Genomic DNA, 57,671 nt, shown 5'->3' on the forward strand with positions numbered 1-57,671 from the left:
TCTTTTATAGATAATAAAGTTTGTACGTACATTCGCTGATCTTCAAAGAAAGGAAAGGTTTGAAAGTAAGAACTTCTTAATCTCTTCTTCTCAAAGAAATCTGTTACGCCATGAAATAAATAGCCAAAAATGAATCTTTCCACTTGGGAATATTTTTTTCCATTACATTCAATGCAAATCGTTTCATTTGTATCATTTTTAGTTTCAAGTACACGGAAACGGGCCGCAAATTCAATTGCTTCTGATAATGTTATGTTTGGAGCGGTTTCTACTTCTGTCCGAATTGTTAAGAAGCCAAGCTCATAAGGACAAAGTGTTACGTCAATAGAATGAATGTTGAATGGAACGGAAATAAGATTTGTTGTTAAATGTCCAGTTAAGTTAAGGTCTTTAGAATAGCGCTGTAACCCCTTTTGATGCTCTGAATGAGGAAATAAAATTTTATTTGTAAATGAAAGATAGTATGCTTCCATATTTTGATGTGAAACTTGAAACTTTCCGTAGTATGTATTTTCATTTTCAAGATGATCGAGTCGAAAAGGACGAAAGTCATTTTTCTGTAAGAAAGGGAACATATTTTGTTCATAACCAGTTTTAAAAGAAAACGGGAATATAAATTGAAATATAGCTGTTGTTACATCTTTTTCCTCGATTGTATGTATTGCCTCCATTTACATTGTTTCCTTTCCAAATATGCTATAAAAACAACATGCCCAAATTCATTTGAAAATAACCACTGTTTTATACTTGATTAAGAATGAAAATTCAGCTTATTTAGTAGGGGATATGTATAATGTTATGTATACTGAATGTTATAAAATTGTATTTTGAAAAGGGGGATGTTGTATGCGTATTTTAGTATTAGGAGCTGGTGGCGTTGGAGGCTTTTTTGGAGGTCGCTTAGTAGAAAAGGGAGAAGAGGTTACGTTTCTTGTTCGCAGTAAAAGGAAAAAACAATTGGAGGAAAGAGGACTTGTAATCCGCAGTGTTAATGGGGATTTTTCCTTCCAACCGAAATTAATAACGAAAGAAGATCAAATTGCTCCATTTGATGTGATTCTATTTTCAACAAAAGCGTATCACTTAAACGAGGCAATTCAAGATGTGAAGCCTTTTGTAGGTGAAAACACTGTGATTATTCCATTGTTAAATGGTATCGCTCATGTATCACTATTACAAAAGGAATTCGGTGAGGAAAAAGTAATTGGCGGTTTATGCTTTATCGAGACGACTTTAAACGATCAAGGAGAAATTGTACAAACTAGCGCTGCCAACAGACTTGTGTTTGGAGAAATGAAGTCTCAAGATTCAGAGAGAATAAAGCATATTTCAAAAGCATTTGCAGGTACGAAATCTAGTTTTGTTTTAAGTGAAAACATTATGCAAGATATGTGGCATAAATATTTATTTATTACTGTAATGTCGGGTGTGACGACATTAATGCGGGCACCGATAGGACCGATTCGTGAAAGCGAAGGTGGACGCGATTTTATCCAAAACTTATTTGAAGAATGTGTACAAATTATGAGATCTATGGAAGCGCCAATTAAAGATGATATTGCCGAGGAACATATGAAAACGATTGATAAAATTTCGTATGATATGAAGTCATCAATGCAACGTGATATGGAAAAGGGTTCGTTTATTGAAGGGAAGCACTTGCAAGGATATTTACTGGATGTAGCAGAGCAATTTTCAATAGCGGCACCATTATTAGGCACTATATATCAAAATTTAAAGGTGTATGAAGAGATGACCTTTAACAGATCTGTAATAGAATTAGATGTATGAAAAAATAAAAAAGAAAGCAATATATAAGTGTATTGCTTTCTTTTTTTATGACAAATTATTTATTTCTTTTTGTTCTATCTGTCAAATTTATTTCCTGTTCACGTTTACCATATAACTGATTAATTTCATTTGCTACTGCATCTAAATAGGAATCGGAAAAAATAGGTTTCTTTTCTTTAGACATATGGGTCTCCTTTATCGATTTTTTAGTATTCATTATGTATATTTCTCAGTGGATTATGCACAATCATTTTAATTTTTTTCTTATTAAAAATTTTTGTTTACTTTTTGAAAATAAAGGAGTATTATAATCCACAGTTTCAATTTTCTAAATCGCTGAAACCGCATGGTACGGGGGACCCGTTTTTACGGATTAGTACATAATCCGATGGGGTGAATCCTTGAAAAAGGTAGGGCTACTCATAGGCCCGAATCCGACAGCTAACCTCGTAAGCGTTATATTGAGAAGGAAGGTGGAGCTTGTGCGACAAAAAAAATAATGTCTACAAGTCTATTTCGCTATGGCTTGTAGACATTTTTTGTTTTCTGAAGAAATAGTTTGCTGGCTGTAACAAGCAGAATCGTTCGTACAAAATTATTGGAGAGTGGACAGCATTGGTTTCATCTATTAAAAGATTTTTAATTGGAAGACCGTTAAAATCAACAGAGCTTGGAGAACAGAAGCTTAATAAAACGAAAGCTTTAGCTATTTTATCTTCTGACGCATTGTCATCAGTTGCTTACGGTCCAGAGCAAATTTTAATTGCTTTAGCAGGTGTTGGAGCGATCGCTTATTGGTATTCCATTCCGATCGCTGTTGGGGTATTAGTATTATTGACGGCCCTTATTTTATCTTATCGTCAAATTATTTTTGCTTATCCGCATGGCGGGGGCGCGTATGTTGTATCAAAAGAAAATTTAGGGATGAATCCAGGCTTAATTGCTGGAGGATCTTTATTAGTTGACTATATTTTAACTGTTGCGGTAAGTGTGTCTGCAGGTACAGATGCGCTCACATCTGCTTTTCCTAGTTTACATGCACATAATGTAATCATTGCGATTATATTTGTTATATTTATTACCATCTTAAATTTAAGAGGTGTAACGGAATCAGCTTCCGTTTTAGCATATCCTGTTTATTTATTCGTTTTGGCACTATTTATATTAATTGGTGTAGGGATATACAATATTTTAACGGGGCACGTGTCACCAACTTTACACACGCCGATTGGAACACCAGTTGCAGGGATTAGTTTATTTTTATTATTAAGAGCATTTGCATCAGGTAGTTCTGCTTTAACAGGTGTTGAAGCAATTTCAAATGCAATTCCGAACTTTAAAGATCCTGCGCCAAACAATGCAGCGAAAACATTGCTTGCAATGGGTGCATTACTTGCAGTTTTATTTTCAGGAATTGTGTTCTTAGCTTATTATTACGGAATTTCTCCAAGTAAAGAAGTAACAGTTGTTTCACAAATTGCTGAACAAACATTTGGACGTAATTTCATGTACTATTTCATACAAGGTACAACAGCTTTAATATTAATCCTTGCTGCTAACACAGGATATTCTGCGTTTCCGTTATTAGCAGTAAACCTTGCAAAAGATAAGTTTATACCAAGAATGTTTACGATTAGAGGAGACCGCTTAGGTTATTCAAACGGTATTATTATACTTGGAATCGCATCGATTATTTTAATTGTAGCTTTCCAAGGGCAAACAGAGCATTTAATTCCGTTATATGCAGTAGGTGTATTTATTCCATTTACCCTTTCTCAAAGTGGTATGGTATTAAAATGGCTTCGTGAAAAACCGGAAGGATGGGCTTTACGATTAACGGTCAATCTAATTGGTGCAGTCATTAGTTTTATCGTAATGAGTATGTTCTTTTTAACTAAATTTGCACAAGTTTGGTCAATCCTTATTTTCTTACCTGTAATTATCTTCTTATTTCACCGAATTAAGAAGCATTATGATGCAGTAGGAGACCAACTAAGTTTAAAAACTTGTGAACGGATTGTTCCGATTGAAGGAAATGTAATTGTCGTTCCAGTAGCTGGTATGACACATGTGGTAGAAAACTCATTGAACTATGCAAAGTCTCTTTCAGCAGATCAAGTTATTGCTGTATATGTCGCTTTTGACAGGGAAGAGGAAAAGAAATTTGAAGAGAAATGGAAGAAGTGGCAACCTGAAGTAAGGCTTGTTACTTTACATTCTCATTATAGAAGTATTATTCAACCGCTAACAAAGTTCATTGATACAGTACAGTATAAAGCGAGTGAATCAAATTACCGAGTTACGGTCGTTATACCACAATTCATTCCGAAAAAAGGTTGGCATAACATTCTTCATAATCAGTCTAGTTTACTCATTCGTGCGTATTTACTCTATAAAAGAAATGTTGTTATTACAACAGTACCATATCATTTGAAAAAATAAGAAGGTTTTTTAAGGATAGCTTCACTTTCGTAAAGCTATCCTTTTTGTGTATACGCTATGCATAATTGCATACGAATCTGAAAGATATATTGATATAATTTTTATATCTGTGAGTAAGTAGAGGTTTTTGTTGTGATATATGGATATTCCAATTGAAAAAGTAAAGTGGATTATATTTTAAAATAAAGACATGAAAGCTTGAAAATAAAGGGAATGAAAATACTTCTTTACGTTATATAAATAGCTGTGTTTAAATGACCTTACAGTATAAAACTTATATGAAAACAAAACGGAATTTCATATTTACGTACGTTATTTAGTTTAATATGAATAATATTTTTATGTAATATATTCACTGTGTGAATGTGGAAATTGCTATAAAATAGAAATTTTATACAATGTTATTCATACTAATCACATATGAAAAAATAATAAAATGTTTTGTGACGATAAGTAAGTACTGTAGCAATACGAGAGAGGTGGTTCATACATGGATTGCGGTGAGAACGTTCTCTATTTTAACCATCTCAAATTATGGGTAAGAAAATAGAATAATAAAATGCGATAGTAATAGTTGCTAATACATAGGAGGAGTTAAAGTGAAAAAGACTTTAATTACAGGGTTATTGGTTACAGCAGTATCTACGAGTTGTTTTATTCCTGTAAGCGCTTACGCTAAGGAGGGGCAAACAGAAGTGAAAACAGTATATGCACAAAATGTAATTGCTCCAAATACATTATCGAATTCAATTAGAATGTTAGGATCACAATCACCACTTATACAAGCCTATGGATTAGTTATTTTACAACAGCCAGACATTAAGGTGAACGCGATGAGTAGTTTGACGAATCATCAAAAATTTGCAAAGGCAAATGTAAGAGAGTGGATTGATGAATATAATCCGAAGTTAATCGACTTAAATCAAGAGATGATGAGGTATAGTACTAGATTTAATAGCTATTATAGTAAGCTCTATGAACTAGCAGAAAACGTAAATGAAAATGAACAGGCAAAAGCAGATTTTACAGGCGCATATGGAAAATTACAATTGCAAGTACAAAGCATCCAAGAGAGTATGGAGCAAGATTTATTAGAGCTAAATCGATTTAAAACAGTATTAGACAAAGATAGTAATAACTTATCGATAAAGGCTGATGAAGCAATAAAAACACTACAAGGATCAAGTGGAGATATTGTGAAGTTAAGAGAAGATATTAAAAGAATTCAAGGGGAAATTCAAGCTGAACTAACTACTATATTGAATAGACCTCAAGAAATTATTAAAGGTTCTATTAATATCGGTAAACAAGTATTTACAATTACAAATCAAACTGCACAAACGAAAACAATTGATTTCGTTTCTATCGGTACTTTAAGTAATGAAATTGTAAATGCTGCCGATAGTCAAACGAGGGAAGCAGCTCTTCGCATTCAGCAAAAGCAAAAAGAGCTATTGCCACTTATTCAAAAATTATCACAAACTGAAGCAGAGGCGACTCAAATTACATTCGTTGAAGATCAAGTAAGTAGCTTTACAGAACTAATTGATCGTCAAATTACAACATTAGAAACGTTATTAACGGATTGGAAAGTTTTAAACAATAATATGATCCAAATTCAAAAAAATGTTGAAGAAGGCACATATACAGATAGTAGTTTACTACAAAAACATTTCAACCAAATTAAAAAAGTAAGTGATGAAATGAATAAACAAACGAATCAATTTGAAGATTACGTTACAAACGTTGAAGTACATTAAAAATAAGTAACGATATAGGGAGAGAAGAAAAATGACAAAAAAACCTTATAAAGTAATGGCTCTATCAGCACTTATGGCAGTATTTGCAGCAGGAAACATGATGCCAGCTCATACGTATGCAGCTGAAAGTACAGTGAAACAAGCTCCAGTTCATGCGGTAGCAAAAGCTTATAATGACTATGAGGAATACTCATTAGGACCAGAAGGCCTAAAAGATGCAATGGAAAGAACAGGTTCAAACGCTTTAGTAATGGATCTGTACGCTTTAACAATTATTAAACAAGGTAATGTTAACTTTGGAAATGTATCGTCTGTTGATGCTGCTTTAAAAGGAAAAGTGATTCAGCACCAGGATACAGCTAGAGGAAATGCGAAACAATGGTTAGATGTATTGAAGCCACAGCTTATTTCAACAAATCAAAATATCATTAATTACAATACGAAATTCCAAAACTATTATGATACTTTAGTTGCTGCGGTTGATGCAAAAGATAAAGCGACGCTTACGAAAGGATTAACTAGATTATCAAGTAGTATTAATGAAAATAAAGCGCAAGTAGATCAGTTAGTAGAAGACTTAAAGAAATTCCGAAATAAAATGACGTCGGATACGCAAAACTTTAAGGGTGATGCAAATCAAATTACATCTATTTTAGCTAGTCAAGACGCTGGAATTCCGCTATTGCAAAATCAAATTACAACGTACAATGAAGCAATTAGTAAATATAATGCAATTATTATCGGTTCATCAGTTGCGACAGCTCTAGGGCCAATTGCAATTATCGGTGGTGCAGTAGTTATTGCTACAGGTGCAGGAACGCCGTTAGGAGTGGCGTTAATTGCAGGTGGTACAGCAGCTGTAGGCGGTGGTACAGCTGGAATCGTATTAGCAAAAAAGGAGCTTGATAATGCACAAGCTGAAATTCAAAAAATAACAGGACAAGTTACAACTGCTCAATTAGAGGTAGCAGGATTAACAAACATTAAAACACAAACAGAGTATTTAACAAATACAATTGATACTGCAATTACAGCGTTGCAAAACATTTCAAACCAATGGTACACAATGGGGTCAAAATACAATTCTTTACTTCAAAATGTAGATTCAATTAGTCCGAATGACCTTGTTTTCATTAAAGAAGATTTAAACATTGCGAAAGATAGCTGGAAAAACATTAAAGACTATGCAGAAAAAATTTATGCTGAAGATATTAAAGTAGTAGACACAAAAAAAGCATAATCGAATACGAATCGTTAGAGCGTTAAGTGTTGATGAATGATTTGAAGCTCCTGTTCAGTTGTGAGCAGGAGCTTTTGATATCCTTATAAAGAAAACAGGTGAAAAGTATGCAGAAACGATTTTATAAAAAATGTCTTTTAACGTTAATGATTGCTGGGGTGGCAACGAGTAATGCATTTCCTTTACATCCTTTTGCAGCAGAACAAAATGTAAAGGTGCTACAAGAAAATGTGAAAAACTATTCTCTTGGACCAGCTGGATTCCAAGATGTAATGGCACAAACGACATCAAGCATGTTTGCAATGGATTCATATGCAAAATTAATTCAAAATCAACAAGAGACGGATTTGAGTAAAATAAGTTCGATTAATAGTGAGTTTAAAGGAAATATGATTCAGCACCAACGAGATGCAAAAATTAACGCGGCGTATTGGTTAGATCATATGAAGCCGCAAATTATGAAAACGGATCAAAATATTATTAATTACAATAATACTTTTCAAGCGTATTATAATAGCATGCTAACTGCGATTGATCAAAAAGATAGCGTAAAGTTAAAAGCGGATTTAGAAAAATTGTATGCGGATATTGTAAAGAATCAAAATGAGGTAGATGTATTATTAGGAGATTTGAAAGCCTTTCGCGATAGAATGGCGAAAGATACAAATAGTTTCAAAGAGGATACAAATCAGTTAACAGCGATATTGGCAAGTACGAATGCAGGTATTCCAGCTCTAGAGCAACAAATAAATACATATAACGATTCGATTAAAAAGAGTAATGATATGGTTATTGCTGGTGGCGTACTTTGCGTAGCTCTAATAACATGTCTTGCTGGCGGACCGATGATTGCGGTTGCGAAAAAAGATATCGCAAATGCAGAACGAGAAATCGCTAATTTAAAAGATAGAATTTCTGGAGCGCAAGCAGAAGTCGCAATTTTGACAGATGTAAAAAATAAAACAACAAATATGACTGAAACGATTGATGCAGCAATTACAGCACTGCAAAACATATCAAATCAATGGTATACAGTAGGGGCAAAATATAATAACTTATTACAAAACGTAAAAGGAATTACTCCTGAAGAGTTTACGTTTATAAAAGAAGATTTACATACAGCAAAAGATAGCTGGAAAGACGTAAAAGATTATACAGAAAAATTACATGAAGGCGTAGCGAAGTAAACAGTGGACTAGTTCTGCTGTTTACTTTTTTATCCTGTTTTTGTGAGAGGTGGACTTGTAATTTGATATATAAATTTCTGATCAAGTCTTTTATATTTAATGTTTTAATGAAAAAAGCTATACTGTAAGCAAAACTAAAAATTGGAAAGGAAATACTAGAACATGGAAAATTATCTATTATTTATCCTTACAGCAATGTTAATCATAATGATGCCTGGTCCTGGTTTTGCACTAGTTACAAAAAATACTATCTCGCATGGTAAAAGTGGTGGGATAAAGACAGTTTTAGGAACGATATCTGGAATGATGATTCATACAATAATGGCTACGTTAGGACTCTCTGCTATTCTAATGAAATTTGCTATGTTATTTACATTTATAAAATGTGCTGGGGCTTTTTATTTAATTTACTTAGCTGTAAAGTCAATTAAAAGTGCCTTACATAAAAAAGAAGATATGTCAGGTCCAATAGAAATGGACTCTAAGAATATTGGGGCAATTAAAAGCTTTAGACAAGGATTTACTACGGCAATTTTAAATCCAAAAACTGCTGTGTTCTTCCTTAGTTTTTTACCTCAATTTATTGTAAGTAATCAAAATCATTTCCTCCAATTTCTTTTATTAGGAGTCACATTTACGACTTTGACCGCAATATGGTATTTGCTTTATATCTCGCTAATACGTCAATTAAGAACTTTTTTAAGAAAAGAACGAGTGAACCGTATAATGGAGGGTATTACGGGCGCAGTATTATTAGTATTTGGGGTTAGATTATTTTTCCAAAAATAAATATGTATATGAAAAGAGAAATAATCAATAGTGGTTATTTCTCTTATTTATTCTAATACTATTTCACACTTACATACTAATTTGAGTTTTAAAAATGAGTTTCTCAATAATCCGACCTGTTTGCTTAATAAAAAGATTCTACATTATGGGAGACAAGTCGTCCGTAAACGCCCAATTTGTGAGGGATGATAATCAGTAGGGGAGAGACAAACTCCCCATTGATTAAATTTCATTGTATATACTAAGCGGAGTAGAAGTTCAGGTATATAAAATTCAGTAGTCGAAATTTCTTGTATAAAGCTGTATAATGCTTGTAACGAAAAGGAAATACAGGAAAGGATATGTAGCGAGTTACTATGGATAAAGATAAACAACAATTAAGTGTAGAAGTTGCAAGATTATATTATCAATCAGATTATAGTCAGCAAGAAATTGCTAACAAATTAAATATTTCAAGACCGACGATTTCCAGGTTATTAAAGTACGCGAAAGAAAAAGGATTTGTTCAAATTAGTATAGCCGATCCATTCGCTGATTTAGATAATGTCGGTAATTTACTGAAAGAAAAATATAACTTGTTAGAAGCACATGTTGTATTTTCCCCAGTGCCAGAATATGCAACGATTACAGAGTATATAAGTAAATATGCAGCTGAGTATATGGAAAAGACGGTTAAAAACGGTGATATCGTTGGTGTAAGCTGGGGAATGACGATGTATGAAATCGCTAGAAAAATCGTACCACAACATGTAAAAGGTGTAGAAGTTGTCCAGCTAAAAGGTGGTATTAGTCATTCTAGTGTAAATACATATGCAAATGAAACCATTGCATTATTTGCAGATGCTTTTCAAACGACGCCAAGAAATCTACCTCTTCCAGTTATATTTGATAATGCAGTGACAAAAGAATTAGTAGAGCAGGATCGACATATTCATCACATTATCGAAATGGGGAAACAAGCGAATATTGCAATTTTCACTGTAGGAACAGTGCGAGACGAAGCGCTATTATTCCGATTAGGTTATTTCGATAAGGATGAAACGAGTTTACTCAAAAAACAATCGGTCGGTGACATTTGTTCACGTTTCTTTGATGGAGACGGAAATATTAGTAGTGAAGAAATTAATAAGCGAACCATCGGAATTGAGTTAGAAGAACTAAAATTAAAGAAACGCTCTATTTTAGTTGCAGGTGGGAATAGAAAAATAAAAGCAATTGATGGTGCGTTACGTGGCGGATATGCAAATGTATTAATTATCGATCAGCATACGGCGAAAGAATTGTTACATTATCAAAAAGAAGATTAGAAATAAAAGGCTTTCTCAAGATATTAATTTTGAGAAAGCCTTTTATTTTGTTATGTATGAATTATGGGATTATTTTTGAATACAAATTGCCTTTTTTAAAATAATTATGGATATTGAGATACATACTACCATTGTTAATATAAAAAATTTGAATTTATATATGAAGTATTTCTTAGTTAGAATGCGCTTTATTTATTAGAAGGAAATTCCTTTTTGAAAAGAATGAACAAAATTTCAAAAGTGTATTTACATTTGTTCAACTAAGAGTTAGAATGAAGTTGTTAAAAGATATGAGGAGTGAAGATAATGAACATTGCAAAGTTAATTGACCATACAATTTTAAAAGCTAATACTACTAAAGAAGATGTTATGAAAGTAATCGAAGAAGCAAAGGAATATAAATTCGCTTCTGTTTGTATTAATCCTACATGGGTAAAGCTAGCTGCTGAGGAATTAGCTGGACATGATGTAGATGTTTGTACTGTAATCGGTTTCCCATTAGGCGCAAGTACTACTGAAACAAAAGCTTTCGAAACAAAAGATGCTATCGCAAAAGGTGCAACTGAAGTTGACATGGTAATCAACGTAGGCGCTTTAAAAGATGGCGACGACGAGCTTGTTGAAAAAGACATTTATGAAGTAGTACAAGCAGCAAAAGGAAAAGCTCTTGTAAAAGTAATCATTGAAACTTGCCTATTAACAGATGAAGAGAAAGTACGCGCTTGTGAATTATCAGTAAAAGCTGGTGCTGATTTCGTAAAAACTTCAACTGGATTCTCAACTGGCGGAGCAACTGCTGAAGATATCGCATTAATGCGTAAAACAGTTGGACCAAACGTTGGTGTAAAAGCATCTGGTGGCGTTCGTACACGTGAAGATGCAGAAAAAATGGTAGCTGCTGGAGCTTCTCGCGTTGGAGCAAGTGCTAGTGTTGCAATCGTATTAAATGATGCAAAAGGTGCTACAGATAACTACTAATCATTAATGAAGTCAAAAGCAATAGATACACAAAGTAAAGTGTATCTATTGCTTTAACAATTGAAAAAGATGTAAGCGGATACGAATGGGAGGAGACGGCTTATGAAATACTTAATCGGTGTTTTAGGCCTCGTATTGATTTTAGGTATCGCTTGGCTTGCTAGTAATGATAGAAAGAAAGTCAAATATCGCCCAATCATAACGATGGTTATATTACAATTCATTTTGGGGTTTCTATTATTAAATACAAGTGTAGGGAATATATTAATTAGCGGAATAGCAGATGGTTTTGGAGAGCTATTAAAATATGCCGCTGACGGTGTAAATTTCGTATTTGGTGGATTAGTAAATCAAAAAGAGTTTTCATTCTTTTTAAGTGTATTAATGCCAATTGTATTTATATCAGCTTTAATCGGTATTTTGCAACATATTAAAGTGTTACCTATTATTGTGAAATCTATCGGTCTAGCATTAAGTAAAGTAAATGGAATGGGGAAACTAGAATCATATAACGCTGTTGCTTCTGCGATTTTAGGACAATCTGAAGTGTTTATTTCAGTTAAGAAACAATTAGGATTATTGCCAGAGAAAAGAATGTACACATTATGTGCATCTGCAATGTCTACCGTCTCCATGTCTATCGTTGGATCGTATATGGTGTTATTAAAACCGCAATATGTTGTAACCGCTTTAGTGCTTAACTTATTCGGTGGTTTTATTATTGCTTCTATCATTAATCCTTATGAAGTTACGGAAGAAGAAGATATGTTAGAAGTACAAGAGGAAGAGAAAAAGACTTTCTTTGAAGTATTAGGGGAATACATTATTGATGGATTTAAAGTTGCGATTACAGTAGCAGCTATGTTAATTGGTTTCGTTGCTCTTATCGCATTCATTAATGCCGTATTTAAAGGTGTAATCGGTATTTCATTCCAAGAAATTCTCGGTTATGCATTTGCACCATTTGCATTTATTATGGGTGTACCTTGGCATGAAGCAGTTAATGCCGGAAATATTATGGCAACAAAATTAGTATCAAATGAATTTGTCGCTATGACAGATTTAGCACAAGGAAACTTTAATTTCTCAGATAGAACGACAGCGATTATATCTGTATTCTTAGTTTCGTTTGCAAACTTCTCTTCAATTGGAATTATTGCAGGGGCAGTTAAGAGCTTAAATGAAAAGCAAGGGAATGTAGTCGCAAGATTTGGTTTGAAATTACTTTTCGGTGCAACATTAGTAAGTTTCTTATCAGCAACAATCGTAGGATTATTATTTTAATAGATTCATATCATATAAAAAGGAATGGTGATTGTAATGAGAATGGTAGATATTATTGCAAAAAAACGTGACGGCAAAGAATTAACGACTGAAGAAATCAAGTTCTTTATTAATGGATATACAGACGGAAGTATTCCTGATTATCAAGTGAGTGCACTTGCAATGGCAATCTTCTTTAAAGATATGACAGATCGCGAACGTGCAGATTTAACGATGGCGATGGTTGAGTCTGGAGAAACGATCGACTTATCAGCAATTGAAGGAATTAAAGTAGACAAACATTCAACTGGCGGTGTTGGTGATACAACAACATTAGTATTAGGACCATTAGTAGCTGCTTTAGATGTACCAGTAGCAAAAATGTCTGGTCGTGGTTTAGGACATACAGGCGGAACAATTGATAAATTAGAAGCGGTAGAAGGATTCCACGTTGAAATTACGAAAGAGCAGTTCATTGATATTGTAAACCGTGACAAAGTAGCTGTTATTGGACAAACAGGAAACTTAACCCCTGCAGATAAAAAGATTTATGCATTACGCGACGTAACAGGAACAGTAAACTCAATTCCTTTAATCGCAAGTTCAATTATGAGTAAAAAAATTGCAGCTGGTGCTGACGCAATCGTACTTGATGTAAAAACAGGTGCTGGCGCATTTATGAAGACAGAAGAAGATGCAAAAGAATTAGCACATGCAATGGTACGTATCGGAAATAATGTAGGACGTCAAACTATGGCTGTTATTTCAGATATGTCACAACCGCTTGGATTTGCGATTGGTAACGCTCTAGAAGTAAAAGAAGCGATCGATACGTTAAAAGGTGAAGGTCCAGAAGATTTAACAGAATTAGTACTTGTATTAGGAAGTCAAATGGTCGTACTTGCGAAAAAAGCAAATACATTAGAAGAAGCTCGTGAAATGCTAATTGAGGTTATGAAAAACGGAAAAGCAACTGAGAAGTTTAAAGAGTTCTTAAGCAATCAAGGTGGAGATAGCTCGATTGTAGACAATCCAGAAAAAATGCCACAAGCGAAATATGTAATTGATGTACCTGCTAAAACTTCAGGTGTTATTTCTAACATTGTTGCTGATGAAATCGGTATCGCAGCTATGCTACTTGGTGCTGGTCGTGCAACGAAAGAAGATGAAATCGATTTAGCGGTAGGATTAATGTTACGTAAAAAGGTTGGCGATGCAGTAAAAGAAGGCGAGCCATTCGTAACGATTTATGCAAATCGCGAAAATGTAGAAGATGTAAAAGCAAAAATTTACGAAAACATTTCTATTGCTGAAACAGCAGTGGCTCCTAAATTAGTTCATACGGTTATTACTGACTAATCATAATTACACTTACTTTGAGGGGGAAATAATATGGATAAGAAAAAATATATTGAAGAAGCAAATAAGATGTTAGCAAAAGCATATATTCCGTATTCGAAATTTCCTGTTGGTGCAGCGTTAGTTACGAAAGAAGGTAAAATCTATACTGGTTGTAATATAGAAAATGCTTCTTACGGTTTATGTAACTGTGCAGAAAGAACAGCGATCTTTAAAGCAGTATCAGAAGGTGAGCGCGACTTTAGTTACTTAGTTATTACAGGAGAAACGGACGGACCGATTTCACCATGTGGTGCTTGTAGACAAGTAATTGCTGAATTCTGTGATCCGAAAATGCCTGTATTATTAACGAATGTAAAAGGCGATGAAAAAGAAGTGACTGTTGAGCAATTACTGCCAGGTGCTTTTACAAATGATGATTTAAAATAAGTTGAAAGCCATTTTGCAATTAGTAATTGCGGAATGGCTTTTTGTTTGAAAAAAAGAATGTAATATTTTGTTCATATTCCGTTCATAAACTTTGCGTAAAATGATTGCAGCGAACAGGGAAAGTTTACAACAGGAGGAATAAAATGAAGAAATTCTATAATGGTGCTTGTAGTTACTTATTAATTTATGATTTTGCTCAAAAAGTCATTTAAATAGATAGGAGTGGAAAGTATGATAGCACTTTTATCAAGTATTGTAGCAGTCTGTATGGCTGTTGGTGTCATGTTTCTTCGCTTTAAAGCAGCGAAAAAACCGGTAACGAAAAAGAAAATTATATTGCCCCCATTTTTTATGAGTACTGGTGCTATGATGTACTTCTTACCAGCGTTTCGGTTAACGTCATTAGAAATAGTAGAAGCAATTACTGTAGGACTTATTTTCTCTATATTCCTTATTAAAACAACGAAGTTTGAAATAAGAAATGAACAAATATATATGAAACCGTCAAAAGCATTTATATTTATTTTAGTTGGATTATTAGCAGCGCGAGTAGTAATGAAATCGTATTTAAGTCAATCAATTGACTTAGCAGAGTTAAGTGGAATGTTTTTCTTACTCGCATTTGCGATGATTGTGTCGTGGAGAATTGCGATGTATTGTTCGTATGCTAAATTAGAAAAAAACAATAAAAAGAGCTGGAATTTCTAAATAGGAAATCCAGCTCTTTTTATTGTTTTATTGAAATTCTTTTGCGCGGAACTCATTTGCTTAATTTTAAACGTATTTGAGCATCTTGTAATGCGGCTGGTGTCACGTTAAGACCATTTTGATCAACAATTTTTGTGTTTAATAAAATGGAATCTAAGCTTCCACGAAATGTTTGTGTATAGTTTTGACGCAACATTTGTTGTTCTTGTTTTTCATCAACTGTTAATCCAGTTGCTTTTTCTTTTTTTGATAATTCGTTAATACGGAATAAAATGTTTTTCATTTGTTTCACCTCTAGTTTAATTTAATTATATTAGCTACTTACTAATGTATAGTTATTGTAACGTGTAATTTTAATTATGTCAACACCATCAAAAAAGGTTAAAAATTGACGAAAAATTGTAACAATAATAAAATGAATTGATTAGATAATTATTTTTTAATCATACATAGAACGCTAGGGGGATTATTATGAAAGCAACATTTTTTGCTCAAAATAGAGAACGATTAGTAAACACATTACCAGATGAATCAATTACCATTTTATTTGCTGGACAAGCACCTCATATGTCAGCGGATGCACATTATAAGTTTGTGCCGAATCGGAATTTTTATTATGTAACAGGAATCGATGAACCAAATGTTATTTTTATGCTGAAAAAGTTTGGGAATAGTGTAGAAGAGACACTTTTCATTGAAAAATCAGATCCAGTAATGGAAAAATGGGTTGGGAAAACAGTTTCTAGCGAAGAGGCAGAGAAAATTTCAGGTATAAAGAAAGTTGTATCTTTAGATAGCTTTGAAAAGACGATGTCAAATATATTTTTTACAGAAAATGTGAAGCATCTATTTTTAGATTTAGAGCGTCGTGAGTGGAATGGTACAGAGACAAAAACATTAGCGTTTGCTAAACATGTAAGAGAACAATACCCCCACGTAACAATTGGTAATGTATATCCAAATATTTGTGAATTACGAGTGTTTAAAACAGAAGAAGAAATTGAAATTATGAAAGAAGCGATTGCTGTAACGAAAGACGGTATTTACAATGTACTTAAGCATGCAAAAGCAAACATGATGGAATATGAATTAGAAGCCCAGTTTGATTTCACACTGAAATCTTCTGGTATTAAACATCATGCATTCAATACAATTTTGGCAAGTGGGAAAAATGCTACAGTTCTTCATTATGAAGATAATGATGCACAAATTCAAAATGGTGATTTAGTATTACTAGATTTAGGCGCTCAAAAAGACTACTATAACGCTGATATTAGTTATACATTCCCGGCAAATGGAACATTCTCTAGTCGCCAAAAACAAATTTATAATATTGTATTAAAAGCATTAAAAGAAACAACAGAGATTATTAAGCCAGGTTTAAAGTTCGCTGCATTAAATGAGCATGCTAAAAAAGTACTTGCAGAAGGGTGTAAAGCGGTTGGTTTAATTCAAGAAGATGAAGAGTTATCAAAATATTATTATCATGGTGTCAGCCATTTCCTTGGTTTAGATACGCATGATGTAGGGACATACAAAGATAGAGTATTAGAAGAAGGCATGGTTATTACAATTGAACCTGGTCTTTATATTGAAGAAGAATCGATTGGAATTCGTATTGAAGATGATATTCTTGTAACGAAAGACGGATACGAAAACTTGTCAAAAGATATCCTTAGAGAAGTTGAAGAGATTGAAGCGTTTATGAGAGAAAATAATGTACATGTAAAAAAAGATGAAGTTGTTACGAAATAATGATTGGGAAAGACGCTCAAGTTTGAGCGTCTTTTTATTTTGTTCATTTGAAACGGCGATATTTCCTCGAAAAGCATCTTCAATTTATAAAGTCAATTATATTCCAAATGTCAATGTATATGTTGATCATGCCCGGATGAAGATGGGGGAGTATGATCTGGGAATGTCACGAATACGACAACGATAATTACCACACTAATTGAAAGTAATAACAAAAAACGCCGTTGAATAAAAGTAGAAAAGGTTTCTGATAAAATTTGAAATATACATGACATAGTTATTGTTATCGTAAGTAAAAGGCTAATAAAGAGTATACTATGAGCTTGTTGAGCGTTTAACATTTCTGTAATCATTGCTCCCATCATACTTGCCATTAATCCAGAGAACATTCCTTCTAAAGCAGTGTACAGATGAAAACGTAGACCGGTAAAAAAGCCGATAAATCCACTAATTAAAATAGCAAGCAAAGTAGAATATAGCAATTCTCCTTTAAATAGAATACCTAAATAAAAACCTATACTTAAACCGATACTCATACTAAAAGACATAATAAATACCATATACTCCATTAGGGTACCACTACGTTTCGAAATATATGATGTAATAATAATTGAGATACAGCAAAGCATTAAGGCATTTAATGTATAAGCAAACATCATGATACCTCCCTGTCCTATCATTCACTTCATCATATGTTCATATAGAGAGTACTTATGCTTATTTATATCTGCATATTATCTGCACAATTTCATAAATGAAAGCAAGGTGGCGTTTGATTTTTTTACGTCTTTTTTTACGTGTGAACATGTGAAAGAAAGTGTTATATAATGAGTTTCTATTGTGAAGCAATAAAGAATAAGCGTATAATATTATAGTTATCCCATTACTCGGGACAACCCGCGAATGATAAATAAGATTGTTGTTTTATCATCGCTTCTAAACAGATAGACAATGAAAGTAACAGTGGAATACAGATAGGGAGTTATAAAATGAAATTAATTATTGCCGAGAAACCAGATCAAGGTTTGGCTCTTGTTTCACAGTTTAAATATCGCCGGAAAGATGGATATTTAGAAGTAGAAGCGAATGAGTTATTTCCAAATGGAGCGTACTGTACATGGGCAATTGGTCATTTGACGCAGTTATGTAATCCAGAACATTATCACGCAGAGTGGAAAAAATGGTCACTTGATACGTTACCGATGATTCCAGAGCGTTTTCAATTTGAAGTAACAAAGTCAAAGTATAAGCAGTTTAACATTGTGAAACAGCTGTTACATAATCCACAGGTAACAGAAATTATTCATGCGGGCGATGCTGGGCGCGAAGGGGAATTAATTGTACGAAACATTATTAATCTTTGTAACGTACAAAAGCCGATGAAGCGTCTTTGGATTTCCTCTTTAACGAAGCAAGCTATTTACCAAGGATTTAAAAATTTGCTTGACGAATCAGATACAATCAATACGTACTATGAGGCGTATACAAGGTCATGTGCGGATTGGGTTGTTGGTATGAATGCATCGCGTGTGTTTAGTATTTTGTTAAAGAAAAAAGGAATGAATGATGTATTTTCAGCTGGTCGTGTACAAACACCGACACTCGCGTTAATCGTAAAGCGTGAAAAGGAAATAGAAAACTTTAAGTCAGAGCCGTTCTGGGAAGTGTTCGCGACCTTTAATATAGAAGGAAAGAAGTATGAGGGGAAATGGGAGAAGGATAGTGAATCCCGCTTAAAAGACCCTGATATGGCGAATAAAATTGCAGCATTTTGCCAAGGTAAACCGGCAGTAGTGAAGGAAATGAAAACGGAGCGTAAAGAATTTCAGCCGCCGCTTTTATTTAACTTATCATCACTACAAGCAACGGCAAATAAAGCCTTTAAGTTTTCACCGAAAAAGACGCTTGATATAACGCAAGCACTATATCAAAAAGGGATTGTTTCTTATCCTCGTTCGGATTCCAACTATGTTACCCAAGGAGAGGCAGCGACGTTCCCTGATATTTTACAGAAGTTAAGTCAGTTTGATGAATATAAAGATTTATTACCAGCTCCGGTTGAATCGATTATGAACAATAAGCGTTATGTGAATGAAAAGAAAGTAACAGATCACTATGCCATTATTCCGACAGAGCAAGTTACAAATCCAAGTAGATTATCAGGTGATGAAAAGAAAATTTACGATATGATCGTAAGAAGGCTTATTGCAGCTCATTATGAAGTTGCAATCTTTGACTATACAACGATTGTAACGCTTGTAGATGAACGTGCTGAATTTATTTCAAAAGGAAAACAGCAAATTCAAGAAGGCTGGCGTAAAGTTATTTTCCAAGACGATAAAGATGACGAAACAATTCTTCCAATTGTAGCTGAAGGTGAAGAAGGAAAAGTTGTAAAGGTGAAAGTGAAAGAGGGAAAAACACAACCACCGAAGCGTTATACAGAAGGACAACTTATTACGTTAATGAAAACAGCTGGTAAGTATTTAGAGAATGAAGAGCTTGAGAAAGTATTAAAGAAAACAGAAGGTTTAGGTACAGAAGCGACCCGTGCAGGTATTATTACGATGCTAAAAGATCGTAAATATATAGATGTGAAGAAGAACCAAGTGTATGCGACCGATAAAGGGAAAGTATTAATTACCGCAATCGGTGACAAAATACTAGCTTCACCAGAAATGACAGCGAAATGGGAGCAGCGCCTTGCAGAAATTGGTGAAGGCACGGCTTCACCAGCTACATTTATGGAACAAACGAAAAAGCTATCAGCTAAAATTATTGAAGATGCAGTGGAAATGTCAGAGAAATGGGACTTTACTGGATTGCATGTTGAATCGATTGAGCGAAAAGGATCGAAATTTACAACAGGTAAAAAGGTTGGTAGCTGTAAAAAATGTGATGGCGATGTAATTGATAAGTCAACGTTTTACGGCTGTTCTAATTACAACACGACACAATGTGACTTTACCATCTCGAAGAAAATATTAAGTAAAACAATTTCGCAAAAGAATATGACAAAGCTCTTAAAAGGTGAGAAAACCGATTTAATTAAAGGCTTTAAAAAGGGCGAGAAAACATTTGATGCGAAGTTAGAGTGGAAAGATAATAGGATTAATTTTGTGTTTGAGAATTAAGTTGTTTTAACAAATAAAAATATGATAATTAAATTATATCCTATAGAATAGACGCTTAAAAAAAGTCTATTCTATAGGATATTTTTTTGAATAAGTAGTATTATATATTTTTGTTCGGAATAAAATATACAATAAAAAAATCTTTATAATTGATAATTTTTTATTGTAAAACAATAAATTGTGTATTAAAATCATTATCATAATAAATCAGTGAGATGCTTTTTATAGAAAGGTAACAAAGCTGTTTTTTATTAGAGGAGGTAAAACTATGAACGATCACAATTTGATTATTGAAAATATGGATAACCCTCATGAGTTGGAGAGAATGTATAGAAAAGACCCGAAAGCTTTTAAAAAGTCATTCTCACAAGCATGGGATGAAAACTCTGATTCTCAGGTGCTAGCTGCCTGGTATGAAAGATTGCATTTCAAGGGAAAGACAAATGCAGAAAAAATATCACTGTTTCAAAAAGGTTTCTTATTCATGGGCATGTTAGCTATTCTAGCTGGGCTAAGCACTAGAATCATTTTCCACTTTGTAGAGCAGGAAGCAATTGCTCCAATTAACCTAGCTTTTGGTGTAATTCCCTTTATCGCTGCTTATTTTGTTTACAATAATACCCCGAAAAAAAGTATTATTTATTTCCTTGCAGCGTTGTTCCTAATTGCCGGGTTGTATCTCAATATGTTGCCATTAAATTATAAAGACAGCAGTATCCTTGCGTATTTACATCTTCCTATATTGTTATGGGTCTTATTGGGACTTGCGTTTACAGGAAATGAATATTCCAAAGGTAGTACAAGATTAGCTTATATTAAATTTAATTTAGAATATGGTCTTCTCTACGCGAGCATGGCAGTGAGTGGAATGATACTAGCAGTATTCACCATGCGATTATTTAGCTTTGTTGACTTGGATATAGGAGAGTTCTATTTTAGTAATGTTGTTTTATTTGGAGCTGCCGCTCTCGCTGTAGTGGCTGCATACTTAGTATCATTGAATCTTAAACTTGCTAAAAATATTACACCATACATATCTAAAATTTTTAGTCCACTTGTCTTGATTACAATGTTTATCTATCTAATAACGGTAATTTGGGTCGGGAAAAATCCATTCTTGGATCGCAATTTCTTAATGGCCTTTAACGGAATACTCCTTGGTGTATTGGCGGTTACTATATTTTCTATCGTTGAGAGTGATTCAGATGAGAAAAAGAACATTTCAGACTATATAAATTTTGCCTTAATTGTTCTGGCGCTTATTATTGACACTGTCGCTTTATCAGCCATTGTATTCAGACTTTCTTCTTACGGGATTACACCTAATAGACTTGCTGTTTTAGGGGTAAACATACTGATCTGGGCAAATTTAATTTGGATTATGTTTTCCTATATGCGTTTCTTGCAAAACAAATCAGGACCGACAGCTATCCAAGATGCCGTTACGAAGTATTTACCAATTTACGGACTTTGGGCAGCTTTCGTTATATTTACGTTTCCTTTAATTTTTAATTAGAAAGGAACTGTTAATGTAACGACAAATTAATTCTTCTATAACGTATAAAATGCTTAGAGCCGATAATGATCGTTCATTATATAATTTCTCGACAATAAAAAACGTCCTATGGCAGGACGTTTTTTATTATGTATATTGCTGCTTCTTCTTAATAAGTAACAACACCTGTGAAACACAAGCAAGAACGGGTAACTCAATTAAAGGTCCAATAACGAGTGCAAGTGCGATAAGAGGCTCATCTGGAAAAGCTGTTACAGCAATAGCAAGAGCAACAGGTGAGTTTCTTGCTAACGTTGTTAAGTTTAGACTTACTGTATCTTTATAAGATAAACGCATAACGTGCCCGATAAATTGTCCTAGTACAAAATTAATGATGAAGAACAATAGAACAGGAATGAGTAATAATAAAACGACATTCATATTTTGTAGTAAATATTTACCTTGTGATGCAAACATCGCTACGATTGCTAAACTTAAAAATACAATTTGGGCAGAGCTGAAAAACGGAATGAGTTTATTCTCGAGCGTTTCAGCTTTTTTCAGTTTATTCATAATGAATTTTGTAGCGTGTGCAAGTAAAAATGGTAAGACGATTACGATAACAATACTTCCTACTAAAACAGAAACCGCTACAGTCTTCATAACACCAGCGAATAAAAATAAATAAATGGGAAGTAGTAGTACTTGCAAAATTAAATTTACTGGTAAAATCGCTGTAGAAAGTGCTACATTACCTTTTGCTATTTCAGTAAAGATTAAGTACCAATCTGTACATGGAGTAACCATTAGCATTATAAATCCAACCCAAAGTGCTGGGTGATCTGAAAGAAATAGTGCTCCTAACCCCCAAGCGAGTAAAGGTGTCCATAAGAAGTTAATAGTAAGACTTGTTCCAGCAAATTTTAAATTGCGAAATCCGTTTTTTATTTCTTTCAATGGGATGCTGAGGAATAATCCATATAGCATGAAAAATAAAAAGGGAACAATAAATTTGTCTGAATACATATGTATAACATTAAATTGTCCAAGTATGATGCCGCATGTAACAGCAAAAAGAATAATAAAAGTTTGAATCTTTTCTATCGTGCTCATGAATGAATCCTTTCTAATATATGAATTTTCCTCTCTAAGTTTATTATACAAGTAATAAGGCTGTAATTTGGTGTTCAATTGTATTTTAGTAAATGTTTTTAATTTGAGATTTATTTTTTATTAAAAGCTACTTGACTAAAGTAAGTAGCTATATTACAATCACTTACATAAGGTAATTAAATAACAAAAAGTTTTAATTAACTTTCCTTAAGGTATCAATTGGAACTTTTTATTAGAATAAGAATTTTTATGATGTTGAATAATGAATATGATAAGAAAGTTTAGGTGAAGAAAATGGGATTATTTAGCTCGTTATTTGGTAAAAAAGAAGAAAATACAAAAGTAGAGGGGAATAAAAAAATGTCAAAAGTATTATTTGTAAAAGCAAACGATCGTCCAGCGGAGCAAGCAGTTAGTTCAAAAATGTATGAAACATTTGTAAATACTTATAAAGAAGTAAATCCGAATACAGAAATTACAGAGTTAGATTTATTTGCATTAGATCTTCCTTATTACGGAAATATTGCTATTTCAGGTGGATATAAACGTAGTCAAGGTATGGAATTAACAGCAGAAGAAGAGAAGGCAGTTGCTACAGTAGATCAATATTTAAATCAGTTTTTAGAAGCTGATAAAGTTGTATTTGCATTCCCATTATGGAACTTTACTGTACCAGCACCATTAATCACATATATTTCATACTTATCTCAAGCTGGAAAAACGTTTAAATATACAGCTAATGGCCCAGAAGGTTTAGCTGGTGGTAAGAAAGTAGTTGTGTTAGGTGCTCGTGGTTCAGATTACTCTTCAGAACAAATGGCTCCTATGGAAATGGCAGTTAATTACGTAACAACTGTACTTGGATTCTGGGGAATTACAAATCCAGAGACTGTTGTAATTGAAGGGCACAACCAATATCCAGATCGCTCACAACAAATTGTTGAAGAAGGTTTAGAGAACGTTAAAAAAGTAGCGGCGAAATTTTAATTAATTGATAGTAAAAATGGAAAAACCAACATGGATGACCATGTTGGTTTTTTAGTCTATTTCTATGTTAAAAAATGTATATTCATAAAATGAATGAAAAGTTTGAAAATAGTATTGCAAAATATTATATATCAAACTATAATGAGTTCAAGAATAGTTGATACTCAAGTTAAATATTCAGAAAATTCAATTAGTTAAAAATGGAAATGACATAGGTTATATTGAATGGAGGTTATATTATGACGAATAAAGTACCGTTTTCGTTCATAGTTGTTATTGGTTTAATGTTATTTGCACTATTTTTCGGGGCAGGAAATTTAATATTCCCAGCAATGCTTGGTCAATCGGCAGGAGAAAATGTATGGATTGCTAACGCTGGATTTTTAGTAACAGGTGTTGGATTACCATTACTAGGTGTACTAGCATTTGGTTTTTCGGGTAAAGATGATTTACAGTCATTAGCAAGTCGTGCTCACCCAGTATTCGGGATTGTGTTTACAACAGTTTTATACTTGGCGATTGGCCCGTTATTTGCAATACCAAGAACAGGAAATGTTTCTTATGAAATTGGTCTTAAACCGTTTATGCCAGAGGGATTAGGTTCTACACCTTTAATTCTTTTCACAATTGTATTCTTTAGCATCACTTGTTTTTTTTCGCTAAATCCTGCGAAAATTGTCGATATTGTTGGAAAAATCTTAACGCCAATTAAGTTAACTTTCATCGGTATTTTAGTAATCGTTGCTTTTATTCATCCGATTGGAGAAATGCAAGCACCAGTTGAAGCTTATACATCACATGCATTCTTTAAAGGGTTCCAAGAGGGATACTTAACGATGGACACGCTTGCATCATTCGTATTCGGAATCATCATCATTAATGCAATTAAAGAAAAAGGTGCAAAAACGAAAACACAAATTATGGTCGTTTGTGCGAAAGCAACAATCATTGCCGCATCTATTTTAGCAATTATCTATACAGCACTTTCTTATATGGGTGCTTCAAGTGTTGCAAAGCTTGGACATTTAGAGAACGGCGGAGAAGTATTAGCGAAAGTTTCCAACTACTATTTTGGATCATATGGCGGAGTATTATTAGGGTTAATGATTACAGTAGCTTGTTTAACAACTAGTGTGGGACTTGTATCAGCATGTTCTTCATTCTTCCATAAGTTATTCCCAAATGTTCCTTACAAAGCAATTGCAATCACGCTATGTGTATTTAGTGCAATTGTTGCAAATGTAGGATTAACACAATTAATTGCAGTTTCTGTTCCAGTATTAACAGCAATTTATCCACTAGCAATCGTATTGATTTTCTTAACATTCTTCCATTCATTATTCAAAGGAAGAGCTGAAGTTTATCAAGTGAGCTTAACTGTAACATTTATTATCAGCTTATTCGATGGATTAAGTGCAGCTGGAGTTAACGTTGAAGTAGTAACCCAAGTGTTCACTAAATTCCTTCCGATGCAGGAAGTAGGATTAGGCTGGATCTTCCCAGCGATTATCAGTGGATGTATCGGATATGGCATTAGCGTTTTAAAATTAAAAAATCAAATTCAACCAGCAGCAAATACGAATAAGAAAATAGGTTAAATAAAAAAGTTATAGAACTTGTTTCTATAGCTTTTTTTGTTACTATTAATAATGAAAGAAAATAAAGTAGTAGGGGAAATAAAATGAAAAAAACAATTGATCATATCGGCATAGCAGTTCGAGATATAGATAGTACGATACATTTTTATGAAAAGGTGTTGTCAGGAACTTTAATAGATCGTTACGTAAGTGAAGCGCCTGGTGTTGAAAGTGAAGTAGCCATTCTTGAAGTGGATGGAGATAGAATTGAATTGCTTGCGCCGACAAATAACACCACTTCACCAATTGCCCGATTTATAAAACAAAAAGGTAAAGGCGTTCATCACGTTGCATATCGAGTAGATGATTTAGATGTAGCTTTAGAGGAATTGAAAGAACAAGGCATTCGAACGTTAGAGCATACGCTTCGAATTAATAAACACGGCAGAAGATTAATCTATCTTAATCCAGCGGATACAGAGGGAACAATCATAGAGTATTGTGATTATCCGGAAGAGAAATAGAAAAAAGATATTTTTAAAAAGATGTTACGTAATAAAGTAACATCTTTTTATTTATGTATTTCACATTTTCTTCACAAATGATTCACGATAACTTTTCTTCTTCAGGAACTTACATAAATATATTTTATGATATAATAACAATCGACTTTAAAAATGTAAGTTGTATCTATACAGGTAGTTACTATTTTATTAGAAGTTTAGAGGTGAGAGAGAAATAAAGAGTTATACTGTATAGAAATTTATATTTAATTAGGTTAATATTTCGCCCGAGAATTAAACTTAGGAAGTTAAAGGCATGAAAATAGAGCGATGAGTAAGAAAGAAGTGAAATGATTGTGAAAGTAATGAGAAGGGTAGGGACATGGCTATTACTTGCATGTGTGCTTATCATATTGATACCGAAAAGTGCATCTGCTCATGCGTACGTTGTGAAATCAAATCCTACTGAAAATGAAACATTGAAGAAAGCACCATCTGTTGTGAAAATTGAATTCGATGAGGACATACAAGTTTCAAGTTTTAATACATTGTACGTGAGAGATACATCAGGTAAAAGGGTCGATTTAAAAGATGCTCATATTGATACAAAAAATAAAAAGCTATTAGAAGCTGGATTGAAAGAGAATCTTAAAAATGGTCTCTACTCTATTCAGTGGAAAGTGATTTCAGCTGATGGCCATCCAATTCAAGGAGTTATTCCATTCCGTATTGGATTAGCGGAAGCTGGAGCAGACGATATACAAGTGGAAGAGATGGGTTACGTCCCACAAATCGATATGATTATGGAACGTGGAATTTTATATACAAGTTTCTCATTATTTATAGGCGTGCTATTCTTTAATCTTATTATGTATAAAGGGAATGCAACTTCGGTCCGATCAAGGAGTAAGAACATAATATGGATCTCCTTATTTGGTATATTGATTAGCTTGTTATTTAATCTACCATTGCAAGCGAAAATAAATGCGGATGTTTCATGGCTAGAAGCATTCAATCCTTTACTATTAAAAGAAACATTACAGCTTTCTGTTTTTGGTTATGTATGGATTACTCAAATGACTCTTATTAGTTCGCTTATAATCGTTACGTATTTTGTGATGAAGCGTGAGAAGCTTTCGTCGTTTAAAGTATGGAGCATTCCAATAGTATTGTTTATTGGGATACTTGTTATGAAAGCATTTAATAGTCACGCATATGGTTTAAAGTTTAAAGACATTGCTGTTGTTATGGATTTTTTACATTTATTCGCAGCTTCATTATGGATTGGTGGTTTATCGTCCATTATTCTTCTGTTACGTAAAGAGGATAACAAATGGAATATGTATTGGGATATGATTAAGCGTTTTTCACCGTGGGCAACATGCGCTGTCATTGTGATTTTCATAACTGGTCTTTTTAACAGTACATTTTTTATTCCAACAATCCACTCGTTATTTGATACGAAGTATGGATTAGCTTTACTAGCAAAGATACTTTTATTCGTTTTCATGGGGATATTGGGAATTATTCATTATGTGAAAGGGAAAATGAGAGCGGAGCAAGGATTAGGTGCTACGGTGAAGGTAGAGTTTATCATTGGAATTATCATTTTCGTAATCGTAGCTTTTATGACAAACGTACAAACACCACCGATGCCTCCTACTGGACCTTTTACAGAGAGTAAACAATTAGATAATGGATATGAAATGACGCTAAATGTAAGTCCTAATAGAGTAGGACAAAATATATTCCATATTACTTTAAAGGATGAGAACGGACAACCTGTTACTAATATGGAACAAATCATATTAACGACTCAATCGTTAGATATGAATATGGGAAAAGGATCATTTAAAGTTTCGGCAGTTTCACCGGGAGAATATGAAGCAGAAGGTATGTATATTAACATGACAGGCAACTGGAATATACAAGTACATGGATTAACGAAATCGCTTGATAGCTTTGATACGGATTATAAATTTGTTGTAGGTGGCAGATAAAGTGAAACTTTAAGCAGCCCTCATCAATTGGGCTACCCGGTAAATAGCGGGATAAAGAGTAGGTATAGATAAAAAGGAGCTAATTGAAAATGAAACGCATAAAAAAATTAGGAACAACAATGATCGCAACAGTAATTGCAATGGGAATTTTTTCGTTACCTGTTAGTGCGCACGTTACTGTGAAGCCAGCAACTTCTGACATCGGTTCTTGGGAGACTTACACGATAAAAGTACCAGTCGAAAAGAATATAGCAACAACAAAAGTTACACTGAAAATACCGTCTGGAGTAGAGTTCCAACAGTATGAACCAGTGCCAGGATGGAAAGTGGCAGAGCAAAAAGATAATGCTGGAAAAGTGAAAACTGTAGTATGGGAAGCAACAGGAGAAGGGATTTTACCTGGTCAGTTCCAGCGATTTACTTTTGTCGCTAAAAATCCGGATAAAGAGCAAAAAATAGCTTGGGATGCATACCAACAATATAAAGACGGTGAAATTGTGGAATGGACGGGCGATGAAAAAGCTGAAAAACCACATTCACTTACAACAATTGCAAAAGGTACGTCATTAACAGGAGAACATGGTGAAGTGTCTAGTGTAGAAAAGAATGAAGGTACTAGTAATATGCAATTGATAGCAATTGTTTTATCTATTTTAGCGATTGTATCTTCGGTAGGTACGTGTGTTTTTGTAGTGCGTCGTAAAAAATAAGATATAAAAAAGAGCCTACAAATAGTAGGCTCTTTCTCATATTTATTTCACTTCAACCTGCTGCCTTACAGCAAGTGTTTTCGGCTTTATATTTACAAAACAAATGCTCACAACAATAAATAATAGGCCAATAAATAAGCTCATTGTAATGGCTTCATGTAAGAAGATTGAACTTACAATAATAGCGATAAGGGGAATAAGGAATGTATAGGCCCCTACTTTACTCGCTTCACCAGCTCCAACGAGTGTGAAGTATGCAAGCCACCCCATTGCAATAACAAAGAATGAAATAAAGAGTAGTACACTAACAAATGGCATACTCCAAGCAATACTAGACCAACTTTCAAATTCTGAGCCAAATCCGATTAAACAAAGACCACCGATAAGTAGCTGAATTGTTACCATCCAAATGGCATTCACACGGTGACCAGTTTTCTTAATAAATACTGTTCCAAGTGCCCAGCCAATCGCACATCCTAATGCAAGAAGAATGCCAATGACAGAAATATGTCCAGTTAAACTACTAGAGCTAATAACACCTACACCAATAAATCCGAGTACAAGCCCGAAAATTTTTAAACCGTACATTGCTTCTTCAAGCCATATCCATGAGAAAATACCAAGTAAAACAGGTTGTAAAAATACGATAGCGGAAAATAGACCAGCAGGCATATATTGAAGACCAACAGTTTGTAACCCGTAAAATATAATGATGTTAAGTAAAGAAGAAATAACGTATAAATGCCACGTTTCTTTTAAATGTAATTCTTTATATTTGGGTAGAGCGAAAAGGAGTAAAATGAATCCTCCAATTAAAGTTCGAACGCCTGCAAATAAAACGGGTGGTGTATAATGCAGGGCAAACTTAGATAAAGGCCAATTGATTCCCCACATAAAAACGAGAAAGGTAAGGATTATGGCCGTCTTAGTTCGAGAAAGCTGTGTCACTGTAAGACCTCCTTGTTGTTATTCATTTCACTATGATATGATATCGACTGTAATAAATAAAATGAATCTTTTTTATGAGGAGTATAAGTGATTAGTTATGACCATTACACAACTACAAGTATTAATAAAAACTGTTGAGTTAGGTAGTTTTACGAAGGCTGCTCGGGTGTTAAATATGACGCAGCCAGCTGTAAGTCATGCGATTTCAAGTATAGAATCAGAGTTAGGAGTTACGATTCTTATACGGGATAAACGACAAGGATTACTCGTTACGGATGTAGGAAACAGAATTCTTAAACATATTAGAGAGATTTTGAACGGTGTAGAGAAGATTGAACAAGAAGTTGCGATGGAGAAAGGACACGAAGTGGGGACGATTCGAATTGGGAGTTTTCCGAGTGCTTCTGCGCATTTCTTACCGAAAATGATAAACCATTTTAAGGAGAAGTATCCGAGCTTAGAGGTCGTTCTTTGCGAAGGAACAATTAAAGAAGTTGAAGATTGGTTAATATCGAGGGTTGTTGATATAGGAATTGTTATTTTGCCTAATAAAGAGATGGAGATTGTCCCGTTAACGAAGGGAAAAATGGTTGTTATTTTAAGAGAGGATCATCCTCTTTGCAAGAAGGATGCTATTACAATTCGTGATTTGGAGAATGAACCGATCATATTATGTAAGGGCGGATACGAACCACCCATTATCGACATGTTTAAACAAGCCAACGTACCACTTCGGGCTGAGTATGTAATTTCTACCGTTACTACCGCTTTAAATATGATTCAAGAAGGATTAGGCATTGCAATATTAGCTGAATTATCTTTAACGAATTTACCACAGAATGTGCAAACGAGAGAGTTGGAACCGCAAGTATGGAGAGAAATTGCTTTAGCTGTTCCTTCATTAAAGGATTCTTCAATCGCTGTGCAGCTATTTATTGAAGAATTTCAGGCGCTATTTGCAGAATAAAAAGAGGTGTCTCGTATATTATAATGGGACACTTTTTAATTTACTTATAAAAAAATATGTGAAAAGGATTGACTTATTTTTTAGTTGTAACTATAATGATTACATCGAGGTGGTAATCACGATGAAAATTAGTAGCCGCTTTTCTATAGCTGTTCATATTTTATCTATTTTGAAAAACAATCCATCTTCACTTTGTACTTCAGACTATATGGCTGAGAGTGTCAATACAAATCCAGTAGTCATTCGTAAAATGATGTCGTACTTGAAACAAGCTGGCTTTGTTTACGTAAATCGTGGACCGGGTGGCGCAGGTTTACTAAAGGATTTACATGAAATCACATTGTTAGATGTGTATCATGCAGTGAATGTAGTGGAAGAGGATAAATTATTTCACATTCATGAGCAACCGAATCCAGATTGTCCAATTGGGGCGAATATTCAAGCGGTGTTAGAAATTATTTTAATTCAAGCACAATCCGCGATGGAAGAAGTTTTGAGAAATATTACGATGGGGCAGCTGTTTGAAACTTTGCAAGAAAAAATGAATGCTTAAATCATATTTATATTTTTTTAACATTAATGTAACTTATATAGTTACAGCTATAAAGGTAAGGTGTAAAAGTTATGACTGTAAAAATGAAAGTATACTCAGATTTTATATGTCCATTTTGTTTTTTAGCAAAAGGTCCATTAGATGAAGTAGCGAAAGAGAAAGATGTAGAAATTGAATGGATGCCATTTGAATTACGTCCAAGTCCATATTCAAAAATAGATCCATGGAATGAGCCAGAAAAATTAGGTTCATGGGATGCTTTCATTCTTCCGACAGCGAAGAAGTTAGGGATTGATATGCGTTTGCCGCGTGTTTCTCCGCATCCATATACACATTTAGCTTTCGAAGGGTGTCAATTTGCGAAAGAACGTGGACTAGGTAATGAGTATCATCACCGCGTATTCACAGCATTTTTCCAAGAAGAGCAAAACATTGAAGATATTGATGTGTTAACAAAATTAGCGGTAGAAGTAGGACTTCCTGAGGCGGAATTTAAAGATGCTTTAGTAACTCGTAAATATAAAGAAAAGCATCAAGAAGCAATTCAGCACGCATATGATGAAGCTAATATTATGGCTGTTCCAACTGTCATGATTGGAGATGAAGTCATTCAAGGGCTTGCTAGTAAAGAAACGCTAGAAAGGGTCATTGATAAAGAAATTGAAAAGGATAAAACAAATTCATTTGAAGGTATGCAATGTAATACCGATGGATATTGCTAATTCGCTTGTTATGAAATAACAAAATAAATTATAAAACAAACATTTGGAGGAATTAAAATGTCAACAACTACAACAAACTTAAAAGAAGCAATCGTGAACCGCCGTTCCATTCGTAAAGTAACAAAAAATGATGCAATTACGAAAGAAAGAATTGAAGAAGTGTTAAAAACAGCTTTACACGCACCAACATCTTTCAATATGCAAAGTGGTCGTATGGTTGTATTAATGGATGGAGAGCATGAAAAGTTTTGGGATATTGTGAAAGAAACATTAAGAGCCCGCGTACCAGCAGAAAACTTTGAAGCGACTGTAGAAAGACTAAAAGGTTTTCATGCAGGTGTAGGGACTGTACTATTCTTTGAAGATCAAGCAACTGTAGAAAAAATGCAAGAAAACGCACCATTATATAAAGATCAGTTCCCATTCTGGTCTCATCAAGGAAATGCAATGTTACAACATACTGTGTGGATGTTATTATCTGCTGAAGGAATTGGGGCATCATTACAACATTACAACCCAATCGTAGATGCTGAAGTGAAAGAAACTTGGAACATTCCAGCAGAGTGGAGCTTAGTAGGTCAAATGCCATTTGGTGAACCAAACGAACAACCAGCAGAAAGAACGTTCTTGCCTACTGAAGATGTAGTGAAATTTTATTAAGAAATACAATATGTAACGAGAAGGAAGCTGTGCTTAAAAACAGCTTCCTTTTTTGTAGTGGTGTTAAATTATGCGCATTTAGGGAAGAAATATAAGAAATAATCCGTTGAGAAGGGAATTAGGAAAATGAATGATGAGAAAAAATATACAGTGGTAGGTACTGATGTTGAGGAAGTAAAGCGTTTAAATAAAAATTCAGGGTTAACGTATAATCAAGTGAAAGAAATGTTAGCAAAGCAAATGCAAAAAAAGAAGTAATTAGATTGAAATCTTTCATTTTTTCATTTGGCATTTCGATTGGAGAGAGTTAAGTAAAAAGTAACTCTCTTTTTCGTATAACGAAGCACCTTATAGAGTGGAGGAAGCAACATGAAGAAGTGGGTAAAGATAACGTTATCGATCGCTGGAGGTATTGTCCTATTGGCATGTGCCGGAGGGTATTACGTGTATAAAAATTATTTTCCAAAGGAACCTGAGCGTATTGTATATGATAAAGAAAGAGTGCTACAACCGATACATAATCAGCTCAAAGGAATTAACATAGAAAATGTAAAGATAAAAGAAAAAGAAGTCGTAAATGCGACTGTAGATGAGCTTCAAAAAATGATTGATGATGGGAAATTATCATATGAAGAATTAACGAGTATTTATCTTTTTAGAATACAAGAACATGATCAAAATGGAATAACATTAAATGCTGTTACAGAGATAAATCCTAATGCGATGGAAGAAGCAAGAAAGTTAGATCAAGAGCGAGGTAGAAACAAAAAGTCGAATTTATATGGTATTCCTGTCGTTGTAAAAGATAATGTACAGACGGACAAAGTGATGCCGACTAGTGCAGGAACGTATGTGTTAAAAGATTGGATTGCAGATGAGGATGCGACGATTGTGAAAAAGTTGAAAGAAGAAGGTGCTTTTGTTTTAGGAAAAGCGAATATGTCTGAGTGGGCAAATTATTTATCCTTTACAATGCCTAGCGGATATAGCGGGAAAAAAGGACAAAATTTGAATCCGTATGGTCCGATTACGTTTGATACATCAGGATCAAGCTCTGGATCTGCTACAGTAGTTGCGGCAGATTTTGCACCGCTTGCAATCGGGACAGAAACGACTGGATCAATTGTAGCACCAGCGACGCAGCAATCAGTAGTTGGATTACGTCCATCACTAGGTATGGTGAGTAGATCAGGCATTATTCCGTTAGCTGAAACGCTTGATACAGCAGGGCCGATAGCAAGAACGGTAAAGGATGCGGCAACGTTATTTAACATAATGGTAAGTTATGATGAAAAAGATGCTATGACAGAAAAAATGAAAGAAAAAGAAAGAATGGATTATACGAAGGACTTATCAATAGACGGTTTGAAAGGGAAAAAAGTAGGAGTACTATTTTCAATAGATCGACAAGATGACAATAGAAAAGAAGTAGCACAAAAGATAAGAAAAGACCTTCAAGATGCAGGTGCAATATTGACTGATGATATTCAGTTAAACGCTGAGGGTGTAGATAATCTACAAACATTAGAATATGAATTCAAACATAATGTTAACGATTTTCTTTCAAAGCAAAAAAATGTACCGGTAAAATCGTTAGAAGAGATTATAGCGTTTAATAAACAGGATAGTAATAGACGAATAAAATATGGACAAACATTAATTGAGGGATCTGAAAAATCTGCTATAACGAAAGATGAGTTTGAAAAAGTAGTGCAAACGAGTCAAGAAAATGCAAGAAAAGAGCTAGATAGATATTTACTAGAAAAAGGTTTGGATGCTCTAGTTATGATTAATAACGATGAAGTTCTTCTATCCGCTGTAGCTGGCTATCCAGAATTAGCGGTGCCAGCAGGATATGATAACAATGGAGAGCCAGTAGGTGCAGTGTTTGTCGGGAAGCAATTCGGTGAGAAGGAACTGTTCAATATTGGATATGCGTATGAGCAGCAGTCTAAAAATAGAAAATCACCTAAATTGTAAAAGGTTAAACGAAAAAAAGAGCTCAACTGAAGTAAGTAGGTGGGCTAATATAAATAGAATCTAACAATATAAAAAGAAAAAAAGGATTCTTCCTAATTAGTAAGAAAGATTGTCTATAGAAGTTCATAAAATGTAATATATTCAATTTCCATCCATTGAAGGGGGAGGTTAAATCTTAATGAATGAAGTGAAAAATTTTTTTCGAAGTAGAGGGTTTCAACGGTTTCTCGTTTTAATAATAGTAGCGCTTGTATTATATGGATTAAAAAGTATGATCAATTTAATATTAATTACGTTTATACTGACATTTTTAATGGATCGATTTCAACGTTTTATTTCAAAAAAATTGAAAGTGAATCGGAAAATTGTTATCGCATGTTTGTATATCATATTAGTTACTTTTATCGGCACAACATTATATAAATATTTACCTGTGCTAACGATACAAATTTCTCAATTGATTTATCAATTTAAATTGTTCTTTCAAAACCCGCCTGATAATGAAATCATTAAATATGCACTTTCGACAATTAATGGAATGGAAGTATCGAAGTATATAGAACAAGGTGTAGATGTTATCTATCAATCGATAGCAAATATAGGGAAGGTAAGTTTACAAATATTATTGTCTCTCATATTAAGCTTATTTTTCTTATTAGAAAAAGAGCGTATTATTACCTTTACTTCTAAATTTAAAGAGAGTAAGCTAAAGATTTTTTATGAGGAGATTGCATACTTTGGCGAAAGGTTTGCAAGATCGTTCGGTAAAGTAATTGAAGCACAGTTTTTAATTGCGGTTGTAAATTGTATTCTTACTGTTATTGTATTAATTGTTTTAGGATTTCCGCAGCTTCTCGTATTAGCTGTTATGATTTTTCTACTAGGGTTGATTCCAGTTGCAGGTGTGATTATTTCTTTATTTCCACTTTGTATTATTGCTTATAACGTAGGCGGAGTTATATACGTTGTGTACATACTTGTGTTCATTACAGTCATCCATGCTCTTGAAAGTTATTTTTTAAACCCGAAGTTTATGTCTGCGAAAACAAATTTACCAATCTTTTATACATTTATGATTCTCATCTTTTCAGAACATTTCCTTGGAATATGGGGGCTTATTATCGGGATACCAATCTTCATCTTTTTATTAGATGTACTTGATGTAAATAATGAGGAATCGATTAAAAAATAGAAAATAAACAAAAAGCAATCCAAAATAAATTGGATTGCTTTTTCACATATATGATTAAAGAACAGGAGCCATTGTTTCTTTCAACACTTGAACAGAGTGATCGAATTTTAATTCTTCGTCTTCACTTAATTCTACTTCTAAAATTTCACGAACACCGCCGCGATTTAAAACAGCAGGTACACCGATATACAAATCTTTTTGACCGTATTGACCTTCTAAATATGCCGAAACAGTTAATACACTATTTTCGTCGTTTAAAATTGCCTTAGTAACGCGTAGAAGTGACATACCAATACCATAGTATGTTGCGCCTTTTCGTTCAATAATATGGTAAGCTGCATCACGAACGTTTATGAAGATTTTGTCTAAATCTTCTTGATTATACGTGTTGTCTTTTTCAAGCAGTGTCTGTAGTTTTTGAATACCAACTGATACGTGACTCCAAACAGGAAGTTCCGTATCACCATGTTCTCCGATAATATAAGCATGAATGTTGTGTGGACCAATATTGAAGTACTCACCTAACATATAGCGGAAACGAGCAGAATCAAGTGTTGTACCAGAACCAATTACGCGTTCTTTCGGTAAACCAGATTCTTTCCAAGTTACGTAAGTTAAAATATCGACAGGGTTAGTTGCGATTAAGAAGATACCATCAAATCCGCTATCCATAATACTGCGCACGATTTGTTTAAAGATTTTTGCATTTTTCTCAACTAAATCTAAACGTGTTTCGCCTGGCTTTTGTGGTAATCCAGCCGTAATGACTACAAGGTCAGCATCTTTACAATCTTCGTAGCTACCTTTCCATACTCTAGTTGGAGCTGGAGCAAATGGAACGGCATGACTTAAATCCATCGCTTCTCCTTCAGCTTTTGCTTCGTTTACATCAACTAAAACAAATTCTTCAGCTACAGCTTGGTTAATCATGCAGTAAGCATAACTACATCCAACCGCTCCTGTTCCGACTAATACAACACGGTTAATACCTTTTTTCATTTCAAAATTCCTCGCAATTTCATTGATTTTATTATGTAAGATAATACGTCTTACTTCTATAGATTCATATCTAGTTTATTACATTTTATAAAAGATATTCAAGTATTTGAAAATGTATCCGTGCAATTTCTTGCATAAAACATAGGAAGTAAGGTAACCGAATATAATTCAGTAAAATCCTTTGTAAAAGGGGAAATGGTATGGGGAATCCATTAGCAATGGAAGAAATGCTTCATATTATTCATGCAGGGCTTGTTAAAAAGAATAACCCAAAACGAATTACGATTGCCGGTGCAGGGATTTCTGGATTAGTTGCAGGTTCTTTATTAAAAGAGGCTGGGCATGAAGTAACGATTATAGAAGCAAATAACAGAATAGGTGGCAGAGTGTATACAATTCGGGAACCATTTAGTGTGGGTTTATATTTTAATGCGGGACCGATGAGAATCCCTGACACCCATAAGTTAACCTTAGCGTATATTCATAAATTTAAACTCCCTTTAAACCTTTTTATAAATAAAACTTTTGCAGATATCATTTATACGAATAACATTCAAACGAGATTGAATGTGTTTGAAAATGATCCAAGTGTACTTGAATATCCGGTTTTGGATAAAGAAAGAGGAAAAACGGCAGAAGAGCTAATGATTGAGGTATTAGAACCAATACTAAATTATATTAAGAAGGATCCTGATAAAAACTGGCTTATCGTTGAAAAAAAGTATAAAACGTATTCGCTTGGTTCATTTTTAATGGAGTATTATTCAGATGGTGCAATAGATATGATTGGGGTACTTCTTGATATGGAAGCTTATATGGGAATGTCTTTAATTGAAGTATTGCGTGAAATGATTTTCTTTACTTCAACAACGAAATATTATGAAATAACTGGTGGAATGGATAAGTTATCGAATGCATTCTTACCACAATTAAGAGAACATATTTTAATGCCGTATAAGGTTGATAAAATCATACAAGAAGATAATAAAGTAATGTTACAAGGAAATCATGAACAAACGTTAGAGCAATTTACAATAACAAGTGATTTTGCTATTATTACAATTCCATTTTCAGCGTTACGATTTGTAGAAGTTCAGCCATACCACTTATTCTCTTATTTTAAAAGACGAGCAATTCGTGAATTAAATTATATTGCTGCAACGAAAATTGCGATAGAGTTTAAAAGTAGATTTTGGGAGAAAGCGGGACAGTGTGGCGGTAAATCTATTACTGATTTACCGATACGGTTTACATACTATCCGAGCTATGGCATTCATACTCCAGGACCAGCTATCGTTATAGCAAGTTATACGTGGGCAGATGAGGCATTAACATGGGATAGTCTCTCGCAAAGAGATCGTATTCGTTACGCATTAAAAAATTTAGCGGAAATATACGGTGACATCGTCTATAGTGAGTTTGTCACTGGAACCTCTTTTAGCTGGAGTCAAAATCCGTATTCTTGCGGCGCATTTACAGCGTTCGAACCGGGCCAAGAGCTCGAGTTATTTCCATATATTACACCACCATCTGGGAAAGTACATTTTGCAGGAGAGCATACGACATTAACACATGGATGGATGCAAGGAGCAATAGAGTCTGGAGTTAGGGTTGCACATGAAGTAAATGAACAATGAATCTGTTATGTTTACAAATGGTCATTCTTTTAATAAAATAATAAATATAAATCGTAATTATTACGCTTTGAATACGTTTGAAATAAAGAAATGGATGGTCGATCGCATGAATAAAGTGGAGATTCATATATTAGGTGGTTTTTTAGGTAGTGGAAAATCAACATTATTACAAAATTTATTGTTAGCAGAGAAAAAGAAAAATAGAAAAGTTGCAGTATTAATGAATGAAATTGGTGAATACTCGGTAGATACCGATATTATTGGAAAAGAGAATGTTTTAAGAGAACTTCTGAAAGGATGTATTTGTTGTACATTAAAAGAAGAGCTTGAAATACAGTTGCATTCGTTATATCAGCAAGAAAGACCAGATGTCATTTATATAGAAACGACAGGTGTTGCACATCCAATTGAAGTGTTAGATGCATGTGTATCACCAATTTTAGCACCTTTCTTAGAAGTGAAATCCATTGTAGTCGTTTTAGATGCAGTAAGATGGTTAAATCGAAGTGTATTAAGTGCAAACGTTCAGCAATTATTGCATGAGCAACTGAAGTTTGGTAGTCACATTTTAATTAATAAATCAGATTTACTAACAGATGCGGATAAGAACAAAGTAATAGAAGAAGTGAAAGTGATAAATAATCATGCGAAATTGTTTGAAACAAAATATTGTAATATATCTTTAGAAGACATAGAAGAAGCTGAATTTACGAATGACGCGGAACATGAGACACTACATGTAAAACAGCATTTACATATACAAACGATGACGTATCAATTTACGAAATCGATTGATCAAGATAAATTATACGAATGGCTTTCAAATTTACCAGATAGTATTTATCGCGTAAAAGGTTTTGTGAAATTTCATGGGGACAAATATCCTCACTTATTCCAATACTCGTTCGGAGTACCGACTTTACTGGAACAAGACTTCGGTTTCCCAACGAACTTAGTAGTAATAGGGGAAGGGCTAGATAAGAACCAATTGGCTGAAGGGTTAGAGAAAGTGGAACTTAATTCTAACTAACATTAAAGGGAGCTGCCCCATAAGTTGCTGAAAACGACTTATGGGGCAGTCCTTTTATTTTATTATGAATAAGCATATAGATACTTGTATTCATTTTAAATAGTCACTCTTTTAGTATTTTCGTTTTCCAAGAGAAACATTTACTCTAGTACTAGAGTCTCTTCTAAATTCAATTTTGCGACCATCTAATTCTGTTGTTCGAGAGCTTGCAGTAGGGTTTTTAATTAGATTGTACAGATTATCCGCTTCAGTTGGTAGTAGTGTATTGAGAATTTTTTTCACCGGCTCGTTTAATACAGGATCATCACTATGAATAGACATTCTATATGCGCTGTCATCATAGGGAGAAAAATTAAAATACATAATGCCATCATATGTTTGACCAGTTTTAGTATATACATAGTTATAATCGGTTTTTAAAAATCCAGAATCAATTAGTATATTCTCAATTTCTTTATACTTATCCTCATCTTTTGCAGGAATAGAATCAGGAATAAAATAAGGGCTTACATTAATTGCTTTATACATAAACGTTGCAAATTGTTCTCTTGTTACATTCATTTCTCCGCCATATTTATAGTCTCCAATTCCTTTTGTAATGCCATTACTATACAATGAACGAACAGAGTTTGTTGCCCAATGATTATTTGGGACATCATAGAAAAGGTCATTTGTTTTTACAGGTAGATGAAATGCTTTTTGTAAGATAACAGCCATTTCATATCGAGTTAATGTATCATCAGGTCTAAACTTGTCAGTCTTACTGTCCCCTGTCATAAGTCCTTTTTGGGCCACTGCTTTAATATTGTTTTCAAACATATGCCCATGAATATCAGAGAAATGTTTATTTGTAGATCCGGTATTTTCTAGTTTTAAGTATCTTGAAATAATCGCAGCTACTTGCCCACGAGTTACATTGTCCCCAAATCCAAATTTTCCGTTACCATAACCACTAATAATCTTTTGCTCAGTTAAATGGTCAATCGAATCTTTAGACCAGTGATTCGTTGGTACATCAATGAAATGTTCAGTTTGTGCATGAGCATTCGTTGCACCAAATAATGTGGCGGTAATTAAGCCTGTTGCGAGTACATGTTTAAAATTCATTATGATTCCTCCTAGGTATATAAAAATTTTCCTCACTCATATCCGATACTTATAAGTGATAATCATTTATATATTATATTAGTATATTACGGTTTTGTAAAATATGGATTTATTTTCATAATATTTCTTAAATGTATATGGTGTTATGAGAGGGTGGGAAGTGTAAAAAATCCAACTGACGGGCGTTTATATATTCTGACTAGGAATGCATTATAAAATGCTCATTAATTAATAGTTAGTCAAAAGAAGCCGATCTTTATTGGGGAATAGAAAGACAGTTGCGGATTTTGTCTAACAATAATAATTGTAAAATTAAGAAAAATATTTATAATCAAATATAAGAGGTGATTCAGGTGTCAGAAAAAATAATAATGGATGTAAAAAACTTAACAACAAAAGGACTAGAAACGAGAGAGAAATTATTGTGTGCTGCAGAAAAGGTGTTTGGTAGTAAAGGATATTACGAGGCTTCAATCGTGAATATTACACAAGAAGCAAAGGTGGCGCACGGAACTTTCTATAATTACTTTCCATCTAAAAAAGATATATTTGATGAATTGATTCGCAGATTGAACCGTGAGTTACGCTTAATTATTAAAGAAGAAATGAAGGGAATATCAAGTTATGAAGAGGCACAAAGAAGAGGTTTTCAGGCTTTTTTTCGATGGGTAAAGGATCGTCCTAATCTATATAACATTGTACAACAAGCAGTAGTAGTTGATGATAATTTATATAGATGGTACTATGCAAAGCTCGCAAATGGATTTTTAAAAAGTTTATCAGCTGGTATGGAAGCGGGAGAGTTTAAACAACTTGATACAGAAACAATTGCGTATTGTCTTATGTCAATTGGACAATTTCTAGGTATGCGATGGGGTTATTGGGAAGAGAAAGATGTTCCAGAAGATGTATTTGAAGCAGCGATGTCATTAATATTTGAAGGATTGAGAAAGAGATAAGGGAGTGGGGAACATATGCAAGGCATTGCTTATTGGATTGAAAAACGGGCCTATTTACATCCAGATCGCATTGCCATTATTACAGATGAGGAGGAAATGACATATAAACAGTTACATGAGTATGTAAATAAAGTAGCCGCATATTTCATTTACGACTTACATGTGCAAAAAGGAGAAAGGATAGCTATTTTATCGCAAAATAGCTTGGAATATATTGTGCTTTTATTCGCTATAGCAAAGGTAGAATGTATTGCTGTTCCACTAAATATACGGTTAACAGAAAATGAACTTATATTTCAGTTGAAGGATAGTGGAACTACAGTTTTATTTGTAGAGGAAACATTTCAAAATATGGCATTGTCAATGCAGAAGGTATCGTATGTACAAAGAGTTATTTCGATTACAAGTTTAAAAGAAATAGAAGATAGAAAAATTGATAACTTTGAAGAGATAAATGAAAGCGCATCCTTTATTATATGTTATACCTCAGGGACAACTGGAAAACCGAAAGGAGCTGTACTTACACAAGAAAATATGTTTTGGAATGCGCTTAATAATACATTTGCGATTGATCTAACTATGCACGATCGCTCTATTGTATTATTGCCTTTATTTCATATTGGTGGTATTGGTTTATTCGCATTTCCAACTTTATTTGCAGGTGGTGTAATCGTTATTCCAAGAAAATTTGAGCCAACCAAAGCTCTTTCTATGATAGAAAAACATAAAGTGACTGTTGTGATGGGAGTACCTACAATTCATCAAGCATTAATAAATTGTTCAAAGTTTGAAACTACAAATTTACAATCAGTTCGCTGGTTTTATAACGGTGGTGCTCCGTGTCCAGAAGAGTTGATGAGAGAATTTATAGATAGAGGATTTTTATTTGGTCAAGGATTCGGTATGACTGAAACATCACCAACCGTATTTATGCTTTCAGAAGAAGATGCAAGACGTAAAGTAGGCTCGATTGGGAAACCTGTTCTGTTTTGTGAGTATGAACTTATTGATGAAAACAAAAATAAAGTTGAGGTTGGTGAAGTTGGGGAGTTACTAATAAGAGGACCGAATGTAATGAAAGAGTATTGGAACCGGCTAGATGCAACAAAAGAAGCGATTCAAGATGGTTGGTTATATACGGGAGATTTAGCTAGAGTTGATGAAGATGGTTTTTTATACATTGTCGGTAGAAAAAAAGAAATGATAATTTCCGGTGGTGAAAATATTTATCCACTTGAAGTAGAGCAAGTCATTAATAAGCTTTCGGACGTATATGAGGTAGCGGTCGTTGGTAGGCAACATGTAAAGTGGGGAGAGACTCCAATCGCCTTTATTGTGAAAAAGAGTAGCAGTGTATTAACTGGAAAAGAAGTCATTGAGCATTGTCGTTTATTTCTAGCAAAATATAAAATACCGAAAGAAATTGTTTTTCTAGAGGAATTGCCAAAAAATGCAACTGGTAAAATTCAAAAAGCACAGTTAGCAAATCAATTGAAAAGCAGGTGAAGAGATGACGGTATATATCACTGGTCAACAGGCGTCATGTAGTAAAACAATTACAGAAACAGATTTTGTATTATTTGCAGGTTTGAGTGGGGATTTTAACCCAATCCATATTGATCATGAGTATGCGAAACAAACTAGATTTAATCAAAGAATAGCACATGGTTTACTAACTTCTAGTTTATTATCGCAATTGCTTGGTATTCATTTACCTGGAAAAGGATCCGTTTACATGGAGCAAACTATTAAATTTACAGCACCAGTTTTTATAGGAGATACAATTACAGCAACGGCTACAGTACAAGAATTTATGATGGAAAAGAGAGTTTTGAAATTGTTAACAGAGTGTCATAACCAAAAAGGAGATTTAGTATTAACAGGTGTAGCTACAATGATGGTGCCAAAAGAAGGAGGAGTAGTCTAATGAATATTGGGATTGAAGCGACTGGTGTTTTCTTCCCAAAAGACGTAGAGACGGCTGCAGACCTATCTAAAAAAACAGGTATTCCTGAGCATATTATTATAGAAAAGTTTGGATTATATGAAAAACATGTCGCAGATGAAACGATGCATGCATCAGATTTAGCTATTGCTGCTGCAAAACCAATATTATCACAAGTAGATCCTCAATCTATTGATGTAGTCATTTATTTTGGCAGTCCACATAAAGATTACCACGTATGGTCAAGTGCCCCAAAAATTCAGCATGAACTTGGATTGAAAAATGCTTATGCTTTTGAAATTATGAATGTTAGTTCTTGCTTTCCTATTGCTCTCAAAGTCGCAAAAGATATGCTCTACTCCGATAACTCAATTGAAAATATATTATTAGTAGGTGGATGTAAAGAATCTCAAATTGTAGATTATGATAATCCACGTTCACGTTTTATGTTTAATTTCGCTGATGGCGGAAGTGCAGCTTTAGTGAAAAAAGACGCTAGAAACGGTGAAATATTAGGAAGTACGATAATAACAGATGGTTCATTTCATGAAGATGTTCGTATCCCAGCTGGTGGATCGAAGAAGGTTGCGAGCTATGATACAGTTGAGAATCGACAGCATTATATTGATGTAATAGATCCTAATAGTATGAAAGAACGTCTAGATCGGGTTTCAATCCCTAATTTTGACAAGGTGATTCGGGAGGCGTTAAGAAAAAGTGGGTTAACTCCTAAAGATATTAAAGTATTGTTACCACTGCATACAAAACGTTCTATGTTAATAGAATTGATACAGGGGCTAGGGCTAGCGGAAGAACAAGTTGTATATTTAGATCATTATGGACATATGTCAGCGCTTGATCCTTGCATTGGTCTTCACTTTGCAAATGAACAGGGAAAATTACAGGCCGGAGATATTGCAGTAGTAGTTAGTGCAGGGACTGGGTATACGTGGGCAGCTACTGTGATTAGGTGGTGAAAAATTCCAAATGAACATATGGGAAATGGAGGTATTTGGAAAGAGGCGGCGAATGTAATGGTACTTCATTAATTTTTTAATAAATTTGTTTGTATGATTCAAAGAAAAAGTCATAATTACGGATGGATAACTTTGGCGAGATTGATTCTATCAGAAAGAAAAGTATGGGGAGGATCACAATGTCGATGAAAAAACGTAAATGGCTAAAAATGATGGCTACTGGTTGTGTTTTAGGTTCGTTATTAATAACGGCAGCTTGTTCAGGAAAGAAAACAAGTACAGAGGATGAAAAGACGATTAAGGTAGGGGTTCTTGCATCATTAACAGGTCCGTTAGAATCATATGGAAAACAAACAGTGAACGGATTTGAATTAGGGTTAGACTATGCGACGGATGGAACTGGGAAAGTGGAAGGAAAGAAGATTAAGTTTGTTGTAGAAGATACAGAAACAAAAGCTGATGTAGCGGTTAAAAAAGCTACGAAGTTATTAGAAGAAGAGAAAGTTGATTTTTTAGTCGGATCGTCTAGTTCAAGTGATACATTAGCGGTTTTACCACTAGCTGAAGAATATGAAAAAATAATGGTTGTAGAACCGGCGGTAGCTGATAGTATTACCGGTAAGAACTGGAATAAATATATTTTTAGAACAGGTAGAAATTCATCTCAAGATGCAGTCGCTGGTGCTGCAGCAATTGCTAAAAAAGATGTGAAAATAGCAACGTTGGCACAAGATAACGCATACGGCCGTGAAGGAATTGCGGCGTTTAAAGCTGGAGCAAAGAAATTAGGTGCGAACATTGTAAACGAGCAATATGCAGATACAAATTCGACTGACTTTACAGCTAATATTCAAAATATCATTAGCTCAAAACCAGATTATTTATTTATCGTTTGGGCAGGGGCGAATTCACCTTGGAAACAGTTGAAAGATATGAATGTGGAAGCGCAAGGTATTAAAATCTCCACAGGTGCGCCAGATATACCAGCATTAAAAACGATGGATGCATTAGTAGGAATGCAAGGTTTTTCTGTTTATTATCATACACTCCCGAAAAATAAGGTGAATGATTGGTTAGTGGAAGAACATAAAAAACGATTTAATGGTGCGGTGCCAGATTTATTTACAGCAGGAGGAATGTCAGCGGCAATTTCAATTGTAGAAGCTTTAAAGAAAACAAAAGGTGATACAGATGTAGATACATTAATTAAGAAAATGGAAGGAATGGAATTTGATACACCGAAAGGAAAGATGAAATTTAGAGAGAAGGATCATCAAGCGATGCAGACGCTGTATTCTATCACATTGAAAAAACAAGATGGTGTTGATTATCCGGTGCCAGTGTTAGAGCGAGAATTAACGATGAAAGAAACAGAACCACCAGTTCAAAATAAATAGACTGAATTTTCTGTTGTTTACGTATAAAGAGGGGTACAACCTCTTTATACGTATTTCTTTCATACTGAAAGCTTGAAAGGGCGGGATTTCGTGACACATTTGCTAGAAACGAAAAATCTTAGTGTATCTTTTGGCGAGCATCATGTTATTAAAGATGTAAATTTAACTGTACAAAAAGGAAAACTCATTTCTATTATCGGGCCAAATGGTGCGGGTAAGACAACATTATTTAATTTACTAAGTGGACAGATTTCACCCACAACAGGTGAAGTGTATTTTAAAGGGCAAGATATTACAAAACTATCGATTTCAGATCGAACACGCTTAGGAATCGGTCGCTCTTTTCAGCTTACAAACATATTCCCAGAATTAACGGTACTTGAAAATGTCCGTTTAAGTGTTCAATCATTCGTACAAGATTACTATAGTTTTTTCCCGAGTCCAGCAAAATTAAAGCAACAAGTTGGAGAGGCGAGACGTTTCTTAAAAACAGTATTACTTCAGGAGAAAGAGAATGTATTAGCGAAAGATTTGGCACATGGAGAGAAAAGAAAGCTAGAACTTGCGATGTTATTAGCTTTAAAAACGGATGTGTTATTACTTGATGAGCCGACGGCAGGTATTTCGGTTGAGGAAGTCCCAGCTATACTACAAGTGATTGAAAATATTAAGAAACATCCAGAGAGTACAATTGTACTTATTGAACACAAAATGGATATGGTACTAGGTTTGTCAGACCATCTAATCGTTTTATTTCATGGAGAGTTATTGGCTGAAGGTTTACCCGAAGAAATTATGAAAGATGAGCGTGTACAAAGTGCTTATTTAGGGGGATTATATAGTGGCACTATTACAAGTGAATAATATAGAGACGTATTTAGATCAGTTTCATATTTTACAAGGGGTATCTCTTACTGTTGAGAAAGGAACGATTACTGTACTGTTTGGAAGAAATGGGGCAGGGAAGACTACGACGTTACGTTCGGTTATGGGGTTTCACCATATCGCACATGGTGAAATTTATTATGATCGTACACAAGTAAATGGATTATCTACACATTTAATTTCAAGGAAAGGGATAGGGTATGTACCAGAAAATCAAGGTATTTTTCACGATCTGACAGTAGAAGAAACATTCGCTCTTGCTAGAGGTAAGGGCGAAGAAGCGGAAGGAAAAATAGAATGGATGCTTGAACTATTTCCAGATTTAAAGCAATTTTGGCACAAAAAAAGTGGACTCTTAAGCGGGGGACAAAAGCAAATGTTAGCAATTTCAAGAGCATTTATTAATAGTGATGGTTTACTACTTATTGATGAGCCGAGTAAAGGCTTGTCTCCTATTATGATAGAAAAATTAATGATAGCTATTTTGAAAATGAAGGAGAAAACAACAGTTTTACTCGTTGAACAAAATTTTATGATGGCTAGTCAAATTGGTGATTATTTTTATATTATGGATAACGGAAAAATTGTTCATAACGGTTTTATGCATGAATTAAAAGAGGATAAGGAAATGTGTCACAAATATTTAGGAATCTCTTAACATGAATCCGGGGTGAGAAGGATGGATGTGTTAATCAATTTATTTGTAAATGGGATTTCAACAGGGATGCTCATTTTTTTATTAGCATCAGGTCTTTCACTTATTTTCGGTTTAATGAGTGTTCTAAACTTCGCACATGGTGGTTTATTTGCGTGGGGAGCATTTACAGGTGTTTGGCTATTTAATATGACAGGGAGTTATGTGTTAGCTTTAATTGGAGCAATAGCTATGGGAATGTTCCTTGGATTTATTTTAGAAAGATTCCTTATTAGACCGGTATATGGAAACCATGTTCGACAGCTTCTTGTTACGCTTGGAGGAATGCTTGTACTTAGTGAATGTATTAAAGTATTTTGGGGACCAAATCCAATTGGGGCAAAGTTACCGTTATGGCTACAAGGAAGTTTTACGTTCGGAGGCGTTATATTAATTAAATATCGTCTATTCGTTATCATAATTGGGGTTATCATATACATTGCATTAATATTATTGCTCAAAAAAACAAAGATAGGTCTTATGATACGCGCAGGCGTAATGGATAAAGAGATGGTTCAAGCGCTCGGTATTAACGTAAAAGCGATATTTTCTTTCGTCTTTTTATTAGGCGCAGGAATGGCAGCGTTGGGAGGCTTCTTATTAGCACCGTATTCAGGCGTTATTTTCGCCGAGATGGGTATGCAGTATGCGATTTTGGCTTTCATAGTAGTAATTATTGGAGGGTTAGGAAGCGTACAAGGTTCAGCAATTGCTTCTTTAATTGTCGGATTAGCTGGTGCTTTTACAGCGTATTTTATACCGGATTTATCACTTGCAATCAATATGTTAATGCTACTGTTTTTCTTAATCGTGAAGCCAAATGGACTTGTTGGTGAAAAGGGGTGAAATGGTGAACAGCACATCAAATCGAATTAAAGTATACTTCGGAGTATGTATGCTCATTTGTTTAAGTGTATTTCCATTCGTAAATGATTCACGGAGCTTGTTAATTTTGTTCACTCAAATCTTCATCTTTGCTATTTTTGCAATGAGTTTTGATGTATTGCTTGGATATACAGGAATTGTATCATTCGGCCATTGTATGTTCTTTGGAATAGGAGCATATGGCGTAGCACTTTTATTTGATCGACAAGGAGTATCCATAACGAACTTTTTAATAGGGATAGTAGCTGCAATTATCATTTCAGCCATTGTTAGTTATATAATTGGTTTGCTTTCTTTACGGTTGAAAAGTCATTTTTATGCAATGTTAACACTTGCTATTTCACAGTTGTTTTTCGTACTTGCTGAAAAATGGCGTGGGCTCACTCACGGAGGAGATGGTTTTACATTTGGTGTACCAGACGTATTTCGTGATCGTTTTACGTTTTATTATGTAACACTTATATGTTTACTTATCATTTTTGTTCTGTTACGTCTTTTTACCAAATCTTCTATTGGAAAAGTATTAAAGGCAATTTCACAAAACGAGCAACGTGTTGAAGCACTAGGATATAAAGTTCTTCATTATAAAATTATTGCTAGCATTGTTGCAGGAGTAGTAGCTGCAATTAGCGGTGGTTTATTTGTTATCACTTTACGCTTTGTTAATACAACTGTATTTTCAATTGAAATGACATTAAATGCATTATTGATGACTATGATTGGAGGCGTTGGAACGTTAATAGGAGCCATTGCAGGAACTGGAATTATTGAATCCCTAAAATATTATTTATCAGAACTAGCTACAGAGTATCCGATCTTTGAACGATGGACGATTATTCTTGGTGTATTGTACATTATCGTACTGCTAGTTTTCCCGAAAGGATTAGTTGGCACGGTTAAGGGACTGAAGAATATGAAACGGAATAAGAAGGAGAAAAATGCAGAAGTGGAGCAAAATGTGTGAAAAATCAATTGTATAGAATATGAAAATCCCTCTTTTAGATTCGGAAAGGAGGGATTTTTATTGCTGTATGTAAATTTAGTTCTTTTATAAATATTATATTAATTAAATAGTTCATCAGGGATTTGTTTGAAAGAATTTTGATTCGTAAAGAAATGAACAGCTAATTTCTCAATTGGAACATCTTCAATTGGTACTAATTTATCATTTTTAATTGGTAAAAAGGCTATTCCTTTTCCGTCCTGAATAAACTCTTCTATAAGCGAATAAGAATCTAATTGTTGAAGTTGGCGCTGAGATAAATTATTTTCTTTTAGAAATTGTATCGTCTTATTCCTAAAAGGGCACTTTTTGTCATTACTAACGAAGAAGAGTTCCTTTGAAAATTCAATGGTACACTTTTCTTTCGGTTTTAATAAGCCGATAGAAATTGAAGTGGAAAATACTTTTTTAAACGATATGTCTGGGTAATCCTCATAAGTAATGACCATATCAACTTTTTGTTGCTGCAGTAATTTTTGCAAATGACTACTATTTTCTACATATATTTGATAACTCCTAAAATTTTCTTTAATGCGCTTGCTTACATAATTAGTCAAAATAGATTGTGACGTTGCGATTATATAAGAAGACCCACTTGTTTTAATTTTATTTTTTGCTTCTTCTACTAGCGTTAATATTTGATTTGTGTAGTCTAATAAAATGTCACCAGAAGGTAATAAAGAAACGCCTTTGTTATCTCTATGTAGTAAAGGTGTTTCTAACTCTTGTTCTAATTTTTTAATTCTTTCAGTTACGTTCGGTTGAACATAACCTAATTCTTTCGCAGCTTTACTAATAGAACCTTCGCTAGCTACAGTTTTGAATATAATAAGATCATTGATTTCCATTTATCACAGCCCCTTATACGATATCATTATAAATGATACCAAACATAATTTATACCTATTTTACGCTGGCCAGTCATCGGTTTATCATTGTGTATATAAGATGGAAAGTGAGTGATAAACATGATTGGAATGCAATATAAGGTCATTTTGCCGAAAGATTATGATATGGAGATTATTAAGAAAAGGGTAAAGGATAATGGGTATAAAACGGATGGTTTTCAAGACTTAAATTTTAAAGCTTATTTAATTACTGAGGCAGATAAGGACGGAAATTTCTATAACTGTTATGCACCTATATATATTTGGAATGGTCATGAAGGGATGAATAAATTTATTTTTGAAGGGTATTACGATAATATTTTACAATCTTTTGGATGGCAACAAATAAATATAGGTGTTCCATTAGTTGTTAATGTAAAGGGTGATTTTAAGAAATGTAGATATGTTGTTGAATATGAAGGAAGTATTTCTCCAAGTGAATCATTGAGTGGGATTCAATCTATCATTGTGGATCAAAAGGTAGAAAATTGTTTAGGAAATGTAATAGTATATAATCCAGATAAATGGGGATATAGTAAGTTTAATTTTTATGAAGAAAAGCCTGATATGGTAACGAATAAAGGTACTACAGTATATGAGATTTTGCACATTTCACAATGATATCTTGTTGAATGCTAAATTAAGTAAAGGGGTGAAAATATATGCCTTTTGTAAACGTTTATTATCATGAAAATATATTAAATGAAGAAGAATTGAAAAAGATAGGTGAATGTATTCATCTTTCATTAATTAAACATTTTAACATCCCTGAAAATGATTTTTTTGAAATGTTTGTACCTTATCAACAAAATCATTTTTTATATGATCCATATTATTTATTAGAAAGAGGAGAAAAGAGAACAGAGAATATGATGTATGTTTCTATCACATGTGGACCGGGAAGAACGATAAAGCAGAAACGCGATCTGTATCAGTCAATATCTTTGAGGGTTTCTGAATGTTCTAGTATAAAAAGTGCAGACATTTTTATTACACTTAACGAGACAGCCGCTGAAAATTGGTCGTTTGGTCAAGGATTGGCGCAATTGGTAAAAGTGAAGGGGGAGTGAAATGATGAATGAATCCATTGAATATTGTATTCAAGAGAAAATGAGAGAAAAGGCACCTGCATTTGCTCATTATAGTGAAAAAATATTGTTCGAGGAAGTGTGGCGAGATGACACTTTAACATTAAGAGAAAGGAGTTTATGTACAGTATCGGTATTAATCAGTCTTGGTAATACAGAGCAATTACCATTTCATTTGCGACTGGCCAAACAAAATGGAATTAAAGAAAATGAAATGATTGCATTAATAACACATTTGGCTTTTTATGTTGGTTGGCCCAAAGCAGTAGGCGCTTTACATATAGCAATGAATGATATGGAAAGTTAAGAATAACGATAAGAAAGAATTCATTTAAACATGAATTCTTTCTTATCGTTATTTATGTAATACTCTAATGAGATATTTTTCACTTTTTCTCTTGCTTTTTTATCACTTGCGTAGTAAAGTGATGGTAAGATTCACGATAGGAAGTGATCAAACATGCGTGATAATACGATAGGATCATTAATATGGTTACGTTTAATACGATTTACGAACCAAAGTAATCAGATGTCAAATGAGTTTTTAAAACGCTTTGATTTAACGACTGCTCAATTTGATGTGCTTTTACAAATACGTACGTATCAACCACTAACACAAATGGAGTTAGCTGAAAAGGTAACTGTTACACAAGGCGGTATTTCTCGAATGTTAACACGTCTTGAAAAAGAAGGATATATTGTACGAAAACAAGATTGGAAAACGAAAACAATTAGTCTGACAGAGCAAGGGGAAGCGGCCTTAGAGAGAGCACTGCCAGAGCAGCTTGCATTTCAATCATCGTTTTTTGATGATGTATTAAATGAAGAAGAGCAGAAAATGTTATACGAGCTAATGACGAAGGTTCATAAGCATAGTGAAAAAAAAGAATTACCGCAAGAGTAATTTTTTTTACACTATCAATTGACTAATCAATTGATGTTGTAAGCAATAGGGAAAAACATTTGACTTACAAATGTTTTTAAAAGAGAAACTAATAATACCTCATCAAAGGAGAGAGTAATGATGGAAAAATACCGTATGAATACAAGTAAAGGAATGGAGTTTGGGTTATATTCAATTGGGGATCATGTTTTAAATCCACATAACGGAGAGAAAATTAGTGCTGAACAAAGAATTCATGAATTAATTAAAACAGCACAGTTAGCGGATGAAGCTGGACTTGATGTATTTGCTGTCGGTGAAAGTCATCAAACACACTTTACAACGCAAGCTCATACAGTTATTTTAGGAGCGATTGCGCAAGCAACGAAAAATATAAAAATTGCAAGTTCAGCAACGATAATAAGTACATCTGATCCGGTACGAGTATACGAGGACTTTGCTACACTTGATTTGATTTCTAATGGACGTGCAGAAATTGTGGCTGGTCGTGGATCTCGTATTGGGGGATATAGTTTACTTGGTTATGATGTGAATGATTATGAAGAGTTATTTGAAGAGAAGATGGATCTTTTATTAAAAATTAATAAAGAGGAACATGTAACATGGAATGGACAGTTCAGAGCACCGCTTGCGCATGCATCGGTTATTCCAAGAGCTAAAAATAATAACTTACCAATTTGGCGTGCAGTTGGTGGCCCACCAGCTAGTGCGATTAAAGCAGGACGTGCAGGTGTACCAATGATGATAACAACACTAGGTGGTCCAGCTATTAACTTTAAAGGATCAGTAGATGCTTACCGTGAGGCGGCTGCGCAAAGTGGATTTAATCCAGCGAGTTTGCCAGTTGCAACAACGAGTTTATTTTATACAGCGAAAAATTCACAAGATGCACTTAGTGAATACTACCCTCACATTAATGCTGGTATGCTTACGCTACGCGGTGGTGGGTATCCGAAACAACAATTTACAAATGCAATAGATTATCGTGACGCGTTAATGGTTGGTAGCCCACAACAAATTATTGAAAAAATGCTTTACCAATATGAATTGTTTGGGCAACAACGCTTTATGGCACAAATTGATTTTGGTGGCGTACCATATGATAAAATTGAGAAAAATATCGAGCTAATTGCTACTGAAATTTTACCGGCTATTAGAAAACATACAGCAAAATAAATTAAAAAATACCGAGAGTCTAATGGATTCTCGGTATTTTTTAATTTATTTTAGTTTGAAAAAATGACAAAAAAGTGAATTTTTAATCTGAGAAGAGGAGGTTATTTCCTATTTTTGAATAACAATATTTCATGTTTGAATTTTAGAAATACATTTTTCTCTTGACAAAAAAATAACGAAATTATCCATTGGTTAATAGGACATTTTTTCGTAGAAAAGTCAAGTGTATAAAGAGAGAAACGATTATTTTATTGATGCAAAGATAAGTCTCATATTAAAAAAACACATTTTATCGATGAGAAAAATCTAATTCAAAAAAATACCAAAAGACATATTTCAGACAAAATGATGTCAATAATACGTCAAAAATCAGCTGAATTTACTATGCAGGTATATTATACAATTCGATTAACGAATAAAACACTACAGAAATAGTGAAAAGGTAAAAAATAGCATTACAATAGTTTGAAAAACTGAAACTTCGTATTTTTCGACAATACATACAAAATGTTTTTGTCTTTTCGTATTTCTTAATAATTGAGCTTGATAAGATTGCTCAATTAACTTTTATTATAAAAACTATGAAGGAAGTGATTGTAGTATGGAAACGCTCGAATTGGCACGAATACAATTCGCATCAACAACGATTTTCCATTACTTTTTTGTTCCGCTGTCTATTGGTTTAGCTTTTATCATTGCGTTAATGCAAACGTTATATGTGGTAAAGGGACAAGAAATTTATAAGAAGATGACGAAGTTTTGGACACAAATATTCCTTGTTAACTTTGCGGTAGGTGTAGTAACTGGTATTTTACAAGAATTCCAGTTTGGTATGAACTGGTCAACCTATTCACGTTTCGTAGGTGATGTGTTTGGTCCATCACTTGCGATTGAAGGTTTATTAGCATTTTTCATTGAGTCTACATTTTTAGGTTTATGGGTATTCGGTGAGGATAAATTACCGAAGCGAATTCACCTTTTATGTATTTGGCTCCTTTCAATTGGAACAATGTTATCAGCATTTTGGATTTTAACTGCAAGTGCATTTATGCAATCACCGGTAGGATATGAAATGGCAGCCGATGGACGTGCACAAATGAATGATTTCTTAGCGATCATTCAAAATCCACAATTATGGGTACAATTCCCGCATACCATTACAGCGGCAATTGCAACGGGTGCATTCTTTATTGCAGGTGTGAGTGCATGGAAAATAACGAAAGCCCAAGAAACGGAAGTGTTTAAAAAATCATTCCGCATTTCTATCATTGTTGGAACACTTACAACGGCGCTAGTATTATTCTTCGGTCATGCGCAAGCGCAACAATTAATCAAAACACACCCAATGAAAATGGCGGCTGCTGAAGCGTTATGGAATACGAGTGAAGATCCAGCGCCATTTACCGTATTTGCGAAAATTGATGCAGAGAAGAAAGAAAATTCGTTTGAAATTCAAATCCCGTATATGCTAAGTCTATTATCATATGATAAATTTAGCGGTCAAGTAGAAGGAATGAATCAAATTCAAAAGCAATATGAAGAAAAATATGGGCCTGGAGATTATATTCCACCAGTACACACGATGTTCTGGAGCTTTAGAGCGATGGTAATGAGTGGAACATTTATGCTTCTTCTAGGAGCGTACGGATGGTTCTTATCAAGAAAAGATCGATTAGCTGAAAAAACTTGGTATTTAAAATTAATGGTGTATGCAATTTCACTACCGTTTATCGGTAATACAGTAGGATGGATTATGACTGAAATGGGACGTCAGCCTTGGGTAGTTTTCGGTGTTATGAAAACGGAAGATGCTGTATCTCCAAATGTTACGTTCGGAGAAGTATTATTCTCTTTAGTTTCGTTCACATCATTATATTTAATTATAGGTGGAATTACAGTTTACTTATTCGTTCGTATTATTAAAGGACATGAGAATAAGAAAGCGAAACAGGATTCTCAAAGCCATGATCCATTTGATAAGGAGGATGAGTATGTTATCTCTTAATGAGTTGTGGTTTATTATTATTGCAGTTTTATTCGTTGGCTTCTTTGTACTTGAAGGTTTCGATTTCGGTGTAGGTATAGTTTCAAGGTTTTTAGGAGAAAACGATTTAGAGAAAAGAATATATTTAAATACAATTGGTCCGTTTTGGCACGCGAATGAAGTATGGCTTGTTTGTGCTGGTGGCGCTATGTTTGCGGCATTCCCGCATTGGTATGCAACTTTATTTAGTGGGTTTTACATTCCGTTTGTATTTATGCTTCTTGCTTTAATTATTAGAGGTGTTTCCTTTAAATTCCGTGCGAAAATAGATAATCATAAATGGAAAGGCTTTTGGGATTGGGGTATGTTTTTAGGAAGTTTACTACCGCCTATCCTTTGGGGAGTGGCCATTGCTAACTTTATGGTAGGTATTCCAATTGATGAGACGAAAAATGCTGTAGGTGGATTCTTACAATTACTTCATCCATTTGCATTACTTGGAGGAGTTATGTTCCTTCTGTTATGTATTGTTCACGGATTGCAATTCCTGACTATACGTACAACTGGTAAGTTAAGAGAACGTGCACGTATTGCTGCACTGAAAATTGCACCGCTTGCAATTATAGCACTTCTTATTTTTGCCGGTGTAGGGTTATGGAAAACAGATATTTTCACTGGTCATGGTACAGAGTGGATTATGGTTCCAATCGGAGCTTTTGTAGCGTTATGTGCGTCAACATTATTAAACAAAAGAAGAAGAGATGGTTGGGCTTTCTTTATGACAAGTTTAACAATCATTTTACTAAGTGCAAGTGTGTTTGCTGGCATGTTCCCACGTGTCTTAATTAGCTCGTTAGGGTCAATATACGATTTGACAATTTATAATGCAGCATCAGGAGATTATGCACTAAAACTGATGACGTATTTTTCAATTGCTATATTGCCATTTGTTTTGGGAAGTCAAATATGGAGTTTCTATGTGTTTAGACAACCTGTTAAGTCAGATAAAGATTTGGAGTACTAATGAAAAGAAAAAGAGGACTTCCGTCGTATCCTGGTAGCCGAGTTTTATATGTAGTGCTAACAATCATTAGCATGTTAGAAGCTTTTAGTATTATTGCACAAACAGTGTTTTTAGCGAGGGCTATTACGTTTTTATTTCAGGGAGAAGCAGTGCAATCTATGTTAAATGAAACAGTTTATTTTGGAATCACGTTTGCAGTACGTCATTTGCTAGTTCGAATGTCACAAATATTAGTGGAACGTTTCGCTGAAAAAACAGGATCGCTACTGAGAAAACAATTAATAGAGGCGTATTTTACATTAGGTCCACGGTATGTTCAAACCGCTGGAACAGGTCATCTGGTTACCTTATCGATAGAAGGTATTGAGAAATTTAAAACATATATTGAATTAACAATTCCTAAAATGATTAGAAGTAGTATCGTACCCGGACTAATCGTACTATATGTTTTTACGCTAGATATTGAGTCTGGAATTATTTTAGTTGTAACGATCCCTATCGTAATTATATTTATGATTCTACTCGGATTAGCAGCGCAGAAAATGGCGGATAGTCAGTATGAGACATATCGTGTACTTTCTAATCATTTTGTAGATACGTTAAAAGGGTTAGAAACATTAAAGTATTTAGGTCAAAGTAAACAACACGAAGGAAAGATTGAAAAAGTAAGTAAAAGATATAGAAAAGCAACGATGCGTACTTTGCGAGTTGCTTTTCTTTCTTCATTTGCATTAGATTTCTTTACGAGTTTATCAATTGCATTTGTAGCGGTCGGATTAGGGATACGTTTAATAGATGGAACAATTGTACTATTACCAGCCCTTACGATTTTAATTTTAGCTCCCGAATATTTCTTACCGATTAAACAAGTTGGAGCAAATTATCATGCTACGTTAGATGGACAACTTGCAATGGAACAAATAGAAGAGATTTTACAGCGACAAAAAGAAATAGGGAAGAAAGAATCTAATGTAGATCTAATATGGAATTCCTCTAGTAACTTGAAATTACAAGATGTAAAAGTAAAGAATGATGAATCTGAAAAAGCTATATTAGAGGAAATTGATTTTACTTGGAAAGGCACTGGCGCTATAGGTGTAATTGGTGAAAGTGGAGCAGGGAAATCAACGTTAATCGACGTATTAGCTGGATTTTTAACTCCTTCGGGTGGAAAGATGATTGTAAATGGTGTGGAAATTGACTGGTCTACTCGTGAAGAGTGGCAAAAGAATATTGCTTATATTCCGCAGCAACCTTATATTTTCCCGCTTTCATTAAAAGATAACATTTGTTTCTATGAAACAAATACAACTGATGAAGAAGTGGAAAGAGTTATGAATGAAGTCGGTCTTCGTTCACTCGTTACATCACTTCCAAATGGAATGTACGAAAGAATTGGAGAAGGTGGGCGTATGCTTAGTGGCGGACAAGAACAGCGTGTCGCAATGGCGCGAGCCCTTTTAAGTAAAAAGCCAATTATTTTATTAGACGAGCCTACGGCACATCTTGATATTGAAACTGAATTTGAAATAAAGCAAGCG

At 34.1% G+C, this 57,671-nt stretch carries 54 protein-coding genes, 1 pseudogene and 1 riboswitch (2 of these 56 cut by a window edge); of the genes and pseudogenes, 46 read left to right on the forward strand and 9 right to left on the reverse strand.

Annotated elements, in window-relative coordinates; genetic code table 11:
* Positions 1-671 carry the beginning of a hypothetical protein gene (locus tag BGI23_RS09290; protein WP_070805764.1) on the reverse strand. The gene continues 805 nt to the left of window position 1, outside the view, so only the first 671 of its 1,476 coding nucleotides appear in the window; its start codon is at positions 669-671; the stop codon falls past the left edge of the window.
* Positions 672-846: 175 nt separating this feature from the next.
* Here BGI23_RS09290 and panE point away from each other — a divergent pair, with 175 nt between their 5' ends.
* Positions 847-1,791, forward strand: coding sequence for a 2-dehydropantoate 2-reductase (gene panE / locus BGI23_RS09295; RefSeq protein ID WP_070805765.1), 945 nt, complete (start codon positions 847-849; stop codon positions 1,789-1,791).
* 55 nt (positions 1,792-1,846) lie between these two features.
* Here panE and BGI23_RS28635 read toward each other — a convergent pair whose 3' ends face one another.
* Positions 1,847-1,975 (reverse strand): hypothetical protein, encoded by a 129-nt coding sequence (locus BGI23_RS28635; protein ID WP_000031873.1) that lies wholly within the window; start codon positions 1,973-1,975, stop codon positions 1,847-1,849.
* Positions 1,976-2,115: 140 nt separating this feature from the next.
* Positions 2,116-2,262, forward strand: a riboswitch (cyclic di-AMP (ydaO/yuaA leader).
* A 144-nt stretch (positions 2,263-2,406) separates the two neighbouring features.
* Here BGI23_RS28635 and BGI23_RS09305 point away from each other — a divergent pair.
* The 11 genes and pseudogenes from BGI23_RS09305 (at position 2,407) to BGI23_RS09355 (ending at position 15,257) form a co-directional block, all read left to right on the forward strand.
* Entirely contained in the window at positions 2,407-4,233 is a 1,827-nt protein-coding gene (locus BGI23_RS09305) for an APC family permease (protein ID WP_000254896.1), read from the forward strand.
* Positions 4,234-4,832: 599 nt separating this feature from the next.
* Positions 4,833-5,993, forward strand: coding sequence for a non-hemolytic enterotoxin NHE subunit A (nheA, locus tag BGI23_RS09310; protein WP_000751840.1), 1,161 nt, complete (start codon positions 4,833-4,835; stop codon positions 5,991-5,993).
* Between the two features lie 31 nt (positions 5,994-6,024).
* Positions 6,025-7,233 carry a non-hemolytic enterotoxin NHE subunit B gene (gene nheB, locus BGI23_RS09315; protein WP_000162993.1) on the forward strand — a complete coding sequence of 403 codons (1,209 nt, stop codon included), beginning with the start codon at positions 6,025-6,027 and terminating at the stop codon, positions 7,231-7,233.
* A gap of 107 nt (positions 7,234-7,340) precedes the next feature.
* Complete coding sequence (gene nheC / locus BGI23_RS09320; RefSeq protein ID WP_070805766.1) at positions 7,341-8,420, forward strand: non-hemolytic enterotoxin NHE subunit C; 1,080 nt, start codon at positions 7,341-7,343, stop codon at positions 8,418-8,420.
* 162 nt (positions 8,421-8,582) lie between these two features.
* The gene (locus tag BGI23_RS09325) at positions 8,583-9,209 is read left to right on the forward strand and encodes a LysE family translocator (protein WP_000433004.1); all 627 of its coding nucleotides are present in this window, start codon (positions 8,583-8,585) and stop codon (positions 9,207-9,209) included.
* Positions 9,210-9,565: 356 nt separating this feature from the next.
* A complete protein-coding gene (locus BGI23_RS09330) occupies positions 9,566-10,516 on the forward strand; it encodes a DNA-binding transcriptional repressor DeoR (RefSeq protein WP_000356563.1) in 951 nt (316 codons plus the stop codon).
* Positions 10,517-10,822: 306 nt separating this feature from the next.
* Entirely contained in the window at positions 10,823-11,494 is a 672-nt protein-coding gene (deoC, locus tag BGI23_RS09335) for a deoxyribose-phosphate aldolase (protein WP_001017443.1), read from the forward strand.
* Between the two features lie 102 nt (positions 11,495-11,596).
* Positions 11,597-12,778: a NupC/NupG family nucleoside CNT transporter gene (locus BGI23_RS09340; RefSeq protein WP_070805767.1), complete on the forward strand. Its 1,182-nt coding sequence runs from the start codon at positions 11,597-11,599 to the stop codon at positions 12,776-12,778.
* 36 nt (positions 12,779-12,814) lie between these two features.
* Positions 12,815-14,116, forward strand: a complete 1,302-nt coding sequence (locus tag BGI23_RS09345) for a pyrimidine-nucleoside phosphorylase (RefSeq protein ID WP_001983022.1) — start codon at positions 12,815-12,817, stop codon at positions 14,114-14,116.
* Between the two features lie 33 nt (positions 14,117-14,149).
* Positions 14,150-14,545 carry a cytidine deaminase gene (locus BGI23_RS09350; RefSeq protein ID WP_070805768.1) on the forward strand — a complete coding sequence of 132 codons (396 nt, stop codon included), beginning with the start codon at positions 14,150-14,152 and terminating at the stop codon, positions 14,543-14,545.
* 231 nt (positions 14,546-14,776) lie between these two features.
* Positions 14,777-15,257, forward strand: a pseudogene (locus BGI23_RS09355) (CcdC family protein).
* Between the two features lie 48 nt (positions 15,258-15,305).
* On the opposite strand, the gene BGI23_RS09360 reads toward BGI23_RS09355, so the two are convergent.
* Positions 15,306-15,536 (reverse strand): DUF896 domain-containing protein, encoded by a 231-nt coding sequence (locus BGI23_RS09360; RefSeq protein ID WP_000789783.1) that lies wholly within the window; start codon positions 15,534-15,536, stop codon positions 15,306-15,308.
* A 188-nt stretch (positions 15,537-15,724) separates the two neighbouring features.
* On the opposite strand from BGI23_RS09360, the gene BGI23_RS09365 reads away from it, so the two are divergent.
* Entirely contained in the window at positions 15,725-17,008 is a 1,284-nt protein-coding gene (locus tag BGI23_RS09365) for an aminopeptidase P family protein (RefSeq protein ID WP_070805769.1), read from the forward strand.
* 110 nt (positions 17,009-17,118) lie between these two features.
* On the opposite strand, the gene BGI23_RS09370 is transcribed toward BGI23_RS09365, so the two are convergent.
* Complete coding sequence (locus BGI23_RS09370; protein WP_070805770.1) at positions 17,119-17,664, reverse strand: hypothetical protein; 546 nt, start codon at positions 17,662-17,664, stop codon at positions 17,119-17,121.
* Positions 17,665-17,997: 333 nt separating this feature from the next.
* On the opposite strand from BGI23_RS09370, the gene topB reads away from it, so the two are divergent.
* Complete coding sequence (topB, locus tag BGI23_RS09375) at positions 17,998-20,142, forward strand: DNA topoisomerase III (RefSeq protein ID WP_070805771.1); 2,145 nt, start codon at positions 17,998-18,000, stop codon at positions 20,140-20,142.
* Positions 20,143-20,410: 268 nt separating this feature from the next.
* Entirely contained in the window at positions 20,411-21,658 is a 1,248-nt protein-coding gene (locus BGI23_RS09380) for a DUF4153 domain-containing protein (protein WP_070805772.1), read from the forward strand.
* Positions 21,659-21,784: 126 nt separating this feature from the next.
* On the opposite strand, the gene BGI23_RS09385 is transcribed toward BGI23_RS09380, so the two are convergent.
* Positions 21,785-22,750: an arsenic resistance protein gene (locus BGI23_RS09385; RefSeq protein WP_070805773.1), complete on the reverse strand. Its 966-nt coding sequence runs from the start codon at positions 22,748-22,750 to the stop codon at positions 21,785-21,787.
* Between the two features lie 294 nt (positions 22,751-23,044).
* Here BGI23_RS09385 and BGI23_RS09390 point away from each other — a divergent pair, with 294 nt between their 5' ends.
* From BGI23_RS09390 to BGI23_RS09410, 5 genes are all read left to right on the forward strand, one after another.
* The gene (locus BGI23_RS09390; RefSeq protein WP_000522518.1) at positions 23,045-23,737 is read left to right on the forward strand and encodes an FMN-dependent NADH-azoreductase; all 693 of its coding nucleotides are present in this window, start codon (positions 23,045-23,047) and stop codon (positions 23,735-23,737) included.
* 239 nt (positions 23,738-23,976) lie between these two features.
* Complete coding sequence (gene brnQ, locus BGI23_RS09395) at positions 23,977-25,335, forward strand: branched-chain amino acid transport system II carrier protein (RefSeq protein ID WP_070805774.1); 1,359 nt, start codon at positions 23,977-23,979, stop codon at positions 25,333-25,335.
* Positions 25,336-25,418: 83 nt separating this feature from the next.
* The gene (locus BGI23_RS09400) at positions 25,419-25,838 is read left to right on the forward strand and encodes a VOC family protein (protein WP_070805775.1); all 420 of its coding nucleotides are present in this window, start codon (positions 25,419-25,421) and stop codon (positions 25,836-25,838) included.
* A gap of 329 nt (positions 25,839-26,167) precedes the next feature.
* Entirely contained in the window at positions 26,168-27,817 is a 1,650-nt protein-coding gene (locus BGI23_RS09405; protein WP_070805776.1) for a copper resistance CopC/CopD family protein, read from the forward strand.
* An 89-nt stretch (positions 27,818-27,906) separates the two neighbouring features.
* Positions 27,907-28,527 (forward strand): YcnI family copper-binding membrane protein, encoded by a 621-nt coding sequence (locus BGI23_RS09410; protein ID WP_070805777.1) that lies wholly within the window; start codon positions 27,907-27,909, stop codon positions 28,525-28,527.
* A 42-nt stretch (positions 28,528-28,569) separates the two neighbouring features.
* Here BGI23_RS09410 and BGI23_RS09415 read toward each other — a convergent pair whose 3' ends face one another.
* A complete protein-coding gene (locus BGI23_RS09415) occupies positions 28,570-29,475 on the reverse strand; it encodes a DMT family transporter (protein WP_000192791.1) in 906 nt (301 codons plus the stop codon).
* A gap of 97 nt (positions 29,476-29,572) precedes the next feature.
* On the opposite strand from BGI23_RS09415, the gene BGI23_RS09420 reads away from it, so the two are divergent.
* The 7 genes from BGI23_RS09420 to BGI23_RS09450 all read left to right on the forward strand — a co-directional run bounded on the left by BGI23_RS09420 (position 29,573) and on the right by BGI23_RS09450 (position 35,549).
* Positions 29,573-30,442: a LysR family transcriptional regulator gene (locus BGI23_RS09420; RefSeq protein ID WP_070805778.1), complete on the forward strand. Its 870-nt coding sequence runs from the start codon at positions 29,573-29,575 to the stop codon at positions 30,440-30,442.
* A 121-nt stretch (positions 30,443-30,563) separates the two neighbouring features.
* Positions 30,564-30,995, forward strand: a complete 432-nt coding sequence (locus BGI23_RS09425) for an Rrf2 family transcriptional regulator (RefSeq protein ID WP_000704088.1) — start codon at positions 30,564-30,566, stop codon at positions 30,993-30,995.
* 71 nt (positions 30,996-31,066) lie between these two features.
* A complete protein-coding gene (locus BGI23_RS09430; protein ID WP_000216673.1) occupies positions 31,067-31,717 on the forward strand; it encodes a DsbA family oxidoreductase in 651 nt (216 codons plus the stop codon).
* 57 nt (positions 31,718-31,774) lie between these two features.
* Complete coding sequence (locus BGI23_RS09435) at positions 31,775-32,377, forward strand: nitroreductase family protein (RefSeq protein WP_070805779.1); 603 nt, start codon at positions 31,775-31,777, stop codon at positions 32,375-32,377.
* Positions 32,378-32,503: 126 nt separating this feature from the next.
* Positions 32,504-32,635 carry a hypothetical protein gene (locus BGI23_RS28640; protein ID WP_000997344.1) on the forward strand — a complete coding sequence of 44 codons (132 nt, stop codon included), beginning with the start codon at positions 32,504-32,506 and terminating at the stop codon, positions 32,633-32,635.
* Positions 32,636-32,746: 111 nt separating this feature from the next.
* Complete coding sequence (locus BGI23_RS09445) at positions 32,747-34,357, forward strand: amidase family protein (RefSeq protein WP_070805780.1); 1,611 nt, start codon at positions 32,747-32,749, stop codon at positions 34,355-34,357.
* Positions 34,358-34,535: 178 nt separating this feature from the next.
* On the forward strand, positions 34,536-35,549 hold the full coding sequence (locus BGI23_RS09450) for an AI-2E family transporter (protein ID WP_070805781.1): 1,014 nt from the start codon (positions 34,536-34,538) through the stop codon (positions 35,547-35,549).
* A gap of 54 nt (positions 35,550-35,603) precedes the next feature.
* On the opposite strand, the gene BGI23_RS09455 is transcribed toward BGI23_RS09450, so the two are convergent.
* Positions 35,604-36,548, reverse strand: coding sequence for an L-lactate dehydrogenase (locus tag BGI23_RS09455; RefSeq protein WP_070805782.1), 945 nt, complete (start codon positions 36,546-36,548; stop codon positions 35,604-35,606).
* 200 nt (positions 36,549-36,748) lie between these two features.
* On the opposite strand from BGI23_RS09455, the gene BGI23_RS09460 reads away from it, so the two are divergent.
* Both BGI23_RS09460 and BGI23_RS09465 read left to right on the forward strand, forming a co-directional pair.
* Entirely contained in the window at positions 36,749-38,185 is a 1,437-nt protein-coding gene (locus BGI23_RS09460; protein WP_070805783.1) for a flavin monoamine oxidase family protein, read from the forward strand.
* Positions 38,186-38,291: 106 nt separating this feature from the next.
* Positions 38,292-39,215 (forward strand): CobW family GTP-binding protein, encoded by a 924-nt coding sequence (locus BGI23_RS09465; RefSeq protein WP_070807289.1) that lies wholly within the window; start codon positions 38,292-38,294, stop codon positions 39,213-39,215.
* Positions 39,216-39,326: 111 nt separating this feature from the next.
* On the opposite strand, the gene BGI23_RS09470 is transcribed toward BGI23_RS09465, so the two are convergent.
* Positions 39,327-40,322 carry an S-layer homology domain-containing protein gene (locus BGI23_RS09470; protein WP_070805784.1) on the reverse strand — a complete coding sequence of 332 codons (996 nt, stop codon included), beginning with the start codon at positions 40,320-40,322 and terminating at the stop codon, positions 39,327-39,329.
* 353 nt (positions 40,323-40,675) lie between these two features.
* Between BGI23_RS09470 and BGI23_RS09475 the strand changes: the two genes are divergently transcribed.
* The 9 genes from BGI23_RS09475 to BGI23_RS09515 all read left to right on the forward strand — a co-directional run bounded on the left by BGI23_RS09475 (position 40,676) and on the right by BGI23_RS09515 (position 49,028).
* On the forward strand, positions 40,676-41,281 hold the full coding sequence (locus BGI23_RS09475) for a TetR/AcrR family transcriptional regulator (protein ID WP_130983645.1): 606 nt from the start codon (positions 40,676-40,678) through the stop codon (positions 41,279-41,281).
* Between the two features lie 15 nt (positions 41,282-41,296).
* On the forward strand, positions 41,297-42,787 hold the full coding sequence (locus tag BGI23_RS09480; RefSeq protein ID WP_070805785.1) for an o-succinylbenzoate--CoA ligase: 1,491 nt from the start codon (positions 41,297-41,299) through the stop codon (positions 42,785-42,787).
* Positions 42,788-42,791: 4 nt separating this feature from the next.
* Positions 42,792-43,208 (forward strand): MaoC family dehydratase, encoded by a 417-nt coding sequence (locus tag BGI23_RS09485; protein ID WP_000219484.1) that lies wholly within the window; start codon positions 42,792-42,794, stop codon positions 43,206-43,208.
* A complete protein-coding gene (locus tag BGI23_RS09490; RefSeq protein WP_001020495.1) occupies positions 43,208-44,203 on the forward strand; it encodes a 3-oxoacyl-ACP synthase in 996 nt (331 codons plus the stop codon). Before BGI23_RS09485 ends, BGI23_RS09490 begins: the two co-directional genes overlap by 1 nt.
* 179 nt (positions 44,204-44,382) lie before the next feature.
* Positions 44,383-45,600: a substrate-binding domain-containing protein gene (locus BGI23_RS09495; protein WP_070805786.1), complete on the forward strand. Its 1,218-nt coding sequence runs from the start codon at positions 44,383-44,385 to the stop codon at positions 45,598-45,600.
* A 90-nt stretch (positions 45,601-45,690) separates the two neighbouring features.
* Positions 45,691-46,464 (forward strand): ABC transporter ATP-binding protein, encoded by a 774-nt coding sequence (locus tag BGI23_RS09500; protein ID WP_000149327.1) that lies wholly within the window; start codon positions 45,691-45,693, stop codon positions 46,462-46,464.
* Positions 46,442-47,143 carry a branched-chain amino acid ABC transporter ATP-binding protein gene (locus BGI23_RS09505; RefSeq protein WP_070805787.1) on the forward strand — a complete coding sequence of 234 codons (702 nt, stop codon included), beginning with the start codon at positions 46,442-46,444 and terminating at the stop codon, positions 47,141-47,143. The genes BGI23_RS09500 and BGI23_RS09505 overlap by 23 nt, the downstream gene beginning before the upstream one ends.
* Positions 47,144-47,164: 21 nt before the next feature.
* On the forward strand, positions 47,165-48,025 hold the full coding sequence (locus BGI23_RS09510; protein ID WP_070805788.1) for a branched-chain amino acid ABC transporter permease: 861 nt from the start codon (positions 47,165-47,167) through the stop codon (positions 48,023-48,025).
* 49 nt (positions 48,026-48,074) lie between these two features.
* Positions 48,075-49,028, forward strand: a complete 954-nt coding sequence (locus tag BGI23_RS09515) for a branched-chain amino acid ABC transporter permease (RefSeq protein ID WP_070807290.1) — start codon at positions 48,075-48,077, stop codon at positions 49,026-49,028.
* 98 nt (positions 49,029-49,126) lie between these two features.
* Here BGI23_RS09515 and BGI23_RS09520 read toward each other — a convergent pair whose 3' ends face one another.
* Positions 49,127-49,915, reverse strand: coding sequence for a LysR family transcriptional regulator (locus BGI23_RS09520; RefSeq protein WP_070805789.1), 789 nt, complete (start codon positions 49,913-49,915; stop codon positions 49,127-49,129).
* A gap of 120 nt (positions 49,916-50,035) precedes the next feature.
* Here BGI23_RS09520 and BGI23_RS09525 point away from each other — a divergent pair, with 120 nt between their 5' ends.
* The 8 genes from BGI23_RS09525 to cydD form a co-directional block, all read left to right on the forward strand.
* Complete coding sequence (locus tag BGI23_RS09525; RefSeq protein WP_070805790.1) at positions 50,036-50,575, forward strand: DUF4865 family protein; 540 nt, start codon at positions 50,036-50,038, stop codon at positions 50,573-50,575.
* A 41-nt stretch (positions 50,576-50,616) separates the two neighbouring features.
* A complete protein-coding gene (locus BGI23_RS09530; protein WP_001117246.1) occupies positions 50,617-51,024 on the forward strand; it encodes a tautomerase family protein in 408 nt (135 codons plus the stop codon).
* 1 nt (position 51,025) lies between these two features.
* A complete protein-coding gene (locus BGI23_RS09535; RefSeq protein ID WP_070805791.1) occupies positions 51,026-51,349 on the forward strand; it encodes a carboxymuconolactone decarboxylase family protein in 324 nt (107 codons plus the stop codon).
* Between the two features lie 153 nt (positions 51,350-51,502).
* A complete protein-coding gene (locus BGI23_RS09540) occupies positions 51,503-51,946 on the forward strand; it encodes a MarR family winged helix-turn-helix transcriptional regulator (protein ID WP_001205526.1) in 444 nt (147 codons plus the stop codon).
* A gap of 120 nt (positions 51,947-52,066) precedes the next feature.
* Positions 52,067-53,122, forward strand: coding sequence for an LLM class flavin-dependent oxidoreductase (locus tag BGI23_RS09545; protein ID WP_070805792.1), 1,056 nt, complete (start codon positions 52,067-52,069; stop codon positions 53,120-53,122).
* A 601-nt stretch (positions 53,123-53,723) separates the two neighbouring features.
* Entirely contained in the window at positions 53,724-55,127 is a 1,404-nt protein-coding gene (cydA, locus tag BGI23_RS09550) for a cytochrome ubiquinol oxidase subunit I (RefSeq protein WP_000448882.1), read from the forward strand.
* Complete coding sequence (gene cydB, locus BGI23_RS09555; protein WP_000950072.1) at positions 55,114-56,130, forward strand: cytochrome d ubiquinol oxidase subunit II; 1,017 nt, start codon at positions 55,114-55,116, stop codon at positions 56,128-56,130. The genes cydA and cydB overlap by 14 nt, the downstream gene beginning before the upstream one ends.
* Positions 56,130-57,671, forward strand: the 5' portion of a protein-coding gene (gene cydD, locus BGI23_RS09560) for a thiol reductant ABC exporter subunit CydD (RefSeq protein ID WP_070805793.1). It continues 174 nt past the right edge of the window; the window shows 1,542 of its 1,716 coding nt (coding positions 1-1,542); the start codon lies at positions 56,130-56,132; the stop codon falls past the right edge of the window. Before cydB ends, cydD begins: the two co-directional genes overlap by 1 nt.

The organism is Bacillus sp. ABP14, assembly GCF_001831375.1.
Taxonomy (GTDB): Bacteria; Bacillota; Bacilli; order Bacillales; family Bacillaceae_G; genus Bacillus_A; species Bacillus_A paranthracis.

Excerpts from the sequence above, each read along its gene's own strand:
- panE (WP_070805765.1), top strand. The coding sequence starts at position 847 with ATGCGTATTTTAGTATTAGGAGCTGGTGGCGTTGGAGGCTTTTTTGGA.
- BGI23_RS28635 (WP_000031873.1), bottom strand. The coding sequence starts at position 1,975 with ATGTCTAAAGAAAAGAAACCTATTTTTTCCGATTCCTATTTAGATGCA.
- nheB (WP_000162993.1), top strand. The coding sequence starts at position 6,025 with ATGACAAAAAAACCTTATAAAGTAATGGCTCTATCAGCACTTATGGCA.
- nheC (WP_070805766.1), top strand. The coding sequence starts at position 7,341 with ATGCAGAAACGATTTTATAAAAAATGTCTTTTAACGTTAATGATTGCT.
- BGI23_RS09325 (WP_000433004.1), top strand. The coding sequence starts at position 8,583 with ATGGAAAATTATCTATTATTTATCCTTACAGCAATGTTAATCATAATG.
- BGI23_RS09330 (WP_000356563.1), top strand. The coding sequence starts at position 9,566 with ATGGATAAAGATAAACAACAATTAAGTGTAGAAGTTGCAAGATTATAT.
- deoC (WP_001017443.1), top strand. The coding sequence starts at position 10,823 with ATGAACATTGCAAAGTTAATTGACCATACAATTTTAAAAGCTAATACT.
- BGI23_RS09340 (WP_070805767.1), top strand. The coding sequence starts at position 11,597 with ATGAAATACTTAATCGGTGTTTTAGGCCTCGTATTGATTTTAGGTATC.
- BGI23_RS09345 (WP_001983022.1), top strand. The coding sequence starts at position 12,815 with ATGAGAATGGTAGATATTATTGCAAAAAAACGTGACGGCAAAGAATTA.
- BGI23_RS09350 (WP_070805768.1), top strand. The coding sequence starts at position 14,150 with ATGGATAAGAAAAAATATATTGAAGAAGCAAATAAGATGTTAGCAAAA.
- BGI23_RS09360 (WP_000789783.1), bottom strand. The coding sequence starts at position 15,536 with ATGAAAAACATTTTATTCCGTATTAACGAATTATCAAAAAAAGAAAAA.
- BGI23_RS09365 (WP_070805769.1), top strand. The coding sequence starts at position 15,725 with ATGAAAGCAACATTTTTTGCTCAAAATAGAGAACGATTAGTAAACACA.
- BGI23_RS09370 (WP_070805770.1), bottom strand. The coding sequence starts at position 17,664 with ATGTTTGCTTATACATTAAATGCCTTAATGCTTTGCTGTATCTCAATT.
- topB (WP_070805771.1), top strand. The coding sequence starts at position 17,998 with ATGAAATTAATTATTGCCGAGAAACCAGATCAAGGTTTGGCTCTTGTT.
- BGI23_RS09380 (WP_070805772.1), top strand. The coding sequence starts at position 20,411 with ATGAACGATCACAATTTGATTATTGAAAATATGGATAACCCTCATGAG.
- BGI23_RS09385 (WP_070805773.1), bottom strand. The coding sequence starts at position 22,750 with ATGAGCACGATAGAAAAGATTCAAACTTTTATTATTCTTTTTGCTGTT.
- BGI23_RS09390 (WP_000522518.1), top strand. The coding sequence starts at position 23,045 with ATGGGATTATTTAGCTCGTTATTTGGTAAAAAAGAAGAAAATACAAAA.
- brnQ (WP_070805774.1), top strand. The coding sequence starts at position 23,977 with ATGACGAATAAAGTACCGTTTTCGTTCATAGTTGTTATTGGTTTAATG.
- BGI23_RS09400 (WP_070805775.1), top strand. The coding sequence starts at position 25,419 with ATGAAAAAAACAATTGATCATATCGGCATAGCAGTTCGAGATATAGAT.
- BGI23_RS09405 (WP_070805776.1), top strand. The coding sequence starts at position 26,168 with ATGATTGTGAAAGTAATGAGAAGGGTAGGGACATGGCTATTACTTGCA.
- BGI23_RS09410 (WP_070805777.1), top strand. The coding sequence starts at position 27,907 with ATGAAACGCATAAAAAAATTAGGAACAACAATGATCGCAACAGTAATT.
- BGI23_RS09420 (WP_070805778.1), top strand. The coding sequence starts at position 29,573 with ATGACCATTACACAACTACAAGTATTAATAAAAACTGTTGAGTTAGGT.
- BGI23_RS09425 (WP_000704088.1), top strand. The coding sequence starts at position 30,564 with ATGAAAATTAGTAGCCGCTTTTCTATAGCTGTTCATATTTTATCTATT.
- BGI23_RS09430 (WP_000216673.1), top strand. The coding sequence starts at position 31,067 with ATGACTGTAAAAATGAAAGTATACTCAGATTTTATATGTCCATTTTGT.
- BGI23_RS09435 (WP_070805779.1), top strand. The coding sequence starts at position 31,775 with ATGTCAACAACTACAACAAACTTAAAAGAAGCAATCGTGAACCGCCGT.
- BGI23_RS28640 (WP_000997344.1), top strand. The coding sequence starts at position 32,504 with ATGAATGATGAGAAAAAATATACAGTGGTAGGTACTGATGTTGAGGAA.
- BGI23_RS09445 (WP_070805780.1), top strand. The coding sequence starts at position 32,747 with ATGAAGAAGTGGGTAAAGATAACGTTATCGATCGCTGGAGGTATTGTC.
- BGI23_RS09450 (WP_070805781.1), top strand. The coding sequence starts at position 34,536 with ATGAATGAAGTGAAAAATTTTTTTCGAAGTAGAGGGTTTCAACGGTTT.
- BGI23_RS09455 (WP_070805782.1), bottom strand. The coding sequence starts at position 36,548 with ATGAAAAAAGGTATTAACCGTGTTGTATTAGTCGGAACAGGAGCGGTT.
- BGI23_RS09460 (WP_070805783.1), top strand. The coding sequence starts at position 36,749 with ATGGGGAATCCATTAGCAATGGAAGAAATGCTTCATATTATTCATGCA.
- BGI23_RS09465 (WP_070807289.1), top strand. The coding sequence starts at position 38,292 with ATGAATAAAGTGGAGATTCATATATTAGGTGGTTTTTTAGGTAGTGGA.
- BGI23_RS09470 (WP_070805784.1), bottom strand. The coding sequence starts at position 40,322 with ATGAATTTTAAACATGTACTCGCAACAGGCTTAATTACCGCCACATTA.
- BGI23_RS09480 (WP_070805785.1), top strand. The coding sequence starts at position 41,297 with ATGCAAGGCATTGCTTATTGGATTGAAAAACGGGCCTATTTACATCCA.
- BGI23_RS09485 (WP_000219484.1), top strand. The coding sequence starts at position 42,792 with ATGACGGTATATATCACTGGTCAACAGGCGTCATGTAGTAAAACAATT.
- BGI23_RS09490 (WP_001020495.1), top strand. The coding sequence starts at position 43,208 with ATGAATATTGGGATTGAAGCGACTGGTGTTTTCTTCCCAAAAGACGTA.
- BGI23_RS09495 (WP_070805786.1), top strand. The coding sequence starts at position 44,383 with ATGTCGATGAAAAAACGTAAATGGCTAAAAATGATGGCTACTGGTTGT.
- BGI23_RS09510 (WP_070805788.1), top strand. The coding sequence starts at position 47,165 with ATGGATGTGTTAATCAATTTATTTGTAAATGGGATTTCAACAGGGATG.
- BGI23_RS09515 (WP_070807290.1), top strand. The coding sequence starts at position 48,075 with ATGCTCATTTGTTTAAGTGTATTTCCATTCGTAAATGATTCACGGAGC.
- BGI23_RS09520 (WP_070805789.1), bottom strand. The coding sequence starts at position 49,915 with ATGGAAATCAATGATCTTATTATATTCAAAACTGTAGCTAGCGAAGGT.
- BGI23_RS09525 (WP_070805790.1), top strand. The coding sequence starts at position 50,036 with ATGATTGGAATGCAATATAAGGTCATTTTGCCGAAAGATTATGATATG.
- BGI23_RS09530 (WP_001117246.1), top strand. The coding sequence starts at position 50,617 with ATGCCTTTTGTAAACGTTTATTATCATGAAAATATATTAAATGAAGAA.
- BGI23_RS09535 (WP_070805791.1), top strand. The coding sequence starts at position 51,026 with ATGATGAATGAATCCATTGAATATTGTATTCAAGAGAAAATGAGAGAA.
- BGI23_RS09540 (WP_001205526.1), top strand. The coding sequence starts at position 51,503 with ATGCGTGATAATACGATAGGATCATTAATATGGTTACGTTTAATACGA.
- BGI23_RS09545 (WP_070805792.1), top strand. The coding sequence starts at position 52,067 with ATGGAAAAATACCGTATGAATACAAGTAAAGGAATGGAGTTTGGGTTA.
- cydA (WP_000448882.1), top strand. The coding sequence starts at position 53,724 with ATGGAAACGCTCGAATTGGCACGAATACAATTCGCATCAACAACGATT.
- cydB (WP_000950072.1), top strand. The coding sequence starts at position 55,114 with ATGTTATCTCTTAATGAGTTGTGGTTTATTATTATTGCAGTTTTATTC.